This is a genomic window from Bdellovibrio sp. BCCA, assembly GCF_037996825.1.
Taxonomy (GTDB): domain Bacteria; phylum Bdellovibrionota; class Bdellovibrionia; order Bdellovibrionales; family Bdellovibrionaceae; genus Bdellovibrio.
Genome location: NZ_JBBNAC010000001.1, coordinates 1,716,131 through 1,773,801, shown reverse-complemented (window position 1 = coordinate 1,773,801; position 57,671 = coordinate 1,716,131). Strand labels below are relative to the sequence as shown.

The 57,671-nt window shown below is 44.4% G+C and carries 56 protein-coding genes (2 of these 56 running past the window's edge); 29 read left to right on the top strand and 27 right to left on the bottom strand.

Annotated elements, in window-relative coordinates; all coding sequences use genetic code 11:
- On the top strand, positions 1-580 hold the 3' portion of the coding sequence (locus tag AAAA78_RS08780; protein WP_340591522.1) for an outer membrane beta-barrel protein. It extends 260 nt beyond the left edge of the window; only the last 580 of its 840 coding nucleotides appear in the window; its start codon lies beyond the left edge, outside the window; its stop codon occupies positions 578-580.
- A gap of 1 nt (position 581) precedes the next feature.
- Here the strand turns inward: AAAA78_RS08780 and AAAA78_RS08775 are convergent, their stop codons facing one another.
- Entirely contained in the window at positions 582-1,073 is a 492-nt protein-coding gene (locus tag AAAA78_RS08775) for a 6-pyruvoyl trahydropterin synthase family protein (RefSeq protein ID WP_340591520.1), read from the bottom strand.
- Between the two features lie 29 nt (positions 1,074-1,102).
- Between AAAA78_RS08775 and queD the strand changes: the two genes are divergently transcribed.
- On the top strand, positions 1,103-1,462 hold the full coding sequence (queD, locus tag AAAA78_RS08770) for a 6-carboxytetrahydropterin synthase QueD (RefSeq protein ID WP_340591519.1): 360 nt from the start codon (positions 1,103-1,105) through the stop codon (positions 1,460-1,462).
- A gap of 113 nt (positions 1,463-1,575) precedes the next feature.
- Entirely contained in the window at positions 1,576-2,568 is a 993-nt protein-coding gene (locus AAAA78_RS08765) for a hypothetical protein (protein WP_340591518.1), read from the top strand.
- Here AAAA78_RS08765 and asd read toward each other — a convergent pair whose 3' ends face one another.
- On the bottom strand, positions 2,569-3,396 hold the full coding sequence (asd, locus tag AAAA78_RS08760) for an archaetidylserine decarboxylase (protein WP_340591516.1): 828 nt from the start codon (positions 3,394-3,396) through the stop codon (positions 2,569-2,571). It abuts the gene before it with no gap.
- Positions 3,397-3,506: 110 nt separating this feature from the next.
- Here asd and AAAA78_RS08755 point away from each other — a divergent pair, with 110 nt between their 5' ends.
- Both AAAA78_RS08755 and AAAA78_RS08750 read left to right on the top strand, forming a co-directional pair.
- Positions 3,507-5,045 carry an NAD(P)/FAD-dependent oxidoreductase gene (locus AAAA78_RS08755; RefSeq protein WP_340591514.1) on the top strand — a complete coding sequence of 513 codons (1,539 nt, stop codon included), beginning with the start codon at positions 3,507-3,509 and terminating at the stop codon, positions 5,043-5,045.
- A 91-nt stretch (positions 5,046-5,136) separates the two neighbouring features.
- Positions 5,137-6,753 carry a hypothetical protein gene (locus tag AAAA78_RS08750; protein ID WP_340591512.1) on the top strand — a complete coding sequence of 539 codons (1,617 nt, stop codon included), beginning with the start codon at positions 5,137-5,139 and terminating at the stop codon, positions 6,751-6,753.
- A gap of 63 nt (positions 6,754-6,816) precedes the next feature.
- Here AAAA78_RS08750 and AAAA78_RS08745 read toward each other — a convergent pair whose 3' ends face one another.
- The 4 genes from AAAA78_RS08745 to AAAA78_RS08730 form a co-directional block, all read right to left on the bottom strand.
- On the bottom strand, positions 6,817-7,743 hold the full coding sequence (locus tag AAAA78_RS08745) for a DUF4382 domain-containing protein (RefSeq protein ID WP_340591510.1): 927 nt from the start codon (positions 7,741-7,743) through the stop codon (positions 6,817-6,819).
- 227 nt (positions 7,744-7,970) lie between these two features.
- The gene (gene icmF / locus AAAA78_RS08740; protein ID WP_340591509.1) at positions 7,971-11,213 is read right to left on the bottom strand and encodes a fused isobutyryl-CoA mutase/GTPase IcmF; all 3,243 of its coding nucleotides are present in this window, start codon (positions 11,211-11,213) and stop codon (positions 7,971-7,973) included.
- A gap of 5 nt (positions 11,214-11,218) precedes the next feature.
- Positions 11,219-12,019 (bottom strand): enoyl-CoA hydratase/isomerase family protein, encoded by an 801-nt coding sequence (locus AAAA78_RS08735; protein WP_340591507.1) that lies wholly within the window; start codon positions 12,017-12,019, stop codon positions 11,219-11,221.
- Between the two features lie 12 nt (positions 12,020-12,031).
- Positions 12,032-12,892 (bottom strand): 3-hydroxybutyryl-CoA dehydrogenase, encoded by an 861-nt coding sequence (locus AAAA78_RS08730; RefSeq protein WP_340591505.1) that lies wholly within the window; start codon positions 12,890-12,892, stop codon positions 12,032-12,034.
- Positions 12,893-13,052: 160 nt separating this feature from the next.
- Between AAAA78_RS08730 and AAAA78_RS08725 the strand changes: the two genes are divergently transcribed.
- From AAAA78_RS08725 to AAAA78_RS08715, 3 genes are all read left to right on the top strand, one after another.
- A complete protein-coding gene (locus tag AAAA78_RS08725) occupies positions 13,053-14,384 on the top strand; it encodes a hypothetical protein (protein WP_340591504.1) in 1,332 nt (443 codons plus the stop codon).
- Between the two features lie 178 nt (positions 14,385-14,562).
- Positions 14,563-14,850 carry a BrnT family toxin gene (locus AAAA78_RS08720; protein WP_340591503.1) on the top strand — a complete coding sequence of 96 codons (288 nt, stop codon included), beginning with the start codon at positions 14,563-14,565 and terminating at the stop codon, positions 14,848-14,850.
- A complete protein-coding gene (locus tag AAAA78_RS08715; protein ID WP_340591501.1) occupies positions 14,834-15,052 on the top strand; it encodes a hypothetical protein in 219 nt (72 codons plus the stop codon). The genes AAAA78_RS08720 and AAAA78_RS08715 overlap by 17 nt, the downstream gene beginning before the upstream one ends.
- Here AAAA78_RS08715 and AAAA78_RS08710 read toward each other — a convergent pair.
- The 3 genes from AAAA78_RS08710 to AAAA78_RS08700 form a co-directional block, all read right to left on the bottom strand.
- The gene (locus AAAA78_RS08710) at positions 15,049-16,980 is read right to left on the bottom strand and encodes an NHL repeat-containing protein (RefSeq protein ID WP_340591500.1); all 1,932 of its coding nucleotides are present in this window, start codon (positions 16,978-16,980) and stop codon (positions 15,049-15,051) included. The genes AAAA78_RS08715 and AAAA78_RS08710 overlap by 4 nt on opposite strands.
- Before the next feature lie 120 nt (positions 16,981-17,100).
- On the bottom strand, positions 17,101-17,802 hold the full coding sequence (locus AAAA78_RS08705) for a hypothetical protein (RefSeq protein ID WP_340591498.1): 702 nt from the start codon (positions 17,800-17,802) through the stop codon (positions 17,101-17,103).
- A gap of 44 nt (positions 17,803-17,846) precedes the next feature.
- Positions 17,847-19,682, bottom strand: coding sequence for a hypothetical protein (locus AAAA78_RS08700; protein ID WP_340591497.1), 1,836 nt, complete (start codon positions 19,680-19,682; stop codon positions 17,847-17,849).
- Between the two features lie 268 nt (positions 19,683-19,950).
- On the opposite strand from AAAA78_RS08700, the gene AAAA78_RS08695 reads away from it, so the two are divergent.
- Complete coding sequence (locus AAAA78_RS08695; RefSeq protein ID WP_340591495.1) at positions 19,951-20,814, top strand: S1 family peptidase; 864 nt, start codon at positions 19,951-19,953, stop codon at positions 20,812-20,814.
- Here AAAA78_RS08695 and AAAA78_RS08690 read toward each other — a convergent pair whose 3' ends face one another.
- The 5 genes from AAAA78_RS08690 to AAAA78_RS08670 all read right to left on the bottom strand — a co-directional run bounded on the left by AAAA78_RS08690 (position 20,815) and on the right by AAAA78_RS08670 (position 26,507).
- A complete protein-coding gene (locus AAAA78_RS08690; protein ID WP_340591493.1) occupies positions 20,815-21,108 on the bottom strand; it encodes a DUF962 domain-containing protein in 294 nt (97 codons plus the stop codon).
- An 18-nt stretch (positions 21,109-21,126) separates the two neighbouring features.
- Entirely contained in the window at positions 21,127-21,867 is a 741-nt protein-coding gene (locus AAAA78_RS08685; protein WP_340591491.1) for a lysophospholipid acyltransferase family protein, read from the bottom strand.
- Between the two features lie 9 nt (positions 21,868-21,876).
- Positions 21,877-22,971 carry a TIGR04552 family protein gene (locus AAAA78_RS08680; RefSeq protein WP_340591490.1) on the bottom strand — a complete coding sequence of 365 codons (1,095 nt, stop codon included), beginning with the start codon at positions 22,969-22,971 and terminating at the stop codon, positions 21,877-21,879.
- Between the two features lie 45 nt (positions 22,972-23,016).
- Positions 23,017-23,679 carry a hypothetical protein gene (locus tag AAAA78_RS08675; RefSeq protein ID WP_340591489.1) on the bottom strand — a complete coding sequence of 221 codons (663 nt, stop codon included), beginning with the start codon at positions 23,677-23,679 and terminating at the stop codon, positions 23,017-23,019.
- 149 nt (positions 23,680-23,828) lie between these two features.
- Positions 23,829-26,507: a zinc-dependent metalloprotease gene (locus AAAA78_RS08670; protein ID WP_340591487.1), complete on the bottom strand. Its 2,679-nt coding sequence runs from the start codon at positions 26,505-26,507 to the stop codon at positions 23,829-23,831.
- 110 nt (positions 26,508-26,617) lie between these two features.
- Here AAAA78_RS08670 and AAAA78_RS08665 point away from each other — a divergent pair, with 110 nt between their 5' ends.
- The 5 genes from AAAA78_RS08665 (at position 26,618) to AAAA78_RS08645 (ending at position 30,677) form a co-directional block, all read left to right on the top strand.
- Positions 26,618-27,988 (top strand): peptide MFS transporter, encoded by a 1,371-nt coding sequence (locus AAAA78_RS08665; RefSeq protein ID WP_340591485.1) that lies wholly within the window; start codon positions 26,618-26,620, stop codon positions 27,986-27,988.
- A gap of 87 nt (positions 27,989-28,075) precedes the next feature.
- A complete protein-coding gene (locus AAAA78_RS08660) occupies positions 28,076-28,279 on the top strand; it encodes a CPXCG motif-containing cysteine-rich protein (protein WP_340591483.1) in 204 nt (67 codons plus the stop codon).
- A gap of 37 nt (positions 28,280-28,316) precedes the next feature.
- Entirely contained in the window at positions 28,317-28,865 is a 549-nt protein-coding gene (locus AAAA78_RS08655) for a GNAT family N-acetyltransferase (protein WP_340591481.1), read from the top strand.
- 9 nt (positions 28,866-28,874) lie between these two features.
- Positions 28,875-30,059 (top strand): NAD(P)/FAD-dependent oxidoreductase, encoded by a 1,185-nt coding sequence (locus AAAA78_RS08650; protein ID WP_340591480.1) that lies wholly within the window; start codon positions 28,875-28,877, stop codon positions 30,057-30,059.
- 186 nt (positions 30,060-30,245) lie between these two features.
- Positions 30,246-30,677, top strand: coding sequence for a hypothetical protein (locus AAAA78_RS08645; protein WP_340591478.1), 432 nt, complete (start codon positions 30,246-30,248; stop codon positions 30,675-30,677).
- Positions 30,678-30,751: 74 nt separating this feature from the next.
- Here the strand turns inward: AAAA78_RS08645 and AAAA78_RS08640 are convergent, their stop codons facing one another.
- Both AAAA78_RS08640 and AAAA78_RS08635 read right to left on the bottom strand, forming a co-directional pair.
- Complete coding sequence (locus tag AAAA78_RS08640; protein ID WP_340591476.1) at positions 30,752-32,905, bottom strand: 3-hydroxyacyl-CoA dehydrogenase NAD-binding domain-containing protein; 2,154 nt, start codon at positions 32,903-32,905, stop codon at positions 30,752-30,754.
- A 247-nt stretch (positions 32,906-33,152) separates the two neighbouring features.
- Positions 33,153-34,496 (bottom strand): thiolase family protein, encoded by a 1,344-nt coding sequence (locus tag AAAA78_RS08635; protein WP_340591475.1) that lies wholly within the window; start codon positions 34,494-34,496, stop codon positions 33,153-33,155.
- A 402-nt stretch (positions 34,497-34,898) separates the two neighbouring features.
- Between AAAA78_RS08635 and AAAA78_RS08630 the strand changes: the two genes are divergently transcribed.
- From AAAA78_RS08630 to AAAA78_RS08610, 5 genes are all read left to right on the top strand, one after another.
- A complete protein-coding gene (locus tag AAAA78_RS08630) occupies positions 34,899-37,223 on the top strand; it encodes an NADP-dependent malic enzyme (RefSeq protein ID WP_340591474.1) in 2,325 nt (774 codons plus the stop codon).
- Positions 37,216-38,316, top strand: a complete 1,101-nt coding sequence (chrA, locus tag AAAA78_RS08625; RefSeq protein ID WP_340591473.1) for a chromate efflux transporter — start codon at positions 37,216-37,218, stop codon at positions 38,314-38,316. Before AAAA78_RS08630 ends, chrA begins: the two co-directional genes overlap by 8 nt.
- Positions 38,317-38,373: 57 nt before the next feature.
- Complete coding sequence (hflX, locus tag AAAA78_RS08620) at positions 38,374-39,639, top strand: GTPase HflX (protein WP_340591471.1); 1,266 nt, start codon at positions 38,374-38,376, stop codon at positions 39,637-39,639.
- A 113-nt stretch (positions 39,640-39,752) separates the two neighbouring features.
- The gene (locus tag AAAA78_RS08615; protein ID WP_340591470.1) at positions 39,753-40,883 is read left to right on the top strand and encodes a hypothetical protein; all 1,131 of its coding nucleotides are present in this window, start codon (positions 39,753-39,755) and stop codon (positions 40,881-40,883) included.
- Positions 40,871-41,293, top strand: coding sequence for a hypothetical protein (locus AAAA78_RS08610; protein ID WP_340591469.1), 423 nt, complete (start codon positions 40,871-40,873; stop codon positions 41,291-41,293). Before AAAA78_RS08615 ends, AAAA78_RS08610 begins: the two co-directional genes overlap by 13 nt.
- Here AAAA78_RS08610 and AAAA78_RS08605 read toward each other — a convergent pair whose 3' ends face one another.
- Positions 41,294-41,764 (bottom strand): acyl-CoA thioesterase, encoded by a 471-nt coding sequence (locus AAAA78_RS08605; RefSeq protein ID WP_340591467.1) that lies wholly within the window; start codon positions 41,762-41,764, stop codon positions 41,294-41,296.
- A 98-nt stretch (positions 41,765-41,862) separates the two neighbouring features.
- Positions 41,863-42,255, bottom strand: coding sequence for a helix-turn-helix domain-containing protein (locus AAAA78_RS08600; protein ID WP_295902631.1), 393 nt, complete (start codon positions 42,253-42,255; stop codon positions 41,863-41,865).
- A 212-nt stretch (positions 42,256-42,467) separates the two neighbouring features.
- On the opposite strand from AAAA78_RS08600, the gene AAAA78_RS08595 reads away from it, so the two are divergent.
- Genes AAAA78_RS08595 through AAAA78_RS08585 form a run of 3 tightly spaced genes read left to right on the top strand, consistent with a single transcriptional unit; the run spans position 42,468 to position 44,797 of the window.
- On the top strand, positions 42,468-42,893 hold the full coding sequence (locus tag AAAA78_RS08595; RefSeq protein WP_295902628.1) for a response regulator: 426 nt from the start codon (positions 42,468-42,470) through the stop codon (positions 42,891-42,893).
- 20 nt (positions 42,894-42,913) lie between these two features.
- The gene (locus AAAA78_RS08590) at positions 42,914-43,414 is read left to right on the top strand and encodes a chemotaxis protein CheX (protein WP_340591465.1); all 501 of its coding nucleotides are present in this window, start codon (positions 42,914-42,916) and stop codon (positions 43,412-43,414) included.
- Positions 43,415-43,417: 3 nt separating this feature from the next.
- Positions 43,418-44,797: an HD-GYP domain-containing protein gene (locus AAAA78_RS08585; protein ID WP_340591463.1), complete on the top strand. Its 1,380-nt coding sequence runs from the start codon at positions 43,418-43,420 to the stop codon at positions 44,795-44,797.
- On the opposite strand, the gene AAAA78_RS08580 is transcribed toward AAAA78_RS08585, so the two are convergent.
- From AAAA78_RS08580 to AAAA78_RS08565, 4 genes are all read right to left on the bottom strand, one after another.
- Complete coding sequence (locus AAAA78_RS08580) at positions 44,794-45,168, bottom strand: hypothetical protein (protein ID WP_340591461.1); 375 nt, start codon at positions 45,166-45,168, stop codon at positions 44,794-44,796. The two genes, AAAA78_RS08585 and AAAA78_RS08580, sit on opposite strands and share 4 nt — an antisense overlap.
- A gap of 151 nt (positions 45,169-45,319) precedes the next feature.
- The gene (locus tag AAAA78_RS08575) at positions 45,320-46,354 is read right to left on the bottom strand and encodes an HNH endonuclease (protein ID WP_340591460.1); all 1,035 of its coding nucleotides are present in this window, start codon (positions 46,352-46,354) and stop codon (positions 45,320-45,322) included.
- Positions 46,355-47,042: 688 nt separating this feature from the next.
- Entirely contained in the window at positions 47,043-47,654 is a 612-nt protein-coding gene (locus AAAA78_RS08570) for an RDD family protein (protein WP_340591458.1), read from the bottom strand.
- Positions 47,647-48,855, bottom strand: a complete 1,209-nt coding sequence (locus AAAA78_RS08565; protein ID WP_340591456.1) for a CCA tRNA nucleotidyltransferase — start codon at positions 48,853-48,855, stop codon at positions 47,647-47,649. Before AAAA78_RS08565 ends, AAAA78_RS08570 begins: the two co-directional genes overlap by 8 nt.
- A 60-nt stretch (positions 48,856-48,915) precedes the next feature.
- Between AAAA78_RS08565 and queG the strand changes: the two genes are divergently transcribed.
- Positions 48,916-49,947 (top strand): tRNA epoxyqueuosine(34) reductase QueG, encoded by a 1,032-nt coding sequence (queG, locus tag AAAA78_RS08560; protein WP_340591455.1) that lies wholly within the window; start codon positions 48,916-48,918, stop codon positions 49,945-49,947.
- Positions 49,948-49,979: 32 nt separating this feature from the next.
- Here the strand turns inward: queG and AAAA78_RS08555 are convergent, their stop codons facing one another.
- The 3 genes from AAAA78_RS08555 to AAAA78_RS08545 all read right to left on the bottom strand — a co-directional run bounded on the left by AAAA78_RS08555 (position 49,980) and on the right by AAAA78_RS08545 (position 51,551).
- Positions 49,980-50,558 carry a quinol:electron acceptor oxidoreductase subunit ActD gene (locus tag AAAA78_RS08555; protein ID WP_295905812.1) on the bottom strand — a complete coding sequence of 193 codons (579 nt, stop codon included), beginning with the start codon at positions 50,556-50,558 and terminating at the stop codon, positions 49,980-49,982.
- A gap of 9 nt (positions 50,559-50,567) precedes the next feature.
- On the bottom strand, positions 50,568-50,936 hold the full coding sequence (locus tag AAAA78_RS08550) for a BON domain-containing protein (RefSeq protein WP_340591453.1): 369 nt from the start codon (positions 50,934-50,936) through the stop codon (positions 50,568-50,570).
- Between the two features lie 99 nt (positions 50,937-51,035).
- On the bottom strand, positions 51,036-51,551 hold the full coding sequence (locus AAAA78_RS08545; RefSeq protein WP_340591452.1) for a hypothetical protein: 516 nt from the start codon (positions 51,549-51,551) through the stop codon (positions 51,036-51,038).
- A gap of 33 nt (positions 51,552-51,584) precedes the next feature.
- Here AAAA78_RS08545 and AAAA78_RS08540 point away from each other — a divergent pair, with 33 nt between their 5' ends.
- A complete protein-coding gene (locus AAAA78_RS08540) occupies positions 51,585-52,511 on the top strand; it encodes an HD-GYP domain-containing protein (RefSeq protein ID WP_340591450.1) in 927 nt (308 codons plus the stop codon).
- A gap of 59 nt (positions 52,512-52,570) precedes the next feature.
- Here the strand turns inward: AAAA78_RS08540 and AAAA78_RS08535 are convergent, their stop codons facing one another.
- Both AAAA78_RS08535 and AAAA78_RS08530 read right to left on the bottom strand, forming a co-directional pair.
- Entirely contained in the window at positions 52,571-53,098 is a 528-nt protein-coding gene (locus tag AAAA78_RS08535; protein ID WP_340591448.1) for a hypothetical protein, read from the bottom strand.
- 14 nt (positions 53,099-53,112) lie between these two features.
- Positions 53,113-53,958, bottom strand: coding sequence for a hypothetical protein (locus AAAA78_RS08530; protein WP_340591447.1), 846 nt, complete (start codon positions 53,956-53,958; stop codon positions 53,113-53,115).
- A gap of 41 nt (positions 53,959-53,999) precedes the next feature.
- On the opposite strand from AAAA78_RS08530, the gene AAAA78_RS08525 reads away from it, so the two are divergent.
- The 5 genes in view from AAAA78_RS08525 to AAAA78_RS08505 are tightly spaced (at most 44 nt apart) and all read left to right on the top strand, a layout consistent with a single transcriptional unit that may run on beyond the window.
- The gene (locus tag AAAA78_RS08525; RefSeq protein ID WP_340591446.1) at positions 54,000-54,719 is read left to right on the top strand and encodes a creatininase family protein; all 720 of its coding nucleotides are present in this window, start codon (positions 54,000-54,002) and stop codon (positions 54,717-54,719) included.
- Between the two features lie 44 nt (positions 54,720-54,763).
- Positions 54,764-55,348, top strand: a complete 585-nt coding sequence (locus tag AAAA78_RS08520; protein WP_340591444.1) for a hypothetical protein — start codon at positions 54,764-54,766, stop codon at positions 55,346-55,348.
- Positions 55,348-56,307, top strand: a complete 960-nt coding sequence (locus AAAA78_RS08515) for a formimidoylglutamase (RefSeq protein ID WP_340591442.1) — start codon at positions 55,348-55,350, stop codon at positions 56,305-56,307. Before AAAA78_RS08520 ends, AAAA78_RS08515 begins: the two co-directional genes overlap by 1 nt.
- Before the next feature lie 2 nt (positions 56,308-56,309).
- Complete coding sequence (locus tag AAAA78_RS08510; protein WP_340591441.1) at positions 56,310-57,335, top strand: threonine aldolase family protein; 1,026 nt, start codon at positions 56,310-56,312, stop codon at positions 57,333-57,335.
- Positions 57,332-57,671, top strand: partial view of a tryptophan 2,3-dioxygenase family protein gene (locus tag AAAA78_RS08505; protein ID WP_340591439.1) — the 5' end (the start) only. The gene runs 740 nt beyond the window's last position; only the first 340 of its 1,080 coding nucleotides appear in the window; the start codon lies at positions 57,332-57,334; its stop codon lies off the right edge, out of view. Before AAAA78_RS08510 ends, AAAA78_RS08505 begins: the two co-directional genes overlap by 4 nt.

Sequence of the window (57,671 nt, the reverse complement as noted above, 5' to 3'; positions counted from 1 at the left end):
AAATGACAACACTCCTAAAACAAAAGTATCTGGACTTGAAGACCCACATGTTGTGTTGAAAGGAACTTCAAATATGGGTTCTTCCAACCTTCGCTACGGTCTTGATCTTGGATTGAGCCTGCAGAAAGCTAAAATTGAAACAAACGGTGACATGTCTGCAGCGACAGGTGGTTTCTCTTTCACACCTTACGTGGGTATGGACACAGAAGCTGCTGGTGGAACTATCGGTGGTCGTTTGAACTATGCAGTTCTTCTAGAGCGTACAACTGAAGTTGAAGCTCTGAACATGGATGTAAAAACTAAAGATGGCAACACTTTGGGACTTTCAGCGTTCTACGAAACAACTGTGACTGACGTTCTTTTCGGTGGTTCTTTGAATTACTACAATCACGCAGCACTCAATGACGAAGATGGAAACGAGCTTATCAAATCCTACAATACACTAGGACTGTCTTTGTACTCTCGTATTCCATTTGGAACATGGGCATTGATTCCACGCCTAGACTACGATTTCTCTCACAGCGAAGCTGACACATACAACGTTATCGCGTTGTCTGCAGCAGCTCGCTTCACTTTCTAATTTAATTAGAAGGAACAACGGAGGAAGCCCCCTGACCGCGGGTTTCCTCCACATACACTTTCACTTTTTGCACGCCGTACTGTTTGAATTCTCCGTAAAAATCTTCCGCCAACAATCTTGAAAGCTGTTCAACGCTTGTGTTGGAAACCGGAAGCAAAATCACTTCGTTAGCTGGAAAAACATAAAAGCGATCACGGAAAGTCACTTCCAAAGACTTTGCGGTTTTCTTAAACTTCATATCCGGATGTTTTTCAGGCAAAAGGACGATCTCGTCCCATTGATCCAAGCGCGCTTTGATGTACTTTTTAAAAACATTGAAATCCAAAAAGTAACCTTCCGCGTGAAGATCCGGCTCGGCAGGGGCCTTGATATCAACGCGGACCTGATAATTATGTCCATGCAGGCGCTCGGCATGCTTTTCATCAAAAATAAGGAAATGGGCGGCCGAGAATTTGAAATTCTGCTTGGCTAAATGCAATGTGGTCGTGGACATAATCACCTCAAAGTGGTTATATCTTTAGCATGAAATTCGAACTGAAGCAGCATTTTCAAATTGAATCGGCCCGTTTCCTTCCCCACCTGCCCTCTTCTCATCCATGTTCACGCATGCACGGGCATAGTTTTAAGATCATTCTGACCCTTGTGGGTTCTTTAGATCCTAAAATCGGCTGGGTGATCGACTATAACGACATTCAATCTAAGATGAAGCCTCTTTTAGAAAAAATCGACCATCGCGTTTTAAATGAAGTCGAAGGTTTGGAAAATCCAACATCAGAGCTTCTCGCGAAATGGATTTATGACCGTGCCCTTCCCGCTTTGCCAATGCTCACAAAAGTGACAATTGCAGAGACTCCTTTAACGGAGTGCACGTATCCTGCGTAAGATTTTTTGTGAAGTCTTCGCAATCTGCCTTTGTTATTTTCATAGACCTCTGTTTTTTCTGAAACCGCTCCAAGAATATCATTCAGTGAATAACATCACCGGAGTGATATTTTATGCAGCTTTGCGTTTGGCTCGCGGCTTTTTATCTGCTTTTTACAAGTTCCTTGGTTTCTGCCAATGAATTAGAACTGATTTTCTATCGAGCCCCAAAACCTTTGAATTGGCAGACTCCCGGAAGCCTCGTGCGCAGTGCTTATCAAAACATGAAAGCCCGAGTGAATGGTCACCCTTACCCTCACCCAATTTCTCACGTGAACGTGCGCCTGCAATGCGGAAACGAACCTTCCATTTATCGAGGAATGACTTCGGTCAGATCCAATCTCTCTTATGTTTGGGATTTCGCTTTTAAAGGTGTGGCTCTGGATGCCTTTATGATGAACGTGAAAGGCCGCTCTTACACCGAAGAAGAAGTTCTCTCTTGGTTAGGCACACTGAAGCGACAAGGTTATGTGCGCAGTCTTAAACTTATTCTTAATTCCGATCAATGCGCGCGAGTGCAACGGTATATCCATCTTTATGAAGAACTTCACCTTGATGAAGTTTATGGAGGACTTCGCTCTTTGCCTCACTATGGACAAGGTGCCGGGTGCTCGGCTTACGCTGTGAGTTTTCTGCAAATCTTAGATTTCTTCCCACCGTCTCTTGATCAAGCCTGGAAACGCAAACTGAAAGTTCCCCTCGAACTTTTAAGCTCTCAAACACGCAGTGCACACATCGGCTTTTTTGGATACTTACGAGGAAAAGATCGCCCTTGGGCTTCAGAAAAAGAAGCTTACACAAATCTAGAATTCTGGGACCCGGATTTAATGTATGCCTGGGTGGGAAATAACATGTCGGCCGAAAAAGATCCGAACTCTCCATTTCAAAGAGTCGTTTGGGACGTCCGATCTTATCCAACAAGTACAAAATATTTTTTTGCTTATCGTAGAGGAACTTTAGATAACACGGTTGATTACCATATTCGAAATCGGGGTCGCCTTATGACAGACGAGGAACTTTTAAATAAAACTCCTCGCACTTGCCGTCTTTTTCAGTCTTGTCCGTGACTATTTAACAAGAGCCGCGTTGACTCTGACAACCGGGCCTAAATCCAAATTTGATCCAAACTTCTGACGGAAGCTCGGTGGATAAAGCATCACAACAGTCGAACCCATTCGGAACATGCCAAGCTCAGAACCTTTATGTACCGGGATCTCAGGGCTGTATGTTTTGTGTTGGAAAATATGCGGGCCTTTTTGATTCCCCTTGATCGTTTCATCAAAACTTAAAACGATATGACCTACGTTTGTTGCTCCAACGAAGACAACTCCCACAGGTCCTAAATCGGTTTCAATCTCAACAAGCACGCGCTCGTTCACAGAGAAAAGATTGGGAACATTCGTTGTGCTCCATTCGTTGACGGGCCACAACTCCCCCGGCATGTAGCGCACATTTGTGATTACGCCATCCACCGGAGAATGCACGCGGTGATAATCCGTTGGGCAAAGATAGTAGGTAAGAAAACAACCGCCGGCCCACTTCTTTTGACAATCAGGATCTTGAGTAAATTCATCAAGACGATAAGTCAGGCCCTTGGCTTGAATCAAAGTGCCATTATCAATGGGAGCTGACTGGGTGATACGGCTGTCAGCGGGATGAACCGCCCACGAGTTAGCGACGGGTCGAATACCCGACTTCAGACGACGAACGAAGAACTCTCCAATGGATGGATACTCGGTGTAAGCCTTTTCAGCCTCTTCCAAGTTGATGTTATAAAGCCACGCAAAGCCTCTAATGGAGAGTTTAGCCCACAAAGAAGGGCCTTTCCAATGCATGAAGTAACCGACCCAGCGGCTTAAGCGACGTTTAGGAAGAATTCGTGTAATTGCAGACATAGAAATCTTTATATCTAAACCCGACCCCTTTGTCATCATAAGAGGTTTAAGCTATAGTGCCTTATACCCTAAAAACCCATTGGCCCCGAACAAGAGCCCTGGAAGGATGTATGTCTAAGATTCTTCAGAATGTCGAAATTCCTATTGATCAAGATTTAGAAGAAAAGTTGCAATGGCTGGTCCCCGATCACGGGCCCTATCGTATTCTTCGCCAGAGTGTCGACGCTCGCAGATCTCACTCTCCGCATTTTGTTTACTCTATTGAGGTCGCGGAAAAAGGTGAGACTCTTAATATTCCTCAATTTGATCTTGAGAAAATCTCAACTCCCAAAGAGAAGCCTCTAATTGTCGGCACTGGACCTGCGGGCCTTTTTGCAGCTCTTCGTTTTGTCGAGCGTGGAGTTCCCTGCATTCTTTTTGAACGTGGCTCTGACAGCGGTGAGCGCATTAAAGGTATCAACCAGTACTGGCGCTATGGAAAACTTGATCCACGCAATAACGTTTGTTTTGGCGAAGGTGGAGCGGGCCTTTATTCTGACGGAAAATTGATCACGCGTATTAAATCTCCGCACATTCCTTATGTGATGAATCGTCTGGTGAAATTCGGAGCGCCGGAAGAAATTCAATGGCTTTCAAATCCGCACGTGGGTTCTGATCGCATTCGTCGCGTGATTCCTAAGATGCGCGAGTTCTTAAAGGCACATGGTTGTGAAATTCATTTCAACACTCAAGTCACAGAAATTCTTTTTGAAGGAAAGCAAGTCGTTGGTGTTCGCACAGAACATGGGACTGAGTTTAAATCTCCGCACGTAGTTCTTGCTACAGGCCACTCGGCTGAAGATATGATCAATCATCTTCGCGATGCGGGCGTGCACTTGGACGGAAAATCTTTTGCGATGGGTTTGCGCGTAGAGCATTCGCAAGCTTCTATCAATAAGATCCAGTATCGTCAGTTTTCAGAGCATCCTAAATTAGGAGCTGCCAATTACAAGCTTGCTCACCATAACGATAAAACAGGCATCGGCGTTTATTCATTCTGTATGTGCCCAGGAGGTTACGTTCTTTCTTCGGGAACGGAAGCTGACGGCATCGTCTGTAATGGAATGAGTAACTACAATCGCAACTCCCCGTTTGCGAATGCGGCGATAGTGGTCAGTATTGATCACGAAAAGAATTTCGGTAAAGACGTGTTCGGCGGAATGAAACTTCGTCGCGAACTTGAAACGCGCATGTATCAATCTGTTCTTGATAAAGGTGGCTCGCGCGAACTTCCCGCGCAAAATCTCTTAGACTTCTTATATGGACCTAAAAAAGAAGAGCGTGCTTTGCGTGCAGGATCTTCTCCTTCAGGAGCGATCTCGGTTCGCCTGGATGACATTCTTCCGAAAGACATGCGCAATCGTCTGCGTGAAGGCTTTGAAAAATTTCAGGGCAGCATGAAGGGATTTCTTACCGAAGATGCGCAAGTGTATGGGATCGAATCTAGAACAAGCTGTCCTGTGCGTGTGACTCGCGACAATGAAACACTCCAAAGCATTTCTCATGCGGGACTTTATCCTGCCGGAGAAGGCGCTGGATACGCCGGTGGTATCACTTCCGCAGCTTGTGATGGCATTCGCATCGCTGAAAAGATCATCGAACTTCTGTAACGAAGAAAGGTACCTGGTACCTTTTCTCCACCGACATTTTTTGGCGCAGCCTTTGCAAAATCTTCTTCCGTCATAAATTGGAGGAGGAAACATGCACGCAAAACCACTTTTCGGAGCCATTTTGACTCTTCTTTTGGGAGTGAGCTCATTCGCCGCTCCGCAAGAGAAGACTCAAGATATTATTACTAGAGAACTTTCGAACGGAAACACTGTCCGCACAGAGATGTCTCTGAATGTCTACAGACAAGAACCTTATCAAGCAGAATATACGGAGCAAGTTCCGTATCAAGTCGAAGAAACGTACTATGTCGACGTTCCTTATCAAACGACAGAGACTTACTACGAAAACGTTCCTTATACAGAACGTGTTGCATACACAGACACTGAAGTTTACTGGGACAACGATTACGTTTGCCGTAACGTAACGAAGTACCGTCAAGAGTGTCACAATGAGCGCGTGTGTGCTCCGGGTGGCCGCGTTTGCCAACCTATCACGGAGTGCGGAACAAATGCTCACGGCGAACGTATTTGCAAAACTCGCAATGAGTGCCGTGATGAAGGACCTCGCGACTGCCGTGATGTTCCTCAATGTCGCCAAGTTCCTTACACAGACCGCGAATGCGGATATGAACAAGTTCGTAAAACTCGCACGGTGACTAAATACCGTGATGAAGTTCGCTACAGACAAGAGCTTCGCACTCGCACTGTAACGAAGTATCGCCAAGAGGCGCGCACTCGTACCGTAACTAAATATCGTGAAGAAACTCGTTGCTGCGTAACTAAGTACCGTGACGTCTTTGATCACCAATTCACTCAACCTGTTGCTGTGATCTTCCCGGCGGAAGCCGTGTTGCTTGCAGGTGAAGTTGAAAAAATCCAAGTGACATTGCGTGGAAGCGAAAGCAAACCGGATGTGAATATCTCTGTTCGTTCGGATATTTTCGGCTATGCGATTGATCAAGTTCGTATGGACGGACGTGAGAAAGTTTTTGTTCTTAAGCTTGTTCCTAAGTGGACAGAGCAAAACGCTGGAACTGCGACAGTTCAAGGTTTGAAATTAAGCTTCAATAAAGGCCAAGGTAAAGTCGTCTTTAAAGAAACTGTGGCATCGGCTCGTTTGGTTTCCGTGTATACTTTGGAAATCCGCGATCAACAAAGCCAGGCTGTGATCTTGCAACAACGTCTTGAGGGCACGGAAGCGAAAGTCTTTGAAGTCGCAGCGCCTGAATTGGCTCGCGAAGGAAAATACAGCATCTTGCTTCACGTTGAACGTCACGGTGTGAATGTAACTAATGGAGCTTTGACTTTCGATCAGACGGCTTCTTACGAGAAGAAAGAATTGGATCAAGACGAGATCCAAAATCTTAAGAACAAAGATCAAGTTCAGTTGATGGAGATCGAAGGACACGGTGCTGAAAGCGTTCTTGTGTTCCGCGATCAAACTCCAGCGGCTGAAGAAATCAAATCGACTTATAAAGCTGTTATCTGGAAAAAACTTTCTAACGGCAAGATCGAATGGTTGGGTGAAAAAGCTTTTGCTCGTGAAGACATCACACGTGCAGGCGACGAACTTGCGATCGCCTTTAAAGCTGTGGGTGTAAATCCAGCAGTGGGTACTAAAATTTATATCGACCTTGTTGTCAATCGCACAAGCGCTCAATACTTGGGCTCTCAAAAAGTGCAATTTATCGTGAGCAAGACATTCTAATTTTTGGAACTCTCAAAAAGAAAAAGCCGGCTCCGTGAGGAACCGGCTTTTTTTATTTTTAAATTACATATTACGCATTTGTTCTGGAGTTAACACAGGCATTGTATCGACAATAGGATCTTCCTCAGCATAACCATCATTGGAAGGATCGTTTTGCTCTGGAGTCGTTACAAGCTCAGTGCCACCGCTCGAATCGATACCACCGGTTTCGCTGCCTGAATCTGGATTAATAACAACGTCACTGCCCCCGCTTTCAGAACCAGTTTCTGAACCTGTCTCAGAACCTGAATCAGGATTAGTCACGACATCACTGCCGCCACTTTCCGATCCGCTACCGGGCTGCTCAGAACCAGAGCCTGGCTCTTCCGATCCTGGATCTTCAGGAACAACGATTGGTTTTTTATACGCTGACTTTAACTTCAAAACTGGTTTTAAAAGACATCCACCATTGCCTTGAATAACCACAGATTTTAAAGCATCGAAGTCGACCACGATGTCATATTGATGACCCGCTTCGAATTCGAATTTATTAGTCAGAATAATTTTAACACCCGTTTTTTGTGCGCTTGGAGTTTTTAACTCACAGATAGAATCGTCACTCTTCACCGCATAGTGACCATCCCCTTTCAGCACAAGACGGATCTGCTGAATTTGCAGACCATCCGGAGCAATCACATCTTGCAATGGCAAGGTGACTCCATTTTGCAGAGTGAGTAGATCCACGAGTCCCAGATCTTGAGCCAAGATCACACGACCTGCTTTTCCACGCCCCGCAACCACGACCTCCATATGGTCGATATTAACGAACACGGATTTAAGCTCTTTATTCGGAGCATCCGTTAGCTTGAAACTCACGGCAGCTTCCCGTTGAGTATCTACCGAGCCCAAGCTTGACATCGTCGTAGCTGCCGTCTGCGAACCGTTTTGACTGCAGGCCGCGACCAAAGATACGACGGTGAAAATCGATATCTTTTTAACTAAACACTTCATACACCCTCCTGGTGAATCTTTGCTTTAATGTACGCCTGAAGATCAAAAAATCCAAAAATACCCTCTCTGAAACGCTCATTCTGAGAGAGGTGTCTAATCTTTTGCCAATTTCTAAAACATTGAAATAAAAAGTACCAATAAAAAGTACCTGCTTCCCATCGTGCTGAAAATACACAATGGGAACAGGAAAACAGGTACCAAGTGGACATGAAGGGAAACTGGTATGTTTAAAGATTTCTTCGGTACTGACCGCCGACCTCGTAAAGGGCTTGAGTCATTTGATATAAGCTGCAATGTCTTGCTGCTGTCATCAAGGCTGCGAAGATGTTTCCACCGTTAAGAACTGTGTCCTTCAGGTTTTGAAGTTCACGTTCTGCTTCGGTTTGATGGGACTTTTGGTAGCTATGAACATTCGACAACTGCGCGTTCTTTTCTTCGTAAGACGCACGAGCCAGCTCAATCTTCGGTGGAACGTAATCCGCCGCCATTGTTTTTGGATCAATGAACGTGTTTACGCCGATGATTGGCAAAGTGCCATCGTGTTTAAGTCTTTCATAGTACAAAGACTCTTCTTGGATTTTAGAACGTTGGTATTGAGTTTCCATTGCACCCAAAACGCCGCCACGTTCGTTGATCTTTTTAAATTCATTCAGGACGGCTTCTTCAACCAAGTCCGTCAGCTCTTCAATGAAGTAAGCGCCTTGAGTTGGGTTTTCGTTCTTTGTCATTCCGAATTCACGGTTGATGATCAACTGAATCGCCATCGCACGACGAACGGATTCTTCTGTTGGAGTCGTGATCGCTTCGTCATACGCATTTGTATGCAAGCTGTTGCAGTTATCATAAAGGGCAATCAAAGCCTGCAATGTTGTACGAATGTCGTTAAAGTCGATTTCTTGCGCATGCAATGAACGACCTGACGTTTGGATATGGTATTTCAATTTTTGTGAACGATCGTTGCCCTTATAGAGGTCACGCATTGCCACCGCCCAAATACGGCGAGCCACGCGTCCAAGAACTGCGTATTCAGGATCTAGACCGTTACTAAAGAAGAACGAAAGATTCGGAGCAAAGTCGTCGACCTTGAGACCACGAGCCAAATAGTATTCAACAAATGTGAAACCATTTGAAAGCGTGAATGCCAATTGAGAGATCGGATTCGCACCGGCTTCTGCAATATGATAACCAGAAATACTCACCGAGTAGAAGTTTCTGATTTTGCTATTCACGAAGAACTCTTGGATATCGCCCATCATCTTCAAAGCGAAGTTGATAGAGAAGATGCAAGTGTTTTGACCTTGGTCTTCTTTTAAGATGTCTGCCTGAACAGTTCCGCGCACTTGTTGCAACGTCCAGTTCGCTACATCCGCCCACTCTTGTTGAGTGAGTTTGCGCCCCAGTTCTGATTCTTTCTTTTCAACTTGCTGATCGATAGCCGTATTGAAGTAGAAAGCAAGAATCATCGGTGCTGGACCGTTGATCGTCATACTAACTGAAGTATTTGGATTGATAAGATCAAAACCCGCATAGAGTTTTTTCATATCATTTAAAGTACAAATGCTAACACCGGACTCTCCGACTTTGCCGAAGATATCTGGACGCTGATCAGGATCTTGTCCGTACAAAGTCACGGAGTCAAAAGCCGTGGAAAGACGATGAGCCGTCTCGCCTTTTGTAAGGTAATGGAAACGACGGTTTGTTCTTTCTGGAGTTCCTTCGCCAGCGAACATACGCTTTGGATCTTCATCGGCACGTTTGAGTTGAAACACACCGGCCGTATATGGAAACTCACCTGGAACGTTTTCAAGTTTGAGATATTTAAATCTATCGCCCCAGTCTTTAAACTTAGGAACCACGACGCGGCGGATTTTTGTGCCAGACAAAGATTCACGAACCAAGTCTTGGCGGATTTCTTTATCACGCACTTTAAAGATCAATTGATCTCCAGAGTACGTTTCAATCAACTTATCAAAGTTTTGCAATTGATCGATTTCGTCTTGAGTGAAATCAGCACTTAATTCCGCTTCAACTTTTTTCACAGTGTCGGGATTAGTTCCCAAAAGAGGAGCGACTTTTTTAAGTCCACCCAATTGAGATGCTTTTTCTGCTAACGTTTCCGTGCGTTTTTTATACTTATGCACAGTCGAAACGATCTCTGCCAAATAGTTTTGGCGATCAGCAGGAATGATTACGTGTTCTTCAGCTGAAAGAATGTTGGATTTAAACTTAGGATCAACGCCCCAAAGACCTTTTTGGTGAGATTCCAAAAGGTCTGCCATTTTAAAGAATAATTTATTAACGCCGCCGTCATTGAATTGAGAAGCCTGAGTTAAAAACACAGGAACTTCCACTTTTTCATCAAAGATTTTACGAGAGCGTTTGTATTGTTTTGTCACGTCACGAAGAGCATCTAAAGCTCCGCGGCGGTCTGCTTTATTGACGGCAATCAAATCAGCAAAGTCGATCATATCGATTTTTTCAAGCTGCGATTGCGCACCGAAATCAGACGTCATCACATACATAGACAAATCACTGACTTCTGTGATCGCCATATTGCCCTGACCGATACCGGAAGTTTCCGCGATGATAAAATCAAAATCCAATTGACGGACGAATTTTAAAATCTCTGGCAAGGAAGAAGCGATTTCCCGGCCTGAACCACGAGACGCCACGGATCTCATGTACACGCGATTGCGTGACAATGAGTTCATACGAATACGGTCGCCTAATAGCGACCCACCCGTTTTACGCTTGGATGGATCCACACAGACCACGGCGATTTTTTTAGTTGGATAAGCATTTAAGAATCGTTGAACAAGTTCATCGATCAAAGACGACTTACCAGCTCCGCCAGTTCCTGTGATACCCAAAACCATCGGGTTTGCAGTTCTGGCTTTAAAAGATTCAAGACCAAAGTTCGCCAAAGAGAAATCTTTGTGACCATTTTCAATGGCTGTAAGTGCTACACCCAACTCCACCGAAGGAATGGTGTCGCCAGCAAAGATGTTCTTCTTTGTTTTATATTCTTTTTGCTTTTCAAGAATATCAAAATCACAACCACGGATGACCAATTCGATCATGCCTTCAAGACCGAGCTTACGACCATCATCCGGATGGAAAATCTGGGCGATACCGTAAGCTTCAAGTTCTTGTTTTTCTTCGTGGACGATCACTCCACCGCCACCACCAAAAATGCGAACGTATCCCGCACCGGCTTCATCAAGAAGATCCTTCATGTATTTGAAGTACTCCATGTGGCCCCCTTGATAGGAGCTGATGCAAACACCTTGAGCGCCTTCTTGCAAGACGGCTTTCACAACATCGCTCACAGAACGGTTGTGGCCCAAGTGAATCACTTCAGCACCCATGTCCTGAAGAATACGGCGCATGATATTGATACTTGCGTCGTGTCCATCAAACAGAGCGGCAGCAGTGACGATACGAATCGGATTTTTGAGAGTATATGCCATAAAACCTAGTGACCCTTAAAGTTTGCCTTGCGTTTTTCGATGAAAGCACCAGTGCCTTCTTTTACGTCTTCAGAATTGAAAAGCTCAGCGAAAATTTTCGCTTCGTTCTTTTGCGCTTCTTCAACATCCATATCCCAAGCTTGATTGATAGAGATCTTTGCAGAACCTACGGCAATCGGAGCTTTGGCTAAAATTGCTTCTACTGTTTTCATCACAGCAGGCATGAGCTCTGCCGCCGGGAAAACTTTATTTACAAGACCCACAGTTTGCGCTTCTTGTGCCGTGATCATACCACCTGTGTATGTCAACTCACGTGCGCGACGTTGCCCGATAGCGCGAGCCATACGAACAGTTCCGCCGAAGCCCGGGATCAAACCAAGGCTTACTTCTGGCAAACCGAATTTTGCATTTTCAGAAGCGTAGATGAAATCGCAACCCAATGCGAGTTCACAACCACCACCCAAAGCAAAACCATTGACCGCTGCGATCACGGGAATTTTTAGCAAAGTGAGTTCGTGGAAAATACTTTGACCGCGCTGTGCGAAGACCAAAGCTTTTTCTTCATCGAGATCATGAATTTCTTTGATATCAGCGCCCGCAACGAAAGCTTTCTCTCCAGCACCCGTGATGATCAAAGCACGAGCGTCTTCGTAAGACATCTCTCCGATTTGACGAAGAGCTTCGCCCATTTCGTTGAGCACTGTGGAATTCAGAGCATTCAAAGACTCAGGACGGTTGACGGTAAGAAGCCAAACGCCATTAGTCTTTTGCTCAAGAAGAATTGTTTTATAATTAAAATTTGCCATAAGTAATTCCTATTACTTCGCTGAGTAGTCGTAGAAACCACGACCTGTCTTACGTCCCAACCATCCCGCTTCAACGTATTTCACAAGAAGAGGACATGGACGGTATTTAGAATCTCCCAAACCATCATGAAGCACGTTCATGATCGCAAGGCACGTATCAAGACCGATAAAGTCTGCCAACGTCAACGGGCCCATAGGTTGGTTTGTTCCCAATTTCATCGCGCTGTCGATAGACTCGACAGAAGCGATACCTTCGTGAAGAGTGTAAACCGCTTCGTTAATCATCGGCATCAAGATGCGATTGACGATAAAGCCCGGCATGTCTTTCACAGACTCAACGAAAACTTTATCCATTTTTTCCGCCAACGCTTTTACTGTCGTAAAAGTTTCATCGGAAGTTTGCAAACCGCGAATTCCTTCCACCAACTTCATCAAAGGAACAGGATTCATGAAGTGCATGCCTGCTACTTTCGTTGGACGTTTTGTCACGCCTGCGATTTTTGTGATAGAGATCGAAGATGTGTTTGAAACCAACAACGCTTCTGGTTTTACAGCCGCATCAAGGTCTTTAAAGATCTTAAGTTTCAAGTCGATATTTTCAGTCGCTGCTTCAATCACGATATCGCAATCTTTCAAAGCCGCTGTTTCTTGAGCTGTTTTAATTCGGCCCAACAACGCTGCTTTGTCGGCTTCGCTCATCCCACCTTTTTTGATGATACGATCACAGCTTCCAGAGATTGTTGCGATCCCTTTTTCAAGAGCCGCTCCGCTGACATCCAACATGATGACGTTAAAACCAAAATTGGCCGCCACTTGTGCGATGCCGTTCCCCATTTGTCCTGCGCCTACGACGCCGATAGTTTTGATATTCATTATATCACTCCGCGTTAAATTAGATTGAAAAACCAACGCATTACCAGTACCTAACTTTAGACCAGAGGTCAAAAGTTCTGGTCTTGAGAGGCTCTTCCTCACCCCGCAAAATAAAGAAATGCGGTCCGTACTCTCTCTGACATTGCCAATACTTTTCCTTGTGCCTACTTCTTGGGCTGCTCTATCGACGGACGCAGACACCGCTGTCTCTTTTTTCCGCAACAAGAACAGCCTTTTCGCCTCTGGCCAGGTGAGTCGAACAACTTTGGAAGATAAGCTGATCCGCTCTGAGACCGAAATCTCTTTTCACGCTTCTTGGGACAAAAAAGAATACGCGATGCAAAGCGATCAGATCTTGCGCGATATTGAAGTGGCTCGTTTTGTTGAGACGAAATCAGCTACTCCCCTTTTAAGCTTGAATCGCAGCGATGCACCTCCTGTAAAAAATCTTTCGGCAAAAACTTCTTTGGAGATCGTCACTGTCGAAGATTTTTGGGTCCGCGTGAAAGAAAAAGACAGCAAAGTCGAAGGCTGGCTGCCTTTGCAAGCTCTGCAGAGTCGTCATGATGATTTGGGAATTTACACGAATCTTATCGACACTTATCTTCGCCAGAATGCAGATTCTTCTGCGAGAGTTTTAACGACGATTCCCCGTTTGCGCCGAATAGTTCCTCTGGAAATCACAAAAAGCTTTTTAAAAATTCAATACGGAAATCAAATCGGCTATGCAGACATCACGCACTTTGTTTCACGCGCTGATTTTGCAAGCCTTGCCTATCACCCAAAGAAAAATTGGGTCACTGTTCTTTATCGCAATAACGACGTGATCATCACGCAAAAAGGCGAAACGATTCCGATGAAAGAGATTTTGGGATACGTCACAAATTCTCATCGTGGCATTGTGATTCGTCCCGACAGTGCTTCTTATGGCCCGCCTCTTCGCGCGCGCGTGGAGATTTTAAAACCAGAAGCGCACATCTGGGGCATTAGCAAGATTGATGGCCACGGCGAAGTTTGGTGGAAGAAAAAGAATCTTTTACTTGAAGAACCAGAAGCTCCGTCAAAATCGACTGTCACAACAGATTCACTCTTAAAGCGCGAGATTTATTCCATCGCGTTTGAGAACAAAAACTCCGTACGAGGAATCGTTTCGTCAGAAGGCGTTTATCGCACTGAAGACGGTTTAACATGGACTCAGATTCCTCTTTTTGGAAAACAAAATTATCCTGTGAGTATTCACCCGAACGGAACCTGGTTTGTAGGATCTTACAAGAGCACCAATCACGGAAAAAGTTTTGAACCCTTCATCCGCTGGGACAACATCGCGCAAGCCATTGAGGCCGCTTACCACAGCAATCCTAAGATCATGCGCTTAACTCAAATCGAAGCGCTTCCGAATTCCCGCATTCTTATTCACGTCGACACTGGTGTAAAACAAATCAAACTTCGCAGTTTGATTGGCGATTTGCATTGGGATGTTATTAAGAATTAATTTTTTGTCTTATTGCACATAAGAGCCGATACGGTTAACTCCGGACATTTCTACGTTCTATACCCTTTAAATTCCTTATAAGGCTCCGCCGGGCTTTGCATTAACACGGGTTTCAACCAGTTTAGAAAACTTTTTTTCCACAAACTTGATATATAGACAAAATATAGGTATTATCTAGATGACTTTAGAATTTGATTGGGATGAGAAGAAGAACTTCTCAAACTTCAAAAAGCATGGCATTTGGTTTGAAGAAGTAACCAGCGTTTTTGATGATCCACTAGGTCGTCTTTTTTTCGACTCCCATCACTCTGACGATGAATCGCGATTTATTTTGATAGGAATGAATATCGCTCGTAAGACATTGGTTGTCGTTCACGTGTATCGTGATAACGAAGAAAAAGTACGTATTATTTCAGCTCGCCCTGTTACAAGAAAAGAAAGGGATTTTTATGAAAAAGGAATATAACTTTTCAAAAATGAAAGAGACTAAAAATCCTTATCCTAAAATGAAAAAGAAGGCCGTAGGTATTAATTTAAGCCCCGCCGTTATTACGTATTTTAAGCAGCTATCTAAATCAACAGGAGTGCCCTATCAACAGTTGATAGACCTTTATCTTTTAGACTGCGTAAAACAAAAAAAGAAGCTGACCTTTAAATGGTCGGCTTAAGGCGAGGCCGTGACCGGCGTAAAGCGACGAATGCGGTTGGTACCGTCAGAAACATAAATGCGATATTTGCTATCCACGGCAACGCTTACGGGCACTCTCAAAGGATCGGTTTCTAAACCCGGAGTCGTACTATCAATCTGGGACACAAACGTCCCGGTTTCATCATAGATTTTCACACTGCTCGCTGCCAGATTCATCATATCGATATCAACAACGTAAATATAACCACGCTTATCCATGGCAAATTTAATAATATAACCAAAACCGTCGAGAGTTTTCACAAGATTGTGTTGTGAATCGTATTTCTCAATTTTATGCATTTTAGAAATCCACACAGAGTCCTCGGCATCAATGAAAATATCCGTCGGCATCGAGACATCGCTGCCTCCAAGATCCGGCATTGATATTTTCCCGATATAGTTACCAGCTTCATCAAAAATCCTTACAGGGATAATATAAGGAGTGCCGTTGATACTCATTGAACGCAAGTCCACCACGTACCGATGCCCTTGAGAATTTACGGCCATCCGTTTTGGATCAAGCCAAGCATCGTCAGCCTCTGAAACCGTTTTCGTTACAGTTGATACGACTTGCATCGAACTATTTAAACTCACCATATGATTGCGTTCGGTTTGCTGAGAATCTTTTCCCAAATAAACCAACCGGTCATCTTTAGTGAGTGTCAAACCCCGAGGATAATCTGAGCCTGTTGCAATACTGCTTTGATAAACACCTTGAGAATTGAACTTCTGGATGCGGAAGTTCCCAATATCAGCGATGTAAACGTTGTCATGACTATCAATACTCATAGCACCATTCAGCCCATCCCCTAAGAAACCCGCAAACTCGCCATTGCCAGTTCCGCCCGAGCCAATCCAACGGATTGTGTGATCGATAAGATGATAAGCAAAGATACCATTGGTATTTCCAATAAATACCTCATCATCGATAACGCAAGCCGTGGGATACGTATAGCCATCAAAGAAAATATTCGCCGTGTGACTTGACTGCAAAACACCGGTCTTCGAATAAACGCCGATTTTATAAGGAGCCACATAAGACGTCGCAACAGTCTGAGGAACCCCGACAGCAATGATATTATTTCGATCTTTATCCCAGTTTAAATCCCGCGCATACGGTTTTTTTCCAGCATAATCTGTAAACCCGATAGGAAAGGACTGCTCAAAAACACCTGACGACGAAAAACGTGTCATTGTAGAGATAAAATCACTGCCTGTATTTACAACGTCATAAACATAAACTTTGTCGTTATTATCGATTAGAATCTTTTGCGGATAACCTGCAAATAAATAATCAGAAACTCCATCCGCTTGCTTTGCAAAGACCACGGGATTTCCCGCCACCCACTTATAAAGGTGTTGATAATTTAATGGAGTTCCGTAAGGAACGCTAAAGTAAACTGACGAAGAAGAGTCTACTCCGACAGTTGCTATCTGTTGAGAGATCGAGACGACTTCCTCCACTGTTGAAAAATCAGGACTGATTCGATAGACCTTTCCTTCTTGAGCAAAATAAAATCGCCCGTCAACTCCCATCGTTCGAGCGTTGGGTCCCGCAATATTATGCAAGGCACTTATAGGGCTTTTTTGTTCAAGTGTTCCAATCACAGGACTGATGCGCAGAATTCCCTGGCTACCGCCTCCCATCATGTCCGATAACGACATCGTCATCGCCAAAAGCTTTCCGTCAGCTCGTCTTTCAAGATGGAAAATTCCATAGGGCTCATAACCTTGATAAGCACGCCCTAAAGATAAACCATCAAAACTGGATTTATTAGAAACAGAAGGAGATTTCGTCAGATCAGGAACAAATCCCACCAGGGAAGATGGATCGAGCTTGGCCTCCAATGAACATCCAACCAAAGCAAACGTAAATACTAAAAAAAGAATTCCAAAAACGTTCGACATCACTTCCTACTAGACTTATGTACTTTTCGGAAAAATGTGTCTCGGCTTTTATAGATAATTAATCAGTTTCCGCTAAAACGTTCGGCGACCGGTCAGAAACGCGACTTATAGGGCGCATTTCTATCTCAGAATGGTCGGTGTCTCAGGCGGAGACACATGCTCGATGTACATGAGTTTTAAAGTGAAAAGATCACCCTGACTAAGACCGCGATCTCGGTAATTGCGAGTCACGCAGTAACTCATAATGGAGTCCGGATCATACTCGGTGTAACCACGAGCAAAGATCATCGGCTCTTTCTTACTGCCGTCAATGTCACAACCAACAGCGTTGGGATGATCGTGCTCATGCATAAGGCCTGCTGTATGTCCGAATTCATGAACTACCGTAGATTTAGAAAGTCCACTAATAAAAAACTGAATCGAACCTGCAGCTCCTGGAAAATCTCGAGAAGCGTACATCAATCCTTGTCCAAGTGTCGATTGAGCCCGTGTAACGGAATCCCAACCTATCTTCAATCTTTTACGGTAATTGATGATCACATTGCTTCGATCACCAACAACACAATCTGTGAAACCATAAAAGTAAATCCCTGTACGCTCTGGCGTGTATTCCTGCTCGACCCAGGTTTGCACAAGACGCTTTTGTTCGTCACTCCAAGGACTTCTTTTATAACTCTCTTTTGAATTTTCAACGGGATTGGCAAAACAAACCTTCACCCCATGCCCTCTTCGTGTATTCCAGGTCGTCCATACGAACATTCCGGCATGAGCCTCACCGCTCACCATTAAAAGATATACAAACAAAAGAAGATAGAGTTTCATAAAAACATTCCTTCACCACTGAGAAAATCACAACTGCTGATTAATCACCATTTCAAGCTCATCCAAATCATCCCGCCAAATCCCTTGACTCCATCACCTTCTACGCCCGGAGTGATTTCTTTATCGTACAATGGGTAAATTCTTCGGCCTTTACGGTAAGACGCCTCAGCACCGGCTTGAACGAATTTGGCGAAATCTCTTTTTAATCCCACCTTAAATTCTGAGGAGGCAGGAATATCATAGAATGGATCACCTGACTTATTCCCGACCACTTTCGCAACATCCATAGCAACATAGACTTCGCCAAGACTTCCCAACGGAAACGAGGCCTCAACAACATTCTTGACGGCTTGTGCCGCCATCTTTTCAATGCCCTCAAACAGATACAGTTCACCACGAACGAGCAAATAAACTTTCCCGATCTGTTTATCAAAAATCAAAGAAATCTTGTCAGACTCTGTCACCCATTTTGAAGTGGATGAATAGTGTCCATCTTTCACACGACGAAACGTACGTTCTTGATCCACGGTGACGCTCTCAGAAGAGTAGCTGGCGCCGAGCTTTACACTCATATCCGGAGCACTCATATCTTTCGGCCGTTTGAGGTTGCGATCAATGCTCGATGTCTCTAGCTCCACACGTCCCGTCGTGCGATTCACTCGGGCCGTACCTCGGAGTTGCATATTGTTTAAAAAGACATTTCTTTGTTTTTGCTCCCACTCCATCTCATTGTTGAGGGTCGGAGCTCCCACTTGCCCTGCCGCCACATAACCGCGCGCAGAAAGTCCGAATTCATCAACCAGAGTGTCCGTATAAATACTAACACTCGCACCACTCGCAAGTCCGGCTCCTGAAAATTGATAAATGCCTTCTTCTGAAGAGTATTTTTGATGGAGCATAAAGGCTCTCAGATAAGAACCACTGGCATCTTGTTTTACAACCTGCATACCCACGGAGTTACTTTGATTGCCAATGCGCACTTGTAAAATCGAATCCTCTTTTCCAGCATAAGCAAGTTCTTTAAGACCTTCTTGAACCCACAATGATGTCTGCGGAATATAAGCGTGAAAATCACCGCGCTTTCCCTCTGAATAAACGGTGCCAACAAGAGGACCCAAAACTCGATTGCTGATTTCAAGCATGCTCTGCTGACTCTTTTGTCCCGTATTAATCACCTGGGAGTAGTTTTGAATATAGTACTCGCCGGTTTTTGGATCTCTAAAGTGATAAATAAAATGTCCACCGGAATCCTGGCCCTTCTTGTCTTTTTGCCATATCCCAGTGTGAAGTCCGACGTCTTTAAACCCCAAGGCCTTTGCTTGTCCCGCGAGATACTTATGAATGTCACCGCAAATGCCGCCCTCATTTCCAGACGACAAAGAGTTTTGGAAAAGCTCTTCCGACGTATTTTTATTAGATTCACTTTGCGAATAAAATCCGGCCAAGCGAGATCCTGACAATGATAAGAATAAAAGTTTTTGATCTTGCGTCAGCGATGAAGCTTGTTGCGAAAGAAGATTTAAACTTTCGTTGTAAGATCTTGCTTTAGAAAAAGTTTGGTTATCCAATCCAAAGGCGGCTTTATAAAGATCGACCACTCTGGTGTATTCCATAAGACGACCTTTAAAGGTGTCGTTGATACTAAAGGCCGACACATCAACGTAATCCCCTTCAGGTTCCGTTTCGTAATAGAAGTAAGAATCAAAATGACGAGTTCCCTCTTTTCCCTGCTCTTGCCCGTATTTTTGCTCGTACTTCTGGTCGTTTTCGGAAAAAACTTTCTCCAGATCGCGCATCTGAGTATTCAGCTTTTCTTGTGCCCACACAGTAGAAGTCGATAGCAATAAAACGGATGCCGTGATTCTTTTTAGGTGTTTCATTGGAACACTCTCTCTTTTTGGAAGTTGGACCTTGAAGGTCTTCTTCCAAGAACCTCGCCAACGCCATCAAAGCGTTAATCCACGCTCGGAGTATGAAGGCTGTCAAACCCTTGAAAAAAGACCACTTATTGTCCTCGTTCGCAAAATTTCAACGAACATTGCTGGCATTATTCCAGCAATGTTTCCCTGAACGATCGATCAGCGCGGATATATCGTTGTTGAATAGTAATGTGGTCCCATTTTTGGGCTCAGTGACAGGAGAAATGACATGAGAGTAATTTTTTGCTTTCTAATTCTTGCGATGTTGGGATGTCAGGACAAAGTGACATCATCTTCCCAAAACGCCATAGAACATGAGGAAAGCAACGGAATCGTGGGTGGTGAAGATGTTCCTGAAGACAATATTATAGCTCGCCAGGCCTTGAACTTTAAAATCCGTTATCAACGACCTCCGGTTGACGGAGTTGAACAAAAACCGATTTCCTCTCAGTGTACTGCGAGTGCGATTTCTCCTTCAATCATCTTAACGGCCGCTCACTGTATTATTGCAAACTCTCCGCCTTCACATATGATCCTTCTTAAAAACGCTCAGGGAGAAAGCGTTTCTATTCGTGGTATCGACGTAGTGGTTCATCCAGATTATACTGCGGGAGATAAAAACGCAGACGTAGCACTGATTCTTTTAGAAAACGAACTTCCAAAAGATATTGAGATCATGAATCTCCCAGCAAAGGACTTCGATTTGCATCTAATGCAAGTCACGGCTGCGGGTTACGGCCGCTCGGATGGGCGCCCCGCTTTTCCTGGACACGTGGGTGTTTTACGTACCGCCACTCTTGACGTGCAAAACTACGTAGCGACGTCGTCTTCTTTTATTGTGACACAAAACCAAGGAAAGGGATTTTGCCAGGGAGACTCCGGAGGTCCTGCGATCGTTACTATTGATAACAAAACTTACGTTGTCGGTATTGCTTCAAGAACGTTCTTTAATCCTGAAGTTCCCGTTGAAGACCGCAATCTGTGCATTGATCGCGGTCTTTATATTAATGTTCAATTCCATGACGAGTGGATTCAAAAAAATATGCTGAGCCTTCTCTCTAAGAAAGCCGCAGCAGAAGGAGCGGATTTTTAATTACTTCCAAAGCTTACCCGCGCACATTGAGTAAAACATCTTGAAGTCTCCCATGAGAGACCACCAAGGATGTTTAAATGTCGCGGGTCTGTTTTTCTCAACACCAAAGTGCCCCACCCAAGCAAAGCCATAGCCAATCACCGGCAAAAGCCAGAGCGCCATCCATTCTTGAGTGAAAAGTGCATAAAGCAAAACAAGATGAACACATAGAGTGCCGACGAAATGCAGACGACGATTGATGGGATGAGAGTGCTCTTGCAAATAAAAAGGCCAAAACTCTTTAAATGTTGTCATAAGCACTCCTCAAAAAAACTACTGAGTACTGTCCTCTTGAAAGTACGGCTCCATCACTTTACGAACACGCTCCTGCAATTGAGGTCTTTGTTCAATAGTATACTCGTTGGGATTGATCGGCGGCAAGACTTGCAATGTAACCGTCCGACTCCACACGCCCCAGTTGGGAACTGTGTGTCCTTTTGGTAAAATCGCAGCCGCTCCTTTGACAATCACTGGAACAATCGGCGCTTTCGCATTGATAGCAAAAATAAAAGGACCGGATTTAAAATTCCCTAATCGCTCGCTGTTTTGACGAGTTCCCTCAGGAGCTAAGGCAAACCGCTCCCCTGCTTTGATACGCGCCTCAGCGGCTTGGTAAACTTTAAAGACCTCTTCGCGACGTTCACGGGCAATTGGCAAAATCCCGGCACGGCGCATGGCTGGTCCAAAAACAGGAATTTTAAAAAGCTCAATCTTTGCACCAAAACGGAAACTTCCCAAATATCCATTCATCGCAAAAATATCAAAGAAGCTTGTGTGATTAAACACGTACAAGAATCCGCCGGAAGGACGATTCTCAAGACCCTTTACAACAACCTTCACACCGAACATGCGACATGCATTGCGAGTCCAAAACTCGACAATGTGATCTTCCAAGGGACGATTGTTCATCGTGAGATTCACAATAATCAAAGCCAATGCACAAAGCATGGTGTGAATAGGAAACCAAATGAGCGCCAATAAAGAACGAGGATACGAAAGCAACTTCCAAAACATATAATAACTCTATTCAGGGAACAGACGCTTGCGCGCCGCCAGTCTTTGTCTTTCCTTGTAAGCCTGATGTTCCGAAGGCCCCGACAAAATTTTTTGATGTGCGGCTTGATCCATGATTTGCACCTCGTAAGGATAGAAGAAGCTAAACTCTTCTTTTCCTGCCGTCGGTTTGATGTGAATCAATTTGCGCGAGATAAATTTAATAAAACGATAGTCTTCGCCAGAAAAGAAATTTTCTTTTCTTAGGAACTTTACATTCTCGCCTTGCTCTGCAAGTTTTTGATCAAATGCTTTTTGAATGCTTTTCTCATCCAAAGTATCCAGGCGATGAGCCAGATCATCACACACTTCCATGAACAAGCTTACGGGATACAGGTTATTAGAACTTTGGTCCGGCATGATGTGCGGAAAACTGATCACATTTTCACGAATCAGGAAACGCACGACCTGGAAGGTATCAAAAAGATTGCGTGTGATAAAACGAACACCCAGCTTATCAAAAATCTTCATCGCCAAGGCATCGGGTTTTGCCAAAAGCTTAATCACCGTGCTTGAAGAGGTTTTAAAAGGTTTTACTTCAAAACCTAAAAGCTCAATCGGCTCCATTTTTTCCATGTGAGAACTTTGCAGGAACGTACGATGAGTCGTCCCGTCATGACGAATGCAATCTTGAAAGGGCGTGAGAATCTGCGATTGGATCTCTTCGGAGAACGAACTAAAAAGATCGTTCTCTGCATGAACGAAAACGTGCATACAACGAAGAATCGCACACGCCCAGCGCTGCAATTCCTTTTCATCAGGGTTTTGCGAGCTTGCATAGATCAAAAGCTGACGGATATCAGAAAGTCCTTTGCGGTCTCTAAAGACCTCTGGAAGCTCTGAATCTTGAAAGCCCAGCTTTTCTAGCATCAACACCAAAGCGCGACGGTGGTAGTACCAGAGCTTTTCTAAATCACTCTCACGAGTGACATCAAATCCATAACTGAGAAGAAAGGAACTGGCCGCCTCTAGCGTATGAATGTTGAGTTTGGGGATTTCGATGGCCGAATGCCCCCCAACAACAGAATTTAAAATAGAAGAGTCAAAGATGAAACGTTGAGGCATTCCCCTATCTTTGAACTGGATAGGGGGTGAATCAAGACGCGCCGCTTATTTAATAAGAGCGCACGTGTAAGCTTTGAAGCTGCCAAGAGTGCCGGCTGCCGGTTGGTAACCGTTTACCGCCGTGTAGTTCTGATACTGAACAGTGCCTTGGACTGTCGTGTTGTCGTATTGACCTTGGAAGATGATCTCTCCGTAGCTGTCCTTAAACTTAACTTGGATTTGACGCGTATTGCGATCAATCATACCTTCGCTGGCTTGTTTAAACTCAACAACATAAGGAACGATTGTTTGCCCGTTGTACACTTGGCCAACAAAAGAATCGAAGATCTTAATCACGACTGTTGAAGATGTCGGAATCAACTTCCCTGCCGTGTCGAATTGAAATGAACCGCTAAAGTCGATACCCGTTTTGTCATTAATGTTACCGCTGATTGTACCCAAGCTTTGTGGATCTAATGTCGCAGAGACAAAACCTTTCACTTGTGATTCAAAAGCTGAAGAAGCGTAAGGATCGAAGATCTTACCCCAAGTCATGTTGGCATTACTGCAAGTGTTTGGAGTCGTTCCACCGCTTTGTGAAACTCCTGTTGGAGTCCCGCGACCTGCAACTCTCACCGCACTGCTATCTTTCTTGCCACAAGCCGACAAGGATAGAGCCAATGCTACCAAGACTCCCATCATTGATTTGTTAAAGAAAGATGTTTTCATAAATGCCTCCATACCTACTGTATAGGCAAGAGGTGGACCAGACCTTGGCATTCCAGAACGAATATAAACGGCAGATAAAAAAGAACCCGTCTCGCACTGAGACGGGTTTTGCAATAAGGACCTTTTAGGGAATCAGCTGTTCAAAAGCTTTACATTACTTTTTCTAGAGCAATCAGAGTATTCACCTCGTTGCTCAACCAGCTTGAAGCCGCAGAATCAATAAGACCTTGTTGAAGCAATTGAGAAGCAAGATCTGCAGGCTTTTTCACTGTGCTTAAATCCAAAGTCGCATCGATCTCTTTTAAGAATGTATTGACCTTGTCATATTGAGACTTACGCACAAGAGCCTTCTTCATATCCATATCAAAGCGCAATCCTTTAGAAGAAAGCAGCTTCGCCCATTTCGCTTTTTCTTCAGCTGTCAGGAAGGATTTTACGACTTTCACTTCTTTGGTAAGACCCGCACCCACTTTAACAACCTGCTCACCCTCATTGGCAGCTACAAGATCCAAATAAAGATTTGCCAAGGATGCTGAACCATCTTCGGTTAATAAACCGCGAGGTAACAATGCCGTGATGGACGCCGTCAAGCCGTTCGCGTCTTGCTCCATCTCATCAAGTTTTGGCAGAAGTTCCGCCACACCTGCAGCTAAGACTTTGCGATTTGTCGTGATAAGGCTTTGATAGAATTTAACTACTTTTTCTTGCTGCTCAGGAGTGAGTTCATACTCGCGACCACCTAAAGTTTTACCTTTAGCAAGATAAGGACTGTTTTTAAGCTCTTCGATTTGTTGAGCAAGCCAGTTAGTTGAAATCGTGCCATCAGCATTTCTCCAAAGATCGTTGAGCATCGAAGCATAACCGCCTGCTTCTGCCAAAGAACGCGCACGCTCTTTCGTCAACGCTTCATCCATACCCATTTTAGAGTAAAGCACTTGCCCTGACTTCACACTTTCAAGAGACGCAAATACCGGTGCTGCTGTATTGTTCTTAGAAATATCCATCACGACTTGGCTTACAAACTTCAAAGCATCAAGGTTCGCGCGTCCCCATTTCATCGTGTCTTGCAAAACTGTATCAAGATTTGCAACAACTGTGGGCTGATCGGATGGATACAAGCGACCGATGATCGAAGCAAAAAGAACTTTCGTTAGATTTTCTTTTTCACCTTTTGCATCAAGGTATTTTCTTAAAAGAGGATTGTTACCAGCATCAAAGCGTTCACAACCATAGATTTGCAAAGACTGACTGTTCGCCAAAGAAATATCATCGTCTGTGCAGTACAAAGATGTTTTTTCATTTAAAGCCGTATCGTTGTCTGAATAAGCCCAGTCCATCGCCATTTTATCGTAAGACAAAGCCGCGTACTTGATTCTTCCGGCCATCAAGACATCATCAATACCACTGACATAGTCCATGATGCTTGTCGAAGTCTCAAGTCCTTGATGATTGAGGTCTTTCAAATAAGTTTTAGCGGATTCGTAGATTTCTTTAGTTGAAACTTTCGCAGAGAAGGACCCAGCGAAGTTATGACGAAGTCCCAAAGCGTGTCCTAGTTCGTGGGCCACTGTCGCACGAACACTGTCTTGAGCTAGACGAAGTCTTTGAGAGTCACTGGCTTCGCGAGCGATTTGATTGATCGCATTGAAGCTTTCCGTCAAATCACAAGCAATCGCGCCAGCAGCAACTGGTGTGTTACCATTCAAGTTTACCAAATCCGCTGAGCCCACGCGCGTGAACACAGAAGGCATAAATACTTGCGCACGCAAAACTTCACCCGTGAGAGGATCGGATTGTCCGATAGCGTAAGCGGCACCAGAATCCAACCAAGGAATCCAACGAACGAAGATGCTGCGATCTTCAGGACCCGCTTGAGGATCCACGCCTGTTTTAACAGTCACGATATCGCGACCAAAAACTTTATTCCAGTAAAGAGCGGCTTCCGTCACAGCGCCTACGTATTCAGAAGGAACTGCTGACGATACGCGCACAACGATAGGTCCTTTTGATGGAGAAAGATCCCACTTCGTAATAAGATTTACGATGTCTTGGCTATAGCCTTTCTTAGAAACTTTCGTGACAAAAAAACCGACACGGCGGGATTTATCGTACTCTTTCTTTTTAAATTCGGGAGAAAGATTGTAAGCGCGAATTTGGATATTCATTGCCAATGTTTCTTCGCGCGTTTCAAGACTCATGCTCTTGTTTGCGCCTGCTTTCACAGCATCGGTGCGAACTTTAGAGATTTGCTCAAGCTCAATATTTTTTTCGTCAAATTTGATATTGCGAACAAAAGAATCAATAACTGGAAGTGATTGGAAAGAACTCTCTGTCAGGTCGTTGTTTTTTCCGCGGGCTGCATCGACGTCATAAGAACTCTGAAGGACAAATGTCTTTAAGCCTTGTCCCCAGTCAAATGTGATCGACGTGCTGTCTTCAGAAACCACGTCAAATGTTTGAATGAGGTTCACCGTACGGATCTCTTCGTAGATGCTGTTATAGTTTTCAGCGAGAAGAGCGATCTTAGAACCTGATTTTTCAAAACTCACAACCAGAGGCTTTAGATCGTACCATTGAGGTGTTGAACCCGCTGTTTTTCCTGAAGCGATCAGAAGGAAGATCTTTCCCAAAGCGTTTTTTTGAATTGTGATGCAAGAGACTTTATCGCAGGCGTTAGAAGCGGAATCCACGCTCTGTGGCGAGAAAGAGGCACGCATATCGGCAGGTGCTTGTTTTTCAACGATTCGTTCTTCTTTGATGGTGCAGGCAGAAAGAATCAACGATGAGATCACGGTGCTGATGACAGCGGCGTACTTATTAAACGTCATTTCAAGAACCCCCAAAAACTTTTTCAGGTGACATTTATGCCAAATAGTGGCGAAGATCAAAAGGCCTCTGAAAAAAAGAATGAAATGTTCATAATCTTTACAGGAGAATCATGGCTCAAACGGCTCACAATGCAGATAAGACTTTCTTCGGGCATCCGCGCCCTCTTTTCACCCTGTTCTTTACGGAGATGTGGGAAAGATTTTCTTACTACGGAATGCGGGTTCTTCTCGTACTTTACATGATCCAACACCTTTTCCAGCAGGCCGATGCCGGAAAAGAGGTCTTTGGATATGCGACCATCAAAAGCGTTCTAGAGTCCTTCTATGGGGAACTTTCTCACCAGGCTCTGTCTTCACAGATTTACGGCCTCTATACGGGCTTCGTTTATTTTACGCCGTTCTTCGGAGGTATTATTGCCGACCGTTTTATCGGACAAAGACGCTCCGTTTATGTGGGCGGTGTCTTGATGGCTATCGGTCACTTTTTGATGGCCGTAGAAAGCATGTTCTTCCCTGCTTTATTGTTCCTCATTTTAGGTAACGGTTTCTTTAAACCGAATATTTCGACTCAAGTGGGCGGTCTTTACGCCGAGAACGATCCACGCCGCGATGGTGCCTATACGATTTTCTATATGGGTATCAACTTAGGTGCGATCTTGTCTCCGTTGATTTGCGGAACCTTGGGACAAAAAGTAGGATGGCACTGGGGCTTTGGCGCCGCTGGCGTCGGCATGCTTGTGTCTTTGGTGATTTATCACTTTGGTGGAAAACATCTTCCGCAAACAGAACAAAAACAATCGATCAAAGAAGTGGAAGCGAAAGCTCAACAGCCCATGACGAAAGAAGAATGGGCTCGCACGATTGCGTTGACGTTTCTTTGCATGGTGACGATTTTCTTCTGGGGTGTTTACGAACAGCAAGGGAATACTTTGCAGTTGTGGTCCGATCAAAGTACCGATTGGAACTTCTTTGGTTTTGAAATTCCTTCGACTTGGTATCAATCTTTCAATCCATTGGTGATCGTCTTCTTCGCTCCGCTTTTGGATCGTTACTGGGCTTGGAGAGCACGTAGCAATAAGGCTCCTGGCACTGTGACTAAGATGGCAATTGGCTGCGTTCTTGGAGCTGTCGCATTAGTTATCATGTATCTTGCGGCGCAAGCTGTGGGTGCCGGTAAAGGCAATGTGATGTGGCTCTTGGGTTCGACATTCTTGCTGACATTAGCTGAGCTTTATATCTCCCCGATTGGTCTTTCCTTGGTGACGAAAGTTTCTCCAGCGAAGATTGTTTCGATGATGATGGGTGTTTGGTTTCTTGCGACGTTCTTTGGAAACTACATCGCAGGTTATATCGGAAGCTATTACGAGAGGATCGCCAAAGATGAGTTTTTCCTGCTTCTTGCGGGCTTAAGTCTGATTCCGGCGGTTCTTTTCTTCTTCACGCACAAGGTCCTCACAAATGCTCTAGGCAAAGACGTCTAGAAAAGAACCTGTATTTCGGCACAAGGTCTTTTGAAAGCGGGCCACCTCTACGAAAATAAAAGAGGTGGTCTAACAAAGAAGGCCTTTATGGAATACAAAGTTCAATGCCCCTTCTGCCGCGAGAAATTCGGCATCACCATTCACCTCGAGGATGGTGCCGACCAGGAATTTATTTGGGATTGCGAAGTGTGCTGCCATCCTATTGATATCCACGCCATTTGGAACGAATCTCACCACAAATTTTCCCTAAGAGTCGGCCGTGGAGCAGGTTATGACGAGATGCCGATATGATCTTGACCAGAATTTCTGAATATGAGTTTATGGGCCTATGCATATTCGTCCTCTAGAATTATCCGATCTTCCTCAAGTAAAAACGTTCACCGATCGCACGATTGGTTTGAATTATTTTAGCCTTGAAGAACTGCAAGATTGTTATCACAAGTCGCTTGTCGGCGATGTGATGTGCTCTTTTGTTTTGGTAGACGATAAAGGCATTCAGGGGTTTCGTTTGGCCTACCCACCGGGTGCTTGGAGCAAAGGGAAAGGTTCCAAACTCCGTCCTGATTTATGGAATGTTCCTCTTGAAAAAGTGGGTTACTTTCAAAGTCTATTTTTAGCTCCCGAAGCACAAGGCAGCGGCTGGGGCCCAAAACTTTCCGAGGCCGCTATTGAGTGTTTTAAAAAATTAGGAACTTTAGCCATCGTGACTCACGCATGGAAAGAGTCTCCGAATAATTCTTCGATTCGTTATCTTACTAAATTCGGCTTTCAAAGTGTGACGACTCATCCAGAATACTGGATTGATATCGACTATGAATGTGTGCGCGACGGAAAACCTTGTCGTTGCACGGCTGAAGAAATGATCAAGTATCTTTAAGGATAAGTCATGAGCATGTCATACTGGCTCCAAGAAAAAGTCTCTAACTCCCCTACGGCTAAAACTTCGAAGTACGATGTTGTGATTGTTGGCGGCGGAATTGCAGGACTTTCTACAGCGTATTGGCTGCAAAAAGAAAATCCGAAATTAAAAATCGCTATTCTTGAGAAACACCGCGTGGGTTTTGGCGCCAGCGGCCGCAATGCGGGCTTTGTAACTTGCGGATCGACGGAACATTTTATCAAACTCAAAGAGCAGTTCGGTCTTTCTAAAGCCGTTGAGATTTGGAAATTTTCTGAAGAGAACCGCGAGCTTCTTCTTAAGCACATCATTGAAGATTCTTGGGATGAGGTGGATTTCCGCCATACAGGTTCTTGCACCGTGGCTCCTAGTGAAACTCATTGGGAGAAATACAAAAACATAGCAGCTATTATGCGTGAATCTGGCATTGACGTTTATGAAGTCGGCCCGCAAGAAATGGAAAAAGACTACGGCGTTACGGGTTTTGAAGGCGGTATTCAATACACTGGAGACGGCTACATTCATCCGATCAAACTTTTGCAAAAGATGCGTGCGAAACTGAATGTTGATATTTTTGAAGAACACGAAGTTTTAGCGATTGATAAAACTTTGCCGACACCAGTGATTCGCACCTCCAAAGGTGTTTTTGAAGGCGACAAGGTCGTGATCACTTTGAATGCTTATCTTCCCTTGGTTCTTGAGAATTTTAATTCTATCATTAAGCCTGGGAGAGGACAGATTCTTCTTACAGAGCCTTTACCTGCTTTCGTTAAAGGTCCTTGTTATCTGACGAAGCATCTTTGTTATTTCCGTCAGCTTCCCACAGGGCATTTGTTGATTGGTGGGTTTAGAAACCTCGCCATTGAACAAGAAAATACCCACGAAGACGCGACAACTGATTTAATTCAAACAGCTTTGTATGACTTTGTGAGAAGTCATTTTAAGTATGGACCGCAAGCGAAGATCGCACATCAATGGTCTGGCATTATGGGATTTTCTCCGGATGGACAGATGATGTTAGGCGCTTTGCCTCAGAACGAGAATATTCACGTGATGGCAGGTTGTTCTGGACACGGAATGGGTTTAAGTTTTAACGGCGCTCGCACTCTTGTCAGTGGGATGTTTGGCAAAACTATTCCAGCACATTTGAATATCAACCGTTTTAAAGTTTAATTCTTCCTGCCGCTCTTTCAGCACCTGCCGAAGCATCGGCAGACTCTGCTGCCGGGATCTCGGCAAGGGTCTTTTCAAGACGATTTTATGAAGTTTTTACTTCTGAAGAACGTGGCACCGTGGTTGCTTTATTAACTCTGCGAAACGCTAACGCTGATGTTAGCAAAATCATTCAAGGGAGTTTTTATGAAAAAGCAAATCATGTCTTTAGTGGTGTTGGCAGCAGGTCTTGTTTCTACAACAGCAGCGATGGCAGGCCATCAATCTGACGTTCCGGACAATATGCTAAGCCTTCAAGCTCGCAGTGCTGTCGATATCTTAACTAAGCAAGCACCAAAAGGTCCTTATGATGGAGAGTGCTCTTTGGAGGAGCTTCAAAACGGTTGCGACAAAGCGATGATGTACGGCATGGCGATTACTGTAGACTTGAAAATCCCAGCCGGTAAAGAAGTCGGCATTCAAGTCACTGACGGTCCTTGTGACGGCATGGGAGAAATTGTTTATCCAGATCAACGCCGCATTCGCTTGTACTCAGGTCTGACTTTCAACGAAAGTGGCTATTACACTGTGATCAACCAGTCTTACGGTACTTGCAAGGTTCAGTTGAAGTTGAAATAAAGAGGTGACTTCATAAAATAAAAAGAGCCAACTTTATCAGTTGGCTCCTTCATTCATCTAAACTTCAGAACTGATTATTTATAAAACTTGCTGTTCGACTTCGCCATATTTGTTAACGGCGTTGATGGTTTCAAACGAGAAGCTTTACGGCTTGAAGCGTACATCGCTAATTGATCCGCCACGTATTGTGTACCAACGGAATCAGTGTACTTCATCAAACCACCACGGAATGGTGGGAAACCAGTACCCATGATCATTGCAAGGTCCACTTCGTTTGGAGTTTCTACGATGCGATCTTCGATCAATGCCAAAGACACTTCGTTCACCATCGCAAATACTCCGCGCTCGATGCACTCTTTTGTGTCGTATGGATTTGTTGGTTGCCCCAAACCAAGAGCCGCGTAAATAGATTGGTCTACGTCGCCGCGCTTGCCGTCTTCAGAATAGTGATAAAAACCTTTTCCGTTTTTACGACCCAGTCTTCCGGATTTTTCAAGAGCTTCCATGCAAGGAGCAACTTCAATGCGGTCTCCGAAAGCTTTCTTAAAGATCTTAAGAACTTTCAAGCACACATCAAGGCCTACTTCGTCCATCAGCTCGAAAGGTCCCATTGGCATACCGAAGTCTTTCACGTAGGCCTTATCAACCACTTCAATGCTCATCCCTTCTTGCATCAAGAATGCCGCTTCCGCCATGTAAGGCATCAACAAACGATTCACCAAGAAGCCTGGACCGTCTTTAACAACGACAGGCATTTTTCCCATCTTCTTAGACAATTCGTAAATTGTTGAAATAGTTTCGTCAGACGTTTTTTCACCGCGAATAACTTCAACAAGAGGCATCTTGTTCACGGGATTGAAGAAGTGCATTCCAGCAAAGTACTCTGGACGAGGATGACCTTTAGACATCTCTGTCACAGACAACGAACTTGTATTCGTTGCGATGATCGCGTCTGGTCGCATTTGGCCTGCGCACTCACCGATTACTTTTTGTTTGATACCCATGTCTTCAACGATGGCTTCAACAACAACATCCAGATTTTTAAAACCTGAATAGTCAGTCGTTACCGAAACAGCATCCATCTTTTGCTGGAACTGATATTTGTCGATGGATTTGCGCTTCACAAGTTTCATCCAAAGCTCACTGGCGTGCTTAAGACCTTTACCCAAAGCTTCTTGGTTTAAGTCTTTCATACGCACTTGAATACCTTTGTCAGCAGCAACATAGGCGATACCACCGCCCATTGTTCCCGCTCCCAAAATACCCATGGCTTTGACTTCTTTTGGTTTTACGTCAACGCCAGGAACGCCGTTTTGTTTTTTCACCATCTCTGTCAGATAGTAAACATGAATCAAGTTTTTAGAGATTTCCGTCACACCCAACTCACAGAAACCTTCACGCTCAATCCGCATTCCCGCATCACGATCAGACATACCATAAGTTTTTTGAATGACTTCAAGAGCTTTCAAAGGAGCTGGATAGTGACCTTTCGTCGCCTTCATCACACCTTCACGCGCTTTTTTGAAAACAATACCGCGACCCAAAGCACTCTCAAGAACTTTGTTCATCGCACCTTTGGCTTCGAATTTTTTACGACGTTTTTTGGCACCGTCAGCGATAATTTCTTTCGCCCACTTCACGGCTTGCTCTTCAAGCAAGTTCGGGTGAACCATTTTATCAACAAGACCAATCTTCAATGCTTTCTTTGCATTCACTGATTTACCAGCAAGGATAATATCCAAAGACGCCTGCAAACCAAGAACACGAGGCATACGCTGAGTTCCGCCAAAGCCTGGCAAAATTCCTAATTGAATTTCAGGAAGACCAATCTTTGTTGAGTTGTCTTCTGAAGCAATACGATAATCACAAGCCAAAATGAATTCACATCCACCGCCCATACAAGCGCCGTTCACAGCAGCGATTGTCGGCATCGGAAGATCCTCCACCATGTTCATAACATCCTGACCACCTTTAACAGCCGCATCGAACTGCTCTTTGGTGGTCATGCCTTTGATCTCCTCAATATCAGCACCAGCAATAAAAATTTTTGGCTTATTAGATTTAAAGATCACAGCTTTATAAGAAGACTTCTTAAGCTCACCAAGAACCTCTTGAAGTCTCATCATCACTGGAGTCGAAAACTTATTTACTTTCTCCCCAACAAGATCAAACTCAACAACCGCGATCTCACCTTGAGGAACAATTTTAATACTTTCTTGAATAGACATTTTGAAAAACTCCTAAGTTGCAAAATCAAAAAACGAACTACTACAACCAAAACGCACCAAACACATTCTTAGGAAGAAGAAAAAGAAATCTCTTCCGCAGCCAAGGGGATAGAGCCTAGCTCTTTCCTCAATGGCAAGTTCCACAGCAGCAGGTCCCAACGGGACCGCGTCCGCGAGGACTGTCCGAAGCCAGTGAGGGAAGAGCTAGGCTCTGTCCCCTTGGCTACGGCAACGAGGGCTTTTTTTTTTAACCTTCGTTCTCAAGAATCATAGATCCGCCTTGTCCACCACCAATACAAAGTGTGGAAAGACCGAATTGAACATTTCTGCGCTTCATTTCCTTGGCCAATGTAAGAACAATGCGTGTTCCTGTTGCGCCGACTGGATGACCCAAGGCGATCGCTCCACCGTTGACGTTTAAGATCTCATCGCTGATCTCGCCCACTTTTGCAGACAAGCCCAATTTTTCTTGAGCGAATTTGTCAGAGTTCAAAGCTCTTTGGCAGGCCATCACTTGCGCTGCAAACGCTTCATTCAATTCAACAAGGCCCATGTCTTTCAAAGAAAGACCCGCACGCTTCAAAGCCACTGGAGTTGAATAAGCAGGACCAAGTCCCATACGCTCAGGCTCAAGACCCGCAAACGCATACGAACGAATTCTAGCAAGTGGTTTGTAACCAAGTGAATCTGCTTTTTCACGGGACATCAAAAGCACCATCGCAGCACCATCTGTGATTGGGCATGAATTTCCCGCAGTGATAGAGCCTGTTGCTTTATCAAAGAATGGTTTTAGTTTTTGCAAAGCTTCCATCGTTTGATTGTCACGAGGACCCACGTCATCTGCGATCACTTCTTTGTATTCAGGAGCCAAGTACACCGGAGTGGACTCTTCCTTCATACGACCTTCCTTCATCGCCTTGGCAGCCAAGTGATGTGAACGAAGAGCAAACTTATCTTGCATCTCGCGAGAAAGGCCCCACTCTTTGGCTAAGATCTCTGCCGTTTGTCCCATGTTGATTCCAACGAAAGGATCCGTCAGCCCCAGCATCACAGAAATTTGTGGGAAGTAATCATCCTTCATATTGCCTTGAAGAAGGGCTTTGATTTGATTCACGTCCGCTTTGAAAAGCTGCCACAACAATGGCAATGCTTGCTTCGGACCTCTTGCCGCAAAAAGATTATTGTAAATATCTTGGAACTTTTTCGGAGGAAGAGTTGGCATTTGCGACATGCTCTCTGTACCACCAGCAAGAACGACGTCCATTGTTCCATATTTGATTTTTTCGTAACCGTTAGAGATAGACTCTAAAGCCGAAGCACAGTTTCTGTGCACAGTGTATGCAGAAGTTTTCAAAGGAATGCCTGCATTCAAAGCAACAACGCGCGAAATATTCACTGCATCAGGAGGATTGCCAGTATTACCTATAATCACTTCATCAACACTGTTCACATCCAAGTTCGTCTGAGCAATGAGTTGTTTAAGAGCTGTTTTTCCGAGTTCCGCAGGATGCACTTTTTTAAGTTTTGTTCCCGCTTTTGCAAATGGTGTGCGAACACCTTCAACAAGAACCACATCACGTGGTGATTTCATGCGCGTCTCCTTAGTTGTATAAGCCATTAAAATCATATGTCTTTTCGGTCATTCCACCAAATATAAAGAGAGCGAAATGTGAGCAGACTAGACCTGACGCGGCGCGCTTCTTACTCTTTAAAAACCTCAAACCCTTATCTGTCTTGGGAAAGAATGCCTTTTATAGAGGCAGAACTCTAAATTCGAGAAAGTGTCGCTCTTTGTAGACCGAGTCACTTTCGAAAATCACCCTGAACTTACCCCCTGCGCCAAAGTCTCGATACATTGACCCTCTCTCCCCCCCTCTTGTAGAGTAATGGCACTTGTCGCAAGGCTTTCGCTAACCCCTTGAAATGGGTTAATAAAATTCTCTTATCGAGAGCCTCGTTTAACAGCTAGCAAAGGCACAACAAAGGAGCCTCCTTGGATACGAAAACTGAAACCAAATCTGGCATTAGCAACATTGATCAAGAAGCTCTGCTTTACCACCAACAAGGCAAACCAGGAAAAATCGAAGTCATTTCTTCAAAGCCTTGTGCGACGGAGAAAGATCTTTCTCTTGCTTATTCTCCAGGTGTTGCAGCTCCTTGTAAGGCGATCGCAAAAGATCCTTCCAAAGTGTACGACTACACGGCCAAGGGAAATCTTGTTGCCGTGATCTCTAACGGAACAGCGGTTTTAGGTCTTGGTAATATCGGTCCCGCTGCAGGGAAACCTGTGATGGAAGGAAAAGGAATTCTTTTTAAACAATTCGCGGGTATTGACGTTTTCGATATCGAAGTCGCGACGAATGACGTTGATACATTCTGTAATGCGGTTCGCGTTCTTGAGCCGACATTCGGTGGAATTAATCTTGAAGATATCAAAGCTCCAGAATGTTTTGAAATCGAAGAGCGTTTGAAAAAAGAAATGAACATCCCGGTTTTCCATGATGACCAACATGGAACGGCGATTGTTTCTGGTGCCGCGTTACTTAATGCCTGTGCGGTCACAAATCGTAAAATGGAAAACATTCGCATCGTTGTGAACGGTGCGGGCGCTTCTGCAAACTCTTGCGCAAAAATCTTTATCGCTTTGGGCGCACGTCGTGAAAACATCATTATGTGTGACTCTCAAGGTGTGATCTACAAAGGTCGTACCGCGGGCATGAACAAATACAAAGAGTTCTTCGCCGCTGAAACGGAAGCACGTACATTGACTGAAGCTTTGAAAGGTGCTGACGTTTTCGTCGGTCTTTCAGTTGCGGGAGCCTTGACTCCTGAAATGCTTAAAGACATGTCGAAAGATCCGATCATTTTTGCGATGGCAAATCCAGAACCAGAGATCACTCCGGACAAAGCGCGTGCCGCCCGTCCGGATGCCATCATCGCGACAGGCCGTTCAGATTATCCAAACCAAGTGAATAACGTTTTGGGCTTCCCCTCTATCTTCCGTGGTGCTTTGGACACGCGTTCAACGCAAATCAACGAAGAGATGAAGCTCGCGGCCGTTCACGCTTTGGCAAAACTCGCTCGTGAAGAGGTCCCTGAAAAAGTATCTGCGACTTACGGTGGTAAGAGCTTTAAATTTGGTCGTGAGTATTTGATTCCAAAACCATTCGATACACGTGTCTTGATGTGGGTGGCTCCGGCTGTTGCAAAAGCGGCGATGGACTCAGGCGTTGCGACGAAAAAAATCGAAGACTGGGATTCTTACCGTGACACTTTGGAAGCTCTTCAAGGACCTTCAAAAGTTTTCATCCGTTCTGCGATCAACCGCGTTCACCAAAATGCGGTAGCTAACGGCGGCGAACTTCCAAGAATCGTTTTCCCAGAGGGAACGAGCACAAAAATTTTGAAAGCCCTGGCAACATTGGTTGAAGAAAAAATCTGCCAACCGATCTTATTGGGTTATCCAGAGCGCGTGAAAGAAAAAATCAACGCTTTGGATATTCCGGCTTTGAAAGACGTACCTATCATTCATCCTTCAAGTTATCCGAAGTACTATTCATTCGTAGAGAAACTCTATGCTTTACGCCAACGTAAAGGTGTGAACTTGCGTGAGGCCGAGCGCCTCATGGCTGAGCCGAACTATTTTGCGGCGATGATGGTTCATATGGGTGATGCGGATGGCATGGTGACAGGATCATCCATCAATTACGCTGACGCCGTTCGCCCTATCTTGCAAACGATCGGTATTTATCAAAACGGTGTTCCTGCGGGCTTGAACTTCATTCTTCTTGAGGACAAGTTCTTGGTTCTTTCGGATACGACTGTGAACTTTAATCCAACGGCAGAACAGTGCGCGCAAATCGCATTGCAAGCCGCAAAAATCGTCGAGTACTTCGGCATCCAACCACGTGTGGCGATGCTTAGCTACTCCAACTTCAGCGGTTCCGGAGAAACTCCAGCGAAGATGAAGCGTGCCGCAGAGATAGTTAAAAAGTTGCACCCCGGCCTTATTGTCGATGGAGACATGCAAGCGGACACAGCTGTGAATCCTGAGATCATGGAAAGACTTTTCCCATTCTCAGAACTTAAAGGCGGCGCCAACGTTCTTGTGTTCCCGAACTTGGAATCTTCCAACATTACTTACAAACTGATCCAACAAATCGGCAAAGTAGAAGTGATTGGACCTTTCTTGATGGGTGTTCGCAGATCAGCCAACGTTCTGCAAAGAACAACGACTGTGGATGGCATTGTGAACTCTGTTGTGTTCACGGCTCTTGAAGCTCAGTTCATCAAAGATGTTCTGAAGGCGCGTGGTTAATTTAATCTGGTTGTTTTTTAAACTCGGGGCCACTTCATTTGGTGGCCCCGCAGCTCATATTGCCATGATGGAGGAAGAATTCGTCCATCGCCGCAAATGGCTTTCTCGTGAAAAATTCTTAGACCTTATCGCACTCACAAATATTATCCCCGGTCCAAACTCGACAGAGCTTGCGATTCATATTGGCTATCAACAAGCCGGATGGTGGGGATTTTGGTTTGCGGGAATTAGTTTTATTCTCCCCGCTTTTTTGATTGTGACTGCCGTGTCGTACTTTTACACGCAGTACGCAAGCCTTCCTGTTGTACATGATTTTCTTTTAGGTGCAAAGGCCGTAGTTTTGGCTGTGATTGTCTTTGCCTTTGAAAGGTTTTTTAAAAGTTTTTTGCGCATTCAAAAATTCAATGAGGTTTTGCAAAAAGATTTCTGGACCCAGAAACAAAACGTCGTTCTTCTTTTTGTTTTCGTCGCCAGTGTTTATTTGAAAGCTCGCGGCTCCTCTGAAGTTTTAATTCTTATGACGTGCGGACTGATGGCTCTTTTCATCACGGGCCGCTTTCTATTGCAAAAAAACGAATTGGGATCTTTGTTTTGGGTCTTTTTTAAAATCGGTTCGTTATTATTTGGAAGTGGTTACGTTCTTTTAAGTTTTCTGCAAACGGAGTTCGTGCAAAATCGCGCGTGGCTCACAGAGGCGCAGCTTTTTGATGCCATCTCAGTCGGTCAATTCACTCCGGGGCCCGTCTTTACAACGGCTAGTTTTATTGGCTACCTGATGCATGGATTTCCGGGAGCCGTTGTCGCAACATTGGGAATTTTTTTACCAGCTTTCTTGTTTGTTGCTTTAAGCATTCCGCTTTATGCAAAGCTCAATTCTTCACCGAAGTTTCGCGCCATTCTTGCTGGGGTCGTCGCAGGATCTTTGGGATTGTTGCTTTCAACTATCTGGACTTTTGGAGAGTCTATCGTTTTCTCCTGGATAGGAATTGCGCTCTTCATTGTCTCGCTCATTCTTATTCTGAAAGCGCGAATTCCCACGGCTGTCTTGATTTTGGTAGGCGGACTTATATCACTGATCTCGACAAAAATTTAACTTTGACCCAAACCCCAAGCGTGCTAACCTTAAGTCTGTAAGGGAGGATTGTTCGAATTGACTAATCAAGCCCACGTCACTCAGCAAGACAGAGCCATTGTCATCGGTGTCGGATTGAAATCCGAACCTCTCAGCGAAATCAAAGAAAATTTATTGGAACTTGAAGAGCTTGTCTCCGCAGCCGGAGGCGAAGTCGTTGGTTCTTTGATTCAAGTGCTGCCGCAATGGAATCCCGCAACTCTTATTGGAACAGGAAAGGTCGAGGAAGTCGCCGAAATGGTCCGCGATAGCGGCGCCAACATCGTGGTCATGGACCATCAGCTTTCCGGAGTTCAACAAAGAAACTTAGCGCAGATCGTGAAGGCCCGAGTTGTCGATCGCAATCAATTGATCCTCGATATTTTCGCGCAAAGAGCTCAAACCTTTGAAGGAAAACTTCAAGTAGAACTTGCACAGTTGCTCGATCAAATGCCTCGCATGGTCGGTGCGTGGTTGGAGTCTCTTTCTCGTCAAGGTGGTGGCATCGGAACCCGAGGTCCCGGTGAAACCGCTCTTGAAAATGACCGCCGTCGTATTCGCGAAAGAGTCGCTTTAATTAAGAAAAAGCTTGAAGGCGTTCGTCAAAACCGCGCGCAACACAGACAATCCAGAAAACGTCATGAAATTCCGTCCTTTGCCTTGATTGGCTATACCAACTCTGGAAAGAGCTCGATCTTAAATCGCCTTACGGGTGCGCAAGTCATGACAAAGAACCAAGTCTTTGCGACTTTGGATCCAACGACTCGTAAGATCTTTTTACCAGATGGACCACCTGCCGTTGTCACAGATACGGTTGGATTTATCCGCAAACTTCCAACTCAGTTGATTGAAGCCTTTAAAGCAACACTTGAAGAATCCTCTGAGGCCGATGTTCTTTTGCACGTGATCGATTTGTCTTCACCTAATATGGAAAGACAAGTGGAAGTCGTTGAAGCTTTGATTAAAGAATTCAATTGGTCTGATAAAAAGATCATCCACGTTTATAACAAGTGCGATGTCGCACCTTTAGAACGTCAATTTAGAGTGAAACACTATCCCAGAGTTTTCGTCAGCGCTTTAACCGGACAAGGCATGGAGCAGTTAAAGAAACTCATGGCCGCCACTGTGAGCGAAATGCAAACGGATGTTCAGCTCTACTTCCCGCGCGCTGAAGAGTATAAGATTTTTGATTTAGGTCGCGAAGCACAAATCCTTCGTAAGGAAACAGCTACGGAAGGAACTGTTTGCTACACGCAACTCACTCCCGTCTTACTCAGTCGTTGGAAAGACTACGTTGTAAAATAAAATTCACATATGATAAATTTGGTGGATCACTTTTTACAGGTGATCCAGACCTTGGTTTTGGATTTTCCAAAGATCTTCCTTAATCTCTGGCTGATCTCACCGATAAGACCAAGGTGAGACAGTTCTTATCAATTCTTATTTTTAGTACATTGTTCATTCTTCCAGGGATCAGCTCTGCTCAGTATCTTTGCGTGAATGATAAAAGTGAAAAAAAAGGCGCGCAAAACCAGGATATTAATAAGTCCATGGATGCGGCTCGTGATCCTTTAACCCGTGCGTTTCTTCGCTACCGCAACTCACTGGCTCCAGCAAGAGTGTGCGCAGCTTCCGACTATGCTCCCGGAATCAAGAATGACATCTACAATTTAGGCGCTATCCTTGCTCAAGGCACCAAGGTGAAGCAGATCAAAAAAGATTGCATCGAAGCCTCCCTGCAACGCGAACCCGGCAATCAAGGTTATAGCTGCGACGGCGATACTAAAAAGAAATTTGAAAATGCCGGCGCCAGCATGCCATGCCTTAATCAAAAGACTGTCGACTTCCTGCACTTTGCCGTCAACCAAGCCATCAGCTGCATGTCTACAGGACGAGTGCCGATCGATCCCCGCATTGTACTTAAAAAATTTAATAACGAGACGGCCTTTAACTTTTATCTCGCCTATTCAGGAGGAAAAGGAATCGGCCAGTTAACGTCCGATCCTGTGAATGAAATTGCCGGTTACTACAAAGGGAAAAAGTTTGTGGAAGGTAACGGCTTTCATATTCTTGAGTCACTTATGGACAGTTCAAATCCGGCCTGCACACCGTTTAAAGAAATTCTTCGCGAAGATTTAAAATCACCTCCACCGTCCCCTGGCTCCCCTAAGAATTACTGCGACTGGATTCGTCCAGGTGATGGTATTGCACGAAATTTAATCTATTCTATGGGCTACTACGTTCACGTGCGCGATAACATCATCAAACCCAGTGTTGAAAGACGCTCGACGAAGTTTGCGAGCAACAGCGAGACGCTGAACTATTTAACATTGGCAGCTTATGGTCCCGACGGTCCGGCAGGCGCAAAGGCTTTGATTGACCGTCTTCGCTTAAATAACAATATGAGCGCAGCCGAAGTTAAGAATAAAATCATCAAAGCCAATGCCTATGTAAGACAAACAGAAGAAAAGTTTGCAGAAGAACTTCTTCCGGTGATGAAACAAAACATCACGGATGCAGACAAGCGAGGCGATACATGCGTGCAGTAGTCTTTGCCTTAAGCCTTCTCGCTTTTTCGATCTCCTATGCAGACTTGAAAAAAGCGGATGATTTCTATAAGGAATCAGAAACTGCTTACCAAAAAGCACTGAAAGAAAAAACGTTTTCAAAGAAAGCTTCTTACCTTAAAGACTTAAAGAAATCCTTTGAGACTACTTTGAAAGAATACGAGAAGAAAAATCCTGATGAAGGTACGGATCAAGAGCAAGAAGTCTCTACCTTGTATTATACTTTAGAGCCTGCCTTTGAATTATCCGCTTTAAATAAAGTCACCGAGAAAGAGTGTGATAAAAAAGAACTCACCGTGCGCAGTCAAGCCGGTCACGGCAAAGAAGAAGGCGCAAAACTCAGTGCTCGCGCCGAAGAAGCCCTTCGTTGGATTGAAGTGCTCTGTAAATAATTATTTCGTTTTATTCATCAAACGGATTTCGCGACGCTTTTTCGCTTCTTCAAAGCGACGTCGGTCCGTCTCTGTCTCTAGGATAAGCCCCGGAACTTCGATCGGTTTGCCATTAGCTCCCAAAGCTACGAAAGTGCTGTAAGCGGAAGCGGTGTGAAATGTCTCTCCCGTTTTTGGGTCTTCGGCATCGACACGCACACCGATTTCCATGGAAGTTCTTGAAGTGTAATTCACACTGGCTTTGAGGTTGACGACCCAACCTTTGTAAACCGGAGCCACAAAATCCAAACGATCAATACTCGCCGTCACCACATCTTTGTTGGAATGTCTTTGCGCTGCTATCGCCGCCGCAATATCAATCCATGACATGATCGTTCCTCCGAATACGGAACCCAGGGCATTTGTGTGAGAAGGAAGAACTAACTGAGTCATGATGACTTGAGATGATGAAACGGGCTTGGAGTTTGCCATTGGTGTTTGCTCCTTATTTCCAAAAAACAAAGCGCAGGTAGTATGGACCGAAGTCCGCACCCCCGCGCTCTTAAAACATCTTAAAGTCCAGTTAAGACTTAGATGCCACCCATACCGATATCGGAATTACCACCACGGTTCAATCCGCTACCAGGAAGAGTTGTTGTACCTGCAACAGTCGCAGATCCTGCTGGGATCGTTTGAGTTGCATTGTTATTGAATGCAGTCGCTGCAGCTGCATTTTGATTGTTGTTTTCAGCGCGTACTTCACTCTCAACAAAGCCAAGATGAGGCAAGCACCATACAATCAATTGCGCACGAGACTTAACATTCATTTTTTTATAAATGTTTGTGAGGTGAAATTTTACTGTTTTTTCAGTAACAAAAAGCTGATTCGCAACTTCCTTGTTGGACAAGCCCTTTGAAACAAGTTCAGCAACTTCTGCCTCTCTGTTTGAAAGACCTTTTTGAATGAGGACATCTCTGAGCATCCTTGCTCCCTCCCGCTAAATTGTTTTTAGTTTTAAAAACTCTGTCTAAACCTTTTACGCTACCTAGGACTCATGTCCAAATGTAGCACGACCACCTGTAATAAAGTCTGACAACAATTTTAGGAATTCGCAATAGGTTTGGACTCTAGTTTTAAAAAACTAGACCGATAAGCATGAGGATTTTACAGGCTTTCACCTTTTCAGGAGATATTATGTTTCCCACAAATACGAAGTTTTTGGTCGTTGATGACTTCGCAACTATGCGAAAAATCATTAAAAAAGTGCTAAATGAGCTGGGTTATACCAACGTCGAGGAAGCCGATGATGGCAAAACGGCCCTGCCTATGATCCAGGCCGCTCATGATGCAGGCCAGCCTTATGGCTTTGTAATTTCTGACTGGAATATGCCAGGAATGCAAGGCATCGACCTTTTGAAAGCATGCAAAGCGGACCCTCGTTTTAAGTCTGTTCCTTTTATGCTTGTGACTGCCGAGTCTGAACAAAAGCACATTCTTGAAGCTGCTAAAGCCGGAGTTTCTGATTACGTGGTGAAGCCATTTAATTCAGCAACACTCAAAGGCAAGATGGAACGCGTTTGGGCAAAACACAACCCTGCTGCTCAAGCAAAAGCTTCTTAAAGAGTCGCTAGGAGAATTCAATGTCAGCAGCACCAAAAGTCGAAGCTTTAAATCCTCTTTTCGACAAACGTCTTATCAATGCGTTTGTTGATGGAGTTGTTAAAACACTTAAAACAATGGCACAAACCGACGCCTCTCCCGGCAAACCTTTCATCGAACCACAGTTCGTTTTGAAGGGTGAAATTGCGGGCATGGTGGGCATGGTCGCTCCTCCTCTTAAGGGAACCCTTTTGATCTCTTATGGTAAGGACAGCATTTTCCACATTTTGGAAAACATGCTTGGAGAAAAACACACGTCGATCAATGGTGAAGTTTCAGACGCCGTTGGTGAGATGACGAATATGATCTACGGTTCAGCGAAAACAACGTTGAATCAATTGGGTTATAATTTTGAAATGGCCATCCCGACTGTGATTTCTGGTGATTTTAAAATCAGTCATGCGGATAAAGCGGCGACTCTTGTTATCCCCTTTAATTTAACAAATGGTTCCACCTTCTATGTGGAGATTACGGTTCATTAGACGATGAAAACCACTTCAGGTCCGACTGTTGACGTTCTAATTGGGAGTCCTCGAGACTCCTTCTGGGAAGCCGTCAAAGTCATCCTGAAGGGGTATTATCCGTACCAGCTTAAACACTTCCACACGATCGACGAAATTCTTGAAAGCTCTGAACCAAACTTCTCTCCTATCCTTGCCCTGATCGATGGCCAAGACGGAACCGCTCAAACCAACGAGTGGGTTCAATCAACCAAAATGAATTATCCTGACTGTCACATCATCGTTCTGCATGCTTCTGCAGGTTCACTTAATTTCGACGTCGTTAAAAAAAATGGCGCCGATGAAGTGATGCATATCAACTTCGATCGCGAGTTTATTTCCGACATGGTTTTGCAATTAGCTCCCATTGAAATGGAGGGCGATAATATCCCGATCACAGCGTTAATGCCTGTAGATCTACGAGATATGGAAGCAGAGATGAACATCAACTTTGATGTGTATGTTCACCTCCCCGTCAATCACCGTTCCATTTTATTGCGAAAGACCGGCGACTGCGTTGACGAACGTCATTTAGACAAATTCAAAACTTTGAAGCAGCAGATGTATATCAAAAAAACGCAGATGAACGCTTTTTTTGAATACGCGAGAACTGTAATGAGTTTTAGAAATATTCAGCTGCCTGTTTCAATGACCGAAAAGTTTCATCGCTCTAAAAGGGCGATCTACGAAATCATGGCTCAGTTTCTTAACGGCGCGGGCACGGACTATCAAGAAGGAAAATTGATTTTCGATAAATGCAAAAACATTGTAGCCGATTTTGAACTAACTAAGGATCTTTCCCCCCAAGAAATTTTTGACGAGATCTTCCGCTTTACGGGAAACACCCGTTCTCTTTACCATGACTGCATTTGTCTTTCGGCTTACGGCGCTTATTTTGCGCAACTTTTGGGTTGGAATCACGAAAAACGGGAAAGTGCGGCGATGGCGGGGCTTTTACATAACATCGGCCTTGCGCAATTACCTGCTTCTGTGGGCGATAAAAATCCTAAGAACTATACCAACGAAGAACTTTCAGAATACATTCTTTACCCTGATCGCTCCGTGATTATGGTGAAGGGAAAGAAAGTCCCCTTAACGCCAGAAATTTCAGATGCCATCGGTCAGCACCGAGAAAACGGCGACGGATCTGGCTTTCCCAAAAAGCTCACGGCTGAAGACATTTCTGATATGGGAAAACTAATGGGTCTTGCTTACCGCTTTCATGAAATGACGGCCCTTCAAGACAGCCAACAAGCTATGACGGCAACACAGGCAATCAGTACACTCCGTGAAGCCGCCCTAAATGGAAATGGCGAGCTAGACCTAGTTTTAACAACTCAGGTCTTTAAAAAATGGAAAACTTAGAGCGTTTCTAAAACCACTCTATCCATTTGACGAATGTAGTTCTTGTACGTCGTTCTTACAACACGGCATTTGCCCGCTCCCAATTCCATACCGAGTGTGATGCACATACGACCTTCAGTAGATTGATCGATCTCATGAAGACCTTTCATAATTTCCGCGAGTTGTTTTTTGGCGTAGCTAGGAATCACCTGGTTGTATTGGATGATCACATTAAGACGAGCGACAGCGCTATCACTGGAGTCCGCCTTAATTCCATACTCTTCCGCAGATTCACGATACACCATTTTAAATTCTAATAAATCCGAAGCAGCGTGACCAAGAGAAGAGAAACCCATCACCGCGATCATTGTAGATAGAATCATTTTTTTCATAATTTATTTCCTCGTTCTTATATTGTTTTTTTGTGTTTTAAAATCTTCAATCAATTTCCAAATGCAATGTACCCGATGACTTCCGATTTCCACAAGAGCAGGAACGAGTGAGTGTATTCTTGAAAAGATGCTACAAAAGATCAACGATCGTTCACAGAGAGTGAACGCCTGCCTCCTGCTTATATTTCATTCTATTATGAGCAGCACACAACAGCCGCAAGTTCTCTTCCGTGCTTTTTCCACCTGCCCAAACAGGTTGAATATGATCAATCTCCAACTGCCATTTGGAAGTGCATTTCCTGCCCGTAGTTTTATCAACGTGCTGACAGCATTGATCTCGTTGAAAAATCATTCTTCGTAATGGTGCGGGAATATATTCTCTTTGAATAGCAACCTCTGTTTTTGAATTTACTTCTAAATGATTCAAAATATCATCCGACCCCAAATCTTCATCTGTGTCATGCTTCAGAACGGCAGTCTGTCTCTCACGGATATCCGCTGATTTAGCTGATTTGATTATCTCACTAGATTTTGAAGTCCTCGGTGCCTCAGAGTTTTTTGAAGTTCTTCGAGTCTTCTGCTGAATGACTTTATCTGCAATAAACTCCAAAACTTCATCCCAACTTCCATTTGGCAGTGAATGTGACAACATTGAACGCATTTCCTCCATTTTCTGCCATTGTTCCTTGGAAAGACTCACTTCAAAGCGAACTGATTCATCGGCTTGATGCTGAATCTTAACGGCTTGCTTGATTTCGATGCTGAGTGCCTTAGCAACGAGCACTTCAGACTCTTGATGAGACTTACCGACCAGCTCATTTAATATTTCTTTCTTAGTCTCTACAGGTATTGCCATATGTATTTCCTTTTGAGTTTGACGGATGGCTTTCTGCAACAGACTCACTTGAGAAAGATTCAAGCTTCCAATTTCAAGGCTTTCAGCAACTTCAGGAATATCGCGGGACAGTCGAGCCGCATCAATTCTGCGCTGTGCACTTCCTGCAGAATATCCGAGATGCTTAGTAAGATAATCAAAGAGGCTTGGAAAAGCTTTCGATAAATATAATTTGCGACGATCCACTTCGGCAATATGCAAAAGAATATCAGATAGAATTTCTCTTTCTTTTTGAACTAATGACTTCAAATTATGTTCAAGATTTTCATCAGATAAATATCGAATATTCATAACTCACCTCTTTTCAGAACTTGTATACCATGACTTTTAAAAGTGAATATTTGGCAATTTTTTTGTAGGTAAATAGAGAATCACGAATGGTCAAAATACTGATTTATTGGCTCGTAATTCGATTCTACGGAATGAAAAAAATTAATTCGAGATGCTTCCGGCCCAAATAAAGAAAACAATACCAAGCCGTTTTTACAGAGACAAAAACATCGTCAATAAAAATATTTGAAGAATATATCTGTAATAAAAAACAATGCACCGCTCTCACAAGTGAACAGAACAAGTGAATTAGAAGTTTTTTTTACTGCCAAATGGAAGTGGATTTTCTGTTTTTACAGCTGTGCGGATGTCTTTGTGGGCTGTCCATCCTTGAGAGGGCTGTTTCCTGGCCGTCGTGGCCAGGAAAGGAGGTATTAGGGGAAGATTTTTGTTTTTTTGTTTTTCCTTTTTTGATTCTTCTATTTTTAGAAGGTCCCTTATCCAAAATTTTAAATCTCTCCACTACTCTCTCCTGACGAGCACGATGCTCGTCAGGAAGGCCTTCCCATGGATGGAGGACGCTCGCGCAACTGTCTCTGCCCTTCAAAACAATGAATTACACCAACGCAAATAAAACGAATCACTCACCGAGTCTGATCGACAAGTGTCAGGCTTACTCGAACCTCGGCGGCCAAGTAAGTTGATGACACTAAAGATCCTCGTAATCGTCCATAACCCCCGAAAGAGAATCCGAATCCACAAGCGCGCGAAGATCCACCTGGCGGTTTTCCCAGTCGATCACGTGAATGAGATTTTTAGCGGAATGAAGACCATCGTAGATGTAGAAAATAATCAAAAGACTTCCCAAAAACCAGCGAAGGCCGGCTCTTTTGCGGCGAGGCGTGAACTGCACGACCCGAGTTTCTGCGACCCAGTCAGCGATATGGGTGCGGTCATAACGAAAGAAGGCCGCCGCATAAATAGCCCAAGAGAAAAACAACGACAAACGCTCTGTGAGAGGACGAAGAATACACTGACCCCAGTGGAGTTTCTGCGCTGGATTTGAAAACGGAACAACCTTTAAACCCATCAGCCATTTACCAGGTGTCGCCTGCATCAGAACTAAAAAAACAAATTCATAAATCGCAGGAATCAGGAACATCAAAAGCAAATGCCCTAAGGAGATCAGCACTTCTTCCTCTGTAAAAATCAAAGCAAACAAAGCTTTCGCAAAAGGCAGATAAAAAACAACGCGGATTAAAGAGTCCACCGCCTGGGCGACTAAACGTCTATACGTGCTAGGAACATAAATATTATCCATGCGAATCACTTTCTAAATACTTCTGCAACCACGTTAAAGCCTCGTCTCGAGTTTGAAGCTTTCGTTCTAATTGCAACTCAAAGGCGTCAGCAAGACAGACGCCAATAGCTTTGCCCGTAAGTTTCCCCTTAAGATCTTCTCCTGTTAACAAAGGACGAGGAAGCTGGTTTTGCCAAAGCTGCCATTCTTTGAAAAGATCTTTTACTTGAGAAGCCCAAACACTTCCTTCAAGCATTAAGATCTGCAGGGCCCAAAAAGATCCTTCTTCCGTCAGTTTTTGCAGTTGTTTTCCTAAATTCAAAGCGAAAAAATCATCCGGCTTTTGCCAAAGAGCCCAGGCCTTTTCAATGCCTCGTTGTTCTTTCGTGGAAAGTCTTAAAAGCTGAATAGCGGAAGAAAGTTCGTCCTGCTTCGCATTTCTAAAAAATAACGCCAGCGTTTGCCAAACTTCTTTGGCTCCGTAACTTCCCAGCCATTCGTTATCACGCAAACGAAACGGAAAAAGAAGCTGCATCAACTCTGTAGCAACCATCACTTCCAAACCTTTAGAAACCGCTTTGGATTTTAAAAGCTTTCCCATCTCATCGCGAAGACGTTCGCCACTCACGGTTTTCACCAGCGCAGCCATTTGCTTAACAGCATCAAATGTGGTTTGCTCCAAAACGAAATCCAATTGTGCAACAAAACGAGCCGCTCGTAATAAACGCAGATGATCTTCACGAAAGCGTCTTTCCGCTTCACCGACGGTGCGCAGGATCGCATTACGAAGATCGGCCTCCCCTTCGACAAAATCTAAAACATTTTTTGAAGCCAAATCGTAAAAAAGGGCATTCACAGTGAAATCCCGGCGCTTGGCATCTTCTTCCGGTGAAGAAAAATGCACTCCCTCGGGACGGCGGCCGTCTTTGTAGGTTCCGTCAGTACGAAAGGTCGCCACTTCAATATCGGCGCCGTCCACCAGAACTCTCATCACACCGAAGACCTTACCGACGTTCACGGTCTTTTCAAAAAGTTCCTCAATTTGTTCTGGCGTCGCGTCCGTGGCGACGTCCAAATCATTGGCCGTAATCCCCAAAAGAGCATCTCGCACACAGCCCCCTGCCAAAAAGGCTTTGTAGCCATGAGCTTGCAGTCTGTGGTAAATTGTTTCCACAGCCGACCAATGAGGGTGAGATTCAAGTAACTTTTGAACTTGTGACATCTCCTTCAGTGTAGAAAAAGACCGGAACGAAAGAAAGAGTTTTGCGTGACGCCACAGGAGATGAAATCTCTCATTGATGAAACCCTGGAAGATTTGGGATTTTCCCACTTCGGTTTCACGTCTTTAAGCAAACCTTTAAGTTTTGAGTTCTATAAAGAATGGCTCAACCAGGGATTGCATGGAGACATGAAGTACTTGGAAGATCACGCTCCCATCAAAGAAGAACCACGCAGCAAATGGCCTCGGGCGCAAAGCGCTTTGGTTTTTGCCATTCCTTATTTTCCTCATCCTGAAAAAAAGCAGGACTTCCCTTTAAAACAAGCACGGGTCAGTCTTTACGCTCAGGGAATGGATTATCATTTTTGGTTTAAAGAACGCATGACAGAACTCTGCAAAAAATTGCAGGGTCTTATGCCTGAAGAAGAGTTTCTTCCATTCACAGATAGCAGTCCGGTTTTAGAAAGAGATTTAGCCAAACGCGCGGGGCTTGGTTGGGTCGGAAAAAATACATGCCTCATCCACCCCAAAAAAGGCAGCTTGTTTTTTATTGGCGAGATCTACACATCCTTGAAGTTAGAAACTGAGATAGAACCGTTACCGGATTTTTGCGGGACGTGCACAAGGTGCATTGATATTTGTCCCACAGGCGCTCTTCTTGAGCCGCGTAAAATGGATGCACGAAAATGCATTTCCTATCTCACCATCGAATCAAGACAAGTGCCTTCCGAAGAATTGCGCTCTCAGATCGGCGATTGGTTTTTTGGGTGTGATTTATGTCAAACCGTCTGCCCTTGGAATCAAAAAGTTTTTAAAGGGCAGCTTTCGATTGAAACAAATTTAACTCTTACACAGGAGAACGAAGAGCTCCTCATCGATGATCTTCGATACATTCTCACAGCCTCAGGAAAAAAAATCGGCCGAGATTTCTTGGGGACCCCTCTGGCACGCGCGGGATCTTTCGGATTAAAAAGAAATGCTTTGATTGTTGTCGCAAATAAAAGAATCAAAGCACTTTCCGAGGAAGTAAGAATTCTTCTGGAGCACGAGAAACTGGGCGAACTCGCAAGTTGGACTCTTAAACAAATTGAATAAAAAGCCCCTCGCAAAAAGGGGCTTTTTTATTATCAGATATGTGTCGATTTATCGCTTGAAGGTGTGGATTTTCTAAATTCTCTTTGGGCAACTTCAGATGAGTTGGAAATATCCTGAGCTCCGGCAGCTTCAAGAATTTTTTCAGCCTTATCTTCCCACTCGTTATCGTCGACATGAACAGAGATCAACATACCTCCGTCTTTCACATATTTTTCATAGCGTTTGGCTTCATATTCGGGAATACCGATACCCACTAAAGCACCAGTGACTCCGCCGACGGCTCCACCCACACCGAGTCCTGCTAAGGCGCTCATAATCGGGCCGGCCGCAACCAAAGGTCCCAATGCTGGAATTGTTGCAATCGCACCGATTCCGACAAGCCATCCGAAGGCTCCACCGAGAACAGCTCCCGTGCCTGTACCGATAGCGGCACCCTCTGGAGCTTTCGTTTGTTTTTCATGCGCAAAAGTCGCCGTGTCCCCTTTTTCAGGCATCAACACAGATACGTCTTCCGCTCTAAAACCGTCTAAACGTAATTGGTCTACACAACTTTCAAGTTCGGAGCGATTTTTAAATATTCCGAACACCACTTTTCTGCCTTGTTTAGCCATAACTGCCCCCTATTTGACGACGGTCTCGTTCACAATGATTTTTGCTCCTGAGACGCTTTTCGCAATGGTCTCTATCTTGTTTCGTTCTTGAGTTGAATCCACAGGACCTTTCAATGTCACACGACCATTTTGTGAAATGATTTTAACGTTTTTCGCATTCACAGAAAGACTGTTATCCGCGACAATTTGTTCGCGCACACGTCGAGTCAACTCTGTGTCGCTTGCATTCATCATTTGATCTTCAGCCGTCTTTTGATTTGTAGTATTTATTGTTTTTTGATTGGTTTGATTCGCTGTATGTTCTCTATCGTTTGCCAAACCAACATTAAAAGAAGCCGCTATTAAAACGGCTGATATCCATTTTATATTTGTGTTCATAACTTCACCTCACTTGTAGGCGTTTTTCTACATTATAGGTGAATTTTTTTAAGACAGACGAACGAGCTAGACGTGTTTAATAACACCCGACCTCTTTGATTAGAGGCCCAGCTTTTTCAAAAGATCGTCGATTTCTGACTGTCTGAGTTTTTGAGGGGCTGTTCCTGTGCCAACACTCATACTGTATGCTTCGCTGAACTGACTAGACACCCAACGAAGGCGTTCGATAAAGGCTTGAGGAATGGTTTCTTTCAAAACCTTTCCTTCCTTTTCGATGTTGTTAAGCAGAACACTTAAAGTCTCTGTGGCGTCTAAAAGAAGAGCCACGCAGACATCGTAAAATTGTTCATTGTCATTGATCTGAGAAGCCTTATATCCAACCGCCTTACAGAGAGCGGCGTAGTCTGAAATCATGTGCAGAGCATGATCCGGTGGTGCCATCATCGCCAAACTTTTTGCTCCCCCCATAATGCGATCGACATTGTTTCCGTAATCAGCCAATTTTTGAACCTGAGAAAAGTCACCTTCAATACTTTCGAGAAGGTCTATCAACTCTTCAATTAAGGACTTTGACTCATTTACAAAATCTTCTACAATTTCTTTATCAATCGACATAACTTACGATAACAACCGAAGGACACAGAGGCAATGGATTATGTTTCTATTCGCGTAAGCACCCTGCGCGGAGATCAAAAGATCGACTTCAACGCTTACGTTAAAATCAACGAAAAGATGATTCTCTACCTTCGTCGCGGCGACAGTTTCGAGGGAGAACGCCTCAAACGTCTTAAGGACAAAAAACTTCGCAAAATGTACATCCTTACAGACGAGGAAACAAGCTACCGCAGCTATCTGCAAAAAAATATCGAGACGGCTTACGACAACTCTTCGAACAAAGACATTCAAACTCGTTCAGAAATCATTCAAGGTTCCCAACAAAACAACGCCGAAGAAGTTTTTGAAAATCCCGACAACGTCGAATCCTACAATTACGCCAAGGATGCGGCTGGCAAGTACGTGAACTTTATCATGAGCAATGCCCAAGCCATGTCCTCGATCATGAATATCGAAAATACGGATAAAAACATCGCCCATCATGGCGTGACTGTCGCAACACTTTCAATCGCTCTGGCACAGAAATTAGGAATTAGCGATCCAAAGAAAACACAGCTTCTTACTTTGGGCGCTATCTTACACGACTACGGCCACCACAACTCTTCGCTCAATCTCAATCAGCCTTTAGATACTATGAGTGAAGCGGACCGCGCCGTTTGGAACAGACACCCTACAGATGGCGCCACAAAAGTTCAGGATAAGAAACACTTTGATCAAACTGTGATCAATATCATCGCTCAGCACGAAGAAACGATCAATGGCGCCGGCCCCAAGGGTTTGCGCGAAAAAGATCAAGATCCGTTGGCAGTTCTCGTTTCTTCTGCGAACGCCATAGATCGCCTGATCACGTTTGAAAGTGTGCCTAAAGCGGAAGCCGCGAAAAAAATGATGATCGACCATGTTGGTAAGCACCCACTGCAACATATTCAATTACTGAACGATATACTTAAAGGTCTTTAAATAAAAAAGGGCTTCATCATGAAGCCCTTTTTTCCGAAATTCCATTTTCAGTTTTAAATCTAGAACACAAATCCTAAAGTCAAAAGCGGAAGCAATTCATCTTTTTTATATTTTGTATCGCTTGTCGTTTTGTATTCAATTGAACGGTAAGTCAGTTCAACACCCACAACAAATGCACCCGTGACATTGGTAAGATACCCCAGATCACCTTGCATCCCTTTACCCTCTTTAAGATCACCCAATTCGGCAGAAGCAATATAGTGGCCCATCACAAAAAAGCCATTCGCCGCGACATAACCAACGGAACCGCCAAGAGCTTTTCCATCTGTAGTCGTACTGCCAGTTTGCGAGTTGCGCAGAGTATAGATACCACCCAGATACAAACCGCTGCCGGTTAGATATCCCAGCTTGATATCATAAATGCTATTCTTGGATTCAATCTTTGTCCCGTTGTTATCGTCGGTGGAATTATAGATAAAGGCATTGCCCGTTAACATCACGCCGCTTGCACTTCCGCGCGCCTCGGCATTTCCCGCCACCACACTTGCAATCACTACAGCCACCAGAGCTAAGATTTTTGCTTTCATCCGCACACTCCTTGTTAGGTCTCGCAAATCAGTATAGCGTCCTGACAGAGAGAGAAAAACTTATTTTGCCACTCTTCGGATGATAGTTGAGGTGTTATTTCGTCACTCAGCAAGGCCCTCTGTGTGAGTTGGTCAGGCGTGTACTTTCTATCTTCTTGTAATAAGTCGATGAATTGCGCTTCATACACGTCTAGTGCTCTTTCCACCACAGTCGCTTTCGCACCACTGTAAACAAAAGCGTACATACCTTTGTCTCGCTTTAAAACAGCGTTGTTTTGAGAGAATGAAACGATCTGCAAACTAGGATTTACGATCACGACGTTTTTTTCTAGTCGGCCCAAATCAAAAGGCTGAATTTCAATCCACGCTTGCACCCATTCCCAATGGGCGGTTTCCATAAGCCCCGGCTTATCTGGAAACATCTGACGAAGAAAGCCTACAAAATAGCGCCAATGATCTTGAAGAAGCCAACTGCTCCACTCCATCTCATCAAGATAGCGATCCCGGATTTTATTTACGGCGAACCCCAAGGCCTTGGTTGTCTCAGGAAATATCTTAGAAAAGAGAACTTGTTCTTCGTGAAGAAAATCAAAGATGTCTTTTTTCTCCGTTTTCACCGGACGAAGCCACTGCAACGTTCTGATGAGCTCCGCCTGATAAATCGACTGCACGGATTCAGGAATCATGCTTTCGTGGGTATGCAAAATAAATTTTTTTGTTTTTTGCAACTCTTCCAACTGATGGCGGCGCAATGCTCCCGTACCGACGACGTCAATGTCGCGCACAATAAGAGTTTCTGCCGAAGGAATTTCTCCGCGCAAAGGAAAAGAAAGCTGACTAGTTCCGTTATCGATAGACATTTATATTTATATTATGTGTGCTTAGATCATTGGAGCAAGCAATGTCGATGAATCTACAAGAAAAAACGTGGCCACAAGTTGAAAAATACCTAAAAACAAAAAAACACATCATCGTTCCGGTGGGCTCTACAGAGCAACACGGTCCGACGGGTCTTATTGGCATTGATTATTTGTCTGCGTGGGAAGTTGCGAAAGCTGTTGGAGAAAAAACAAAAACTCTGGTGGCTCCGCCGTTGTGTTTTGGAATGGCTGTGCACCACATGGCTTTCCCTGGGACGATTACTTTTTCTCCCATCACTTACATTCAAGTGGTGACTGAAATCATTCAAAGCCTGGGAAAGCACGGCTTTAATAAGTTTACATTTATCAACGGTCACGGCGGCAATATCGCCCCTTTGACTTCGGCGTTCTGCCAAGCCAAACAAGATCAAGAGACTTTCGATATTAAACTTTTCAACTGGTGGCATCTTCCTGAGGTGACGGCTTACGAAAACAAAGTCTTTGGTAACGAAAATGGTTTTCATGCGACATGCGGAGAAATCTCCGTCACAATGTTCACTCATCCTGAAGCTTATAAAGATGTTCCGAAGATGGATTTCAAACCGACGAAAGATCGTCCTCATTGGCCAATGGCTCCGAAAGAGTTCCGTGAAACTTTCCCCGATGGTCGAATGGGTTCAAACCCGAGCCTTTGCTCGGCTGAACACGGGAAAGTGCTATTTAATTTAGCAGTTGACTCGATCTGTCAAAAAATGGAGTAGAAATACTATTGACCGAGCATAAGAGCCATGGAACAAGGTGGGGCATGAGATTATTGTTTTTCGTCCTCAGCCTTGCTGTTTCATCTGTGGCTTTTTCTTCTCAACCGATTGTTGGGACTATAGAAAGAGACTTCACAGGCGTTTATTTGCATTCAGGCGATCTCTGCCCTCGCTATGTTATTGATTCAAAATCAGAAGATGCTTCTACGAACATCCGTAAGCTTACGACGGGCGATACAATCACAGCAACGGGCCTTCTTGATGTCCAAACTTGCAAAGCCGTGATTGAAAGCGTTGAGTATGTAGGTCTTAAGAAAATGCTCGGCTACTGGTATAGCCAAGACGGCATTATCACTGTTCGTGATTTCAACTCTTTGAGTTTTTATCCAATCAATTTAAAAGATTTCCAAAACGGCGCTGACTACAGAACAGCCGACCCGATCACTTATCGCTACAGCGTCACACCGACGGAAGGAAAAGAGTGGGTTGTCTTCTTGTCAGACACCACAAGCACTACTTTTGCGACGATTCAGTTTGGCAAAAGCAATGCGACCATGAAAATCTATGATTCAGAGACTGGAGATGTTAAAAAAATTCTCCGCATGTCTAAGTGGGGCAACCTGAGATAATGAGCTGGTTTCATCCGATCGACAAACATCTTCTTTTCACCAAAAACGACAAAGAAGATCCGCGTCTTGGAGAATGCGTCCAGCCTTTATCAAAGCCTGATCTACAAAAAATTTCCGAACATGATTTTGACTTCGCCATCTTAGGTCTTCCTGACGATGAAGGCATTGCTTTGAATGGCGGACGCCCTGGAGCGCAAGCGGCTCCCCGTGAGGTTCGTTTTTATCTCTACAAGATGACTCCACACTTGGCTTCCATCCGCCTGCCAAAAATTTTGGACTTGGGTGATCTGGCGGATAAAGAAAAACCTTTGGGCGATCGTCACGAGAAAGCGCGCGAAACTGCACGTGCGTTGGCTGCGTCGGGAAAACGCTGGATCTCCCTTGGTGGCGGTCATGATTATGGCTACTGCGATGGTGCAGGATTTTTGGATGTCTTTAAAGACAATGCCGTCTTGATTAATTTTGATGCTCATATGGATGTCCGTCCGACGGATAAAGGTTTTAATTCGGGCACACCTTTTCACCGTGTACTTTCAGAATTCAAAGGTCACGTGGACTTTGCTGAAGTTGGAATTCAAAACCAATGCAACAGCCAAGCTCATATCACTTGGGCGAAAAATCACGGGGCTTCTGTTTTCACTTTAGACCAAGTGAATGCCGAAGGACTTTTGCCCGTTCTTAAAAACTTCATGAAGGATAAAGAAAAGAAAAAAGTTTTCTTAAGCATCGACATCGATGCCTTCACTTCCAATGAAGCCCCAGGTTGCAGTCAGTCTTGGACCACGGGTTTATTTACAAAAGAATTTTTAGAGAGCTTCTTGTGGCTGAATCGCGAATTTGATGTTCGTGGTATTGGTATTTACGAAGTTTCTCCGCCATTGGATCAAGACAATCGCACAAGTAAGTTAGCGGCTCTTATCGCGCACAATTTTATTTTCGCAAATCTGAACAAGGCCTAGTTATGAAACGAGGGTTTGGCAGCGACAATCATGCCGGAGTTCACCCGCAGATTTTAGCTTCTTTGGCAGAAGCCAACGTCGATCACGCTCCTGCTTACGGAACTGATGAATGGACGGAAAAAGCTATTGCGGAATTTAAAAAACAATTTGGCTCAGACGCGCAGGTGTTTTTTGTTTTCAACGGCACAGCTGCGAACGTCACGGCATTAAAAGCCCTGACGGAATCCTACCAAGCGATCTTCTGTTCTGATGTCGCACACATCAATGTGGATGAGTGTGGCGCTCCGGAATTTTTTACTGGCGCAAAGCTTATTGCGTTGCCTTCCGTGAATGGAAAAATTTCTGTCGCTGATTTAGAGAAAACCTACATCCGTCGCGGCGATCAACACTACTCACAAGGACAAGTGTTGTCGATTACTCAACCCACCGAGCTTGGAACGACTTACTCTATCGAAGAATTAAAAGTTTTAATTGGCTTGGCCAAAGAAAAGAAAATGCACGTGCATATTGATGGCTCTCGCCTTTCAAATGCCGCCGCTTATTTAAAGAAAACTCTGAAAGAAATCACAGCGGATTTAGGCGTCGATGCAGTGTCTTTTGGCGGTACTAAAAACGGACTTTTGATGGGTGAAGCTGTGGTGTTCTTTAATAAAGAGCTTGCGCAGAATTTCAAATATATTCGCAAACAGAGCGCGCAACTTCCTTCAAAAACTCGTTTTATCGCTTGTCAGTTTCAAGCATATTTTCAGAATAATTTATGGCAAGATATTGCCAACCACTCTTGCTCCATGGCGCAGTATCTTTACGAAGCCGTCAAAGATATTCCTGGCGTGAGTGTGCGCGAAGTTCCGCAAAGCAATGCGGTCTTTGCAAAAATCCCCAGTTCTTGGGTGAAACCTCTGCGTGAGAAATATTTCTTTTACGTGTGGGATGAAAATACATTCGAGTGCCGCTGGATGACCTCTTGGGACACTCGCAAAGAAGATATCGATGGCTTTGCCGCGGCTTTAAAGGAGCTTTCACGATGAAATACCCTGCAGTTCACTATCATAACTATCTTGGCCTTGACGCCCTTTTATCTGCACAACATCCAAAAAGTGCCGAATACGGAAAGCCTGCTCACGATGAGATGCTTTTCATCACTGTCCACCAAACTTACGAGTTGTGGTTTAAGCAAATTATTTTTGAATTGGATTCTGTCCTTGCGACATTTAAAAAAGACTCCATTCCTGAAAGAGAACTTGGTGTTACCAGTGCCCGTCTTGAGCGCATCGCGAGCATTTTGAAAATGATCATCAACCAAATCGACGTTCTAGAGACCATGACCCCAATGGACTTCTTGGATTTCCGTGACATGCTTTACC

Coding starts and splice junctions, on each gene's coding strand:
- AAAA78_RS08635 (WP_340591475.1), bottom strand. CDS start 34,496: ATGAAATCACCACGTGATGTGGTTCTTGTTGAAGGTGTTCGCACACCA.
- AAAA78_RS08745 (WP_340591510.1), bottom strand. CDS start 7,743: ATGAAGTGTTTAGTTAAAAAGATATCGATTTTCACCGTCGTATCTTTG.
- AAAA78_RS08510 (WP_340591441.1), top strand. CDS start 56,310: ATGAAACGAGGGTTTGGCAGCGACAATCATGCCGGAGTTCACCCGCAG.
- AAAA78_RS08610 (WP_340591469.1), top strand. CDS start 40,871: ATGCGTGCAGTAGTCTTTGCCTTAAGCCTTCTCGCTTTTTCGATCTCC.
- AAAA78_RS08640 (WP_340591476.1), bottom strand. CDS start 32,905: ATGTCTATTCAAGAAAGTATTAAAATTGTTCCTCAAGGTGAGATCGCG.
- AAAA78_RS08585 (WP_340591463.1), top strand. CDS start 43,418: ATGAAAACCACTTCAGGTCCGACTGTTGACGTTCTAATTGGGAGTCCT.
- asd (WP_340591516.1), bottom strand. CDS start 3,396: ATGTCTGCAATTACACGAATTCTTCCTAAACGTCGCTTAAGCCGCTGG.
- AAAA78_RS08720 (WP_340591503.1), top strand. CDS start 14,563: ATGACTTTAGAATTTGATTGGGATGAGAAGAAGAACTTCTCAAACTTC.
- AAAA78_RS08575 (WP_340591460.1), bottom strand. CDS start 46,354: ATGAATATTCGATATTTATCTGATGAAAATCTTGAACATAATTTGAAG.
- icmF (WP_340591509.1), bottom strand. CDS start 11,213: ATGGCATATACTCTCAAAAATCCGATTCGTATCGTCACTGCTGCCGCT.
- AAAA78_RS08670 (WP_340591487.1), bottom strand. CDS start 26,507: ATGACGTTTAATAAGTACGCCGCTGTCATCAGCACCGTGATCTCATCG.
- AAAA78_RS08655 (WP_340591481.1), top strand. CDS start 28,317: ATGCATATTCGTCCTCTAGAATTATCCGATCTTCCTCAAGTAAAAACG.
- AAAA78_RS08650 (WP_340591480.1), top strand. CDS start 28,875: ATGAGCATGTCATACTGGCTCCAAGAAAAAGTCTCTAACTCCCCTACG.
- AAAA78_RS08735 (WP_340591507.1), bottom strand. CDS start 12,019: ATGGCAAATTTTAATTATAAAACAATTCTTCTTGAGCAAAAGACTAAT.
- AAAA78_RS08660 (WP_340591483.1), top strand. CDS start 28,076: ATGGAATACAAAGTTCAATGCCCCTTCTGCCGCGAGAAATTCGGCATC.
- AAAA78_RS08545 (WP_340591452.1), bottom strand. CDS start 51,551: ATGTCGATTGATAAAGAAATTGTAGAAGATTTTGTAAATGAGTCAAAG.
- AAAA78_RS08580 (WP_340591461.1), bottom strand. CDS start 45,168: ATGAAAAAAATGATTCTATCTACAATGATCGCGGTGATGGGTTTCTCT.
- AAAA78_RS08605 (WP_340591467.1), bottom strand. CDS start 41,764: ATGGCAAACTCCAAGCCCGTTTCATCATCTCAAGTCATCATGACTCAG.
- AAAA78_RS08690 (WP_340591493.1), bottom strand. CDS start 21,108: ATGACAACATTTAAAGAGTTTTGGCCTTTTTATTTGCAAGAGCACTCT.
- AAAA78_RS08710 (WP_340591500.1), bottom strand. CDS start 16,980: ATGTCGAACGTTTTTGGAATTCTTTTTTTAGTATTTACGTTTGCTTTG.
- AAAA78_RS08530 (WP_340591447.1), bottom strand. CDS start 53,958: ATGTCTATCGATAACGGAACTAGTCAGCTTTCTTTTCCTTTGCGCGGA.
- AAAA78_RS08680 (WP_340591490.1), bottom strand. CDS start 22,971: ATGCCTCAACGTTTCATCTTTGACTCTTCTATTTTAAATTCTGTTGTT.
- AAAA78_RS08705 (WP_340591498.1), bottom strand. CDS start 17,802: ATGAAACTCTATCTTCTTTTGTTTGTATATCTTTTAATGGTGAGCGGT.
- AAAA78_RS08775 (WP_340591520.1), bottom strand. CDS start 1,073: ATGTCCACGACCACATTGCATTTAGCCAAGCAGAATTTCAAATTCTCG.
- AAAA78_RS08600 (WP_295902631.1), bottom strand. CDS start 42,255: ATGCTCAGAGATGTCCTCATTCAAAAAGGTCTTTCAAACAGAGAGGCA.
- AAAA78_RS08550 (WP_340591453.1), bottom strand. CDS start 50,936: ATGAACACAAATATAAAATGGATATCAGCCGTTTTAATAGCGGCTTCT.
- AAAA78_RS08695 (WP_340591495.1), top strand. CDS start 19,951: ATGAGAGTAATTTTTTGCTTTCTAATTCTTGCGATGTTGGGATGTCAG.
- AAAA78_RS08645 (WP_340591478.1), top strand. CDS start 30,246: ATGAAAAAGCAAATCATGTCTTTAGTGGTGTTGGCAGCAGGTCTTGTT.
- AAAA78_RS08555 (WP_295905812.1), bottom strand. CDS start 50,558: ATGGCTAAACAAGGCAGAAAAGTGGTGTTCGGAATATTTAAAAATCGC.
- AAAA78_RS08730 (WP_340591505.1), bottom strand. CDS start 12,892: ATGAATATCAAAACTATCGGCGTCGTAGGCGCAGGACAAATGGGGAAC.
- AAAA78_RS08700 (WP_340591497.1), bottom strand. CDS start 19,682: ATGAAACACCTAAAAAGAATCACGGCATCCGTTTTATTGCTATCGACT.
- AAAA78_RS08675 (WP_340591489.1), bottom strand. CDS start 23,679: ATGAAAACATCTTTCTTTAACAAATCAATGATGGGAGTCTTGGTAGCA.
- AAAA78_RS08520 (WP_340591444.1), top strand. CDS start 54,764: ATGAGATTATTGTTTTTCGTCCTCAGCCTTGCTGTTTCATCTGTGGCT.
- AAAA78_RS08755 (WP_340591514.1), top strand. CDS start 3,507: ATGTCTAAGATTCTTCAGAATGTCGAAATTCCTATTGATCAAGATTTA.
- AAAA78_RS08590 (WP_340591465.1), top strand. CDS start 42,914: ATGTCAGCAGCACCAAAAGTCGAAGCTTTAAATCCTCTTTTCGACAAA.
- AAAA78_RS08535 (WP_340591448.1), bottom strand. CDS start 53,098: ATGAAAGCAAAAATCTTAGCTCTGGTGGCTGTAGTGATTGCAAGTGTG.
- queD (WP_340591519.1), top strand. CDS start 1,103: ATGAAATTCGAACTGAAGCAGCATTTTCAAATTGAATCGGCCCGTTTC.
- AAAA78_RS08765 (WP_340591518.1), top strand. CDS start 1,576: ATGCAGCTTTGCGTTTGGCTCGCGGCTTTTTATCTGCTTTTTACAAGT.
- AAAA78_RS08685 (WP_340591491.1), bottom strand. CDS start 21,867: ATGTTTTGGAAGTTGCTTTCGTATCCTCGTTCTTTATTGGCGCTCATT.
- AAAA78_RS08665 (WP_340591485.1), top strand. CDS start 26,618: ATGGCTCAAACGGCTCACAATGCAGATAAGACTTTCTTCGGGCATCCG.
- AAAA78_RS08540 (WP_340591450.1), top strand. CDS start 51,585: ATGGATTATGTTTCTATTCGCGTAAGCACCCTGCGCGGAGATCAAAAG.
- AAAA78_RS08565 (WP_340591456.1), bottom strand. CDS start 48,855: ATGTCACAAGTTCAAAAGTTACTTGAATCTCACCCTCATTGGTCGGCT.
- AAAA78_RS08525 (WP_340591446.1), top strand. CDS start 54,000: ATGTCGATGAATCTACAAGAAAAAACGTGGCCACAAGTTGAAAAATAC.
- AAAA78_RS08595 (WP_295902628.1), top strand. CDS start 42,468: ATGTTTCCCACAAATACGAAGTTTTTGGTCGTTGATGACTTCGCAACT.
- AAAA78_RS08715 (WP_340591501.1), top strand. CDS start 14,834: ATGAAAAAGGAATATAACTTTTCAAAAATGAAAGAGACTAAAAATCCT.
- AAAA78_RS08750 (WP_340591512.1), top strand. CDS start 5,137: ATGCACGCAAAACCACTTTTCGGAGCCATTTTGACTCTTCTTTTGGGA.
- AAAA78_RS08515 (WP_340591442.1), top strand. CDS start 55,348: ATGAGCTGGTTTCATCCGATCGACAAACATCTTCTTTTCACCAAAAAC.
- AAAA78_RS08570 (WP_340591458.1), bottom strand. CDS start 47,654: ATGGATAATATTTATGTTCCTAGCACGTATAGACGTTTAGTCGCCCAG.
- queG (WP_340591455.1), top strand. CDS start 48,916: ATGAAATCTCTCATTGATGAAACCCTGGAAGATTTGGGATTTTCCCAC.